Annotated in this window: 30 protein-coding genes, 1 rRNA gene and 1 pseudogene; 11 read left to right on the forward strand and 21 right to left on the reverse strand. The window is 60.6% G+C overall.

Annotated features, from left to right (window positions below):
- The 3 genes from A7D21_RS26225 to A7D21_RS26235 form a co-directional block, all read right to left on the reverse strand.
- Positions 1-4437: Ig-like domain-containing protein (locus A7D21_RS26225; protein WP_141718274.1), on the reverse strand; the 4437-nt coding region annotated here is incomplete at its 3' end.
- A gap of 51 nt (positions 4438-4488) precedes the next feature.
- Positions 4489-5331, reverse strand: coding sequence for a sulfotransferase (locus tag A7D21_RS26230; protein WP_053253796.1), 843 nt, complete (start codon positions 5329-5331; stop codon positions 4489-4491).
- Positions 5332-5440: 109 nt separating this feature from the next.
- Entirely contained in the window at positions 5441-7054 is a 1614-nt protein-coding gene (locus tag A7D21_RS26235) for a glycosyltransferase family 39 protein (protein ID WP_053253732.1), read from the reverse strand.
- A 201-nt stretch (positions 7055-7255) separates the two neighbouring features.
- On the opposite strand from A7D21_RS26235, the gene A7D21_RS26240 reads away from it, so the two are divergent.
- Both A7D21_RS26240 and A7D21_RS26245 read left to right on the forward strand, forming a co-directional pair.
- A complete protein-coding gene (locus tag A7D21_RS26240; RefSeq protein ID WP_053253731.1) occupies positions 7256-7843 on the forward strand; it encodes a phage tail protein in 588 nt (195 codons plus the stop codon).
- A 50-nt stretch (positions 7844-7893) separates the two neighbouring features.
- Entirely contained in the window at positions 7894-8202 is a 309-nt protein-coding gene (locus tag A7D21_RS26245; protein ID WP_053253730.1) for a hypothetical protein, read from the forward strand.
- Here the strand turns inward: A7D21_RS26245 and A7D21_RS26250 are convergent.
- The 4 genes from A7D21_RS26250 to A7D21_RS26265 are packed head-to-tail and all read right to left on the reverse strand — an operon-like array spanning position 8178 to position 12894.
- Entirely contained in the window at positions 8178-8693 is a 516-nt protein-coding gene (locus A7D21_RS26250; RefSeq protein WP_053253729.1) for a GNAT family N-acetyltransferase, read from the reverse strand. The two genes, A7D21_RS26245 and A7D21_RS26250, sit on opposite strands and share 25 nt — an antisense overlap.
- 15 nt (positions 8694-8708) lie before the next feature.
- Entirely contained in the window at positions 8709-10805 is a 2097-nt protein-coding gene (locus tag A7D21_RS26255; protein WP_053253728.1) for an HlyD family efflux transporter periplasmic adaptor subunit, read from the reverse strand.
- Complete coding sequence (locus tag A7D21_RS26260) at positions 10805-12124, reverse strand: efflux RND transporter periplasmic adaptor subunit (RefSeq protein ID WP_053253727.1); 1320 nt, start codon at positions 12122-12124, stop codon at positions 10805-10807. The genes A7D21_RS26255 and A7D21_RS26260 overlap by 1 nt, the downstream gene beginning before the upstream one ends.
- Positions 12121-12894 carry an efflux RND transporter periplasmic adaptor subunit gene (locus tag A7D21_RS26265; protein ID WP_069553055.1) on the reverse strand — a complete coding sequence of 258 codons (774 nt, stop codon included), beginning with the start codon at positions 12892-12894 and terminating at the stop codon, positions 12121-12123. The genes A7D21_RS26260 and A7D21_RS26265 overlap by 4 nt, the downstream gene beginning before the upstream one ends.
- A gap of 163 nt (positions 12895-13057) precedes the next feature.
- On the opposite strand from A7D21_RS26265, the gene A7D21_RS26270 reads away from it, so the two are divergent.
- Both A7D21_RS26270 and A7D21_RS26275 read left to right on the forward strand, forming a co-directional pair.
- Positions 13058-15214 (forward strand): outer membrane assembly lipoprotein YfiO, encoded by a 2157-nt coding sequence (locus A7D21_RS26270; RefSeq protein WP_069553056.1) that lies wholly within the window; start codon positions 13058-13060, stop codon positions 15212-15214.
- Complete coding sequence (locus A7D21_RS26275; RefSeq protein ID WP_069553057.1) at positions 15211-15915, forward strand: DUF3142 domain-containing protein; 705 nt, start codon at positions 15211-15213, stop codon at positions 15913-15915. Before A7D21_RS26270 ends, A7D21_RS26275 begins: the two co-directional genes overlap by 4 nt.
- 115 nt (positions 15916-16030) lie before the next feature.
- Here A7D21_RS26275 and A7D21_RS26280 read toward each other — a convergent pair whose 3' ends face one another.
- The 10 genes and pseudogenes from A7D21_RS26280 to A7D21_RS26325 all read right to left on the reverse strand — a co-directional run bounded on the left by A7D21_RS26280 (position 16031) and on the right by A7D21_RS26325 (position 29039).
- Entirely contained in the window at positions 16031-17482 is a 1452-nt protein-coding gene (locus A7D21_RS26280; protein WP_053253723.1) for an efflux transporter outer membrane subunit, read from the reverse strand.
- Positions 17479-18537, reverse strand: a complete 1059-nt coding sequence (locus A7D21_RS26285) for an HlyD family secretion protein (protein ID WP_069553058.1) — start codon at positions 18535-18537, stop codon at positions 17479-17481. Before A7D21_RS26285 ends, A7D21_RS26280 begins: the two co-directional genes overlap by 4 nt.
- A gap of 15 nt (positions 18538-18552) precedes the next feature.
- Entirely contained in the window at positions 18553-20088 is a 1536-nt protein-coding gene (locus A7D21_RS26290; RefSeq protein WP_069553065.1) for an MFS transporter, read from the reverse strand.
- 211 nt (positions 20089-20299) lie between these two features.
- On the reverse strand, positions 20300-21220 hold the full coding sequence (locus tag A7D21_RS26295) for a LysR family transcriptional regulator (protein WP_053253721.1): 921 nt from the start codon (positions 21218-21220) through the stop codon (positions 20300-20302).
- A 60-nt stretch (positions 21221-21280) separates the two neighbouring features.
- Complete coding sequence (locus tag A7D21_RS26300; RefSeq protein ID WP_053253720.1) at positions 21281-22129, reverse strand: ABC transporter permease; 849 nt, start codon at positions 22127-22129, stop codon at positions 21281-21283.
- Positions 22130-22140: 11 nt separating this feature from the next.
- Complete coding sequence (locus A7D21_RS26305; protein ID WP_053253719.1) at positions 22141-22995, reverse strand: ABC transporter ATP-binding protein; 855 nt, start codon at positions 22993-22995, stop codon at positions 22141-22143.
- Positions 22996-23021: 26 nt separating this feature from the next.
- A complete protein-coding gene (locus A7D21_RS26310) occupies positions 23022-23915 on the reverse strand; it encodes a TauD/TfdA family dioxygenase (RefSeq protein WP_069553059.1) in 894 nt (297 codons plus the stop codon).
- A 214-nt stretch (positions 23916-24129) separates the two neighbouring features.
- Positions 24130-25494, reverse strand: a complete 1365-nt coding sequence (locus A7D21_RS26315) for an HlyD family type I secretion periplasmic adaptor subunit (RefSeq protein WP_053253717.1) — start codon at positions 25492-25494, stop codon at positions 24130-24132.
- Positions 25484-27639: pseudogene (locus A7D21_RS26320) on the reverse strand (type I secretion system permease/ATPase). Before A7D21_RS26320 ends, A7D21_RS26315 begins: the two are co-directional and overlap by 11 nt.
- Positions 27640-27680: 41 nt before the next feature.
- A complete protein-coding gene (locus tag A7D21_RS26325; RefSeq protein WP_069553060.1) occupies positions 27681-29039 on the reverse strand; it encodes a TolC family outer membrane protein in 1359 nt (452 codons plus the stop codon).
- A gap of 338 nt (positions 29040-29377) precedes the next feature.
- Here A7D21_RS26325 and A7D21_RS26330 point away from each other — a divergent pair, with 338 nt between their 5' ends.
- Together A7D21_RS26330 and A7D21_RS26335 are read left to right on the forward strand one after the other, a co-directional pair.
- A complete protein-coding gene (locus tag A7D21_RS26330) occupies positions 29378-41038 on the forward strand; it encodes a retention module-containing protein (RefSeq protein WP_069553061.1) in 11661 nt (3886 codons plus the stop codon).
- A 152-nt stretch (positions 41039-41190) separates the two neighbouring features.
- Positions 41191-41529 (forward strand): hypothetical protein, encoded by a 339-nt coding sequence (locus A7D21_RS26335; RefSeq protein WP_053253715.1) that lies wholly within the window; start codon positions 41191-41193, stop codon positions 41527-41529.
- 142 nt (positions 41530-41671) lie between these two features.
- Here the strand turns inward: A7D21_RS26335 and lapD are convergent, their stop codons facing one another.
- The gene (gene lapD, locus A7D21_RS26340; RefSeq protein WP_053253714.1) at positions 41672-43618 is read right to left on the reverse strand and encodes a cyclic di-GMP receptor LapD; all 1947 of its coding nucleotides are present in this window, start codon (positions 43616-43618) and stop codon (positions 41672-41674) included.
- 14 nt (positions 43619-43632) lie between these two features.
- On the reverse strand, positions 43633-44325 hold the full coding sequence (lapG, locus tag A7D21_RS26345; protein ID WP_053253713.1) for a cysteine protease LapG: 693 nt from the start codon (positions 44323-44325) through the stop codon (positions 43633-43635).
- 249 nt (positions 44326-44574) lie between these two features.
- On the opposite strand from lapG, the gene A7D21_RS26350 reads away from it, so the two are divergent.
- The 5 genes from A7D21_RS26350 (at position 44575) to A7D21_RS26370 (ending at position 51222) form a co-directional block, all read left to right on the forward strand.
- Positions 44575-45285: a GntR family transcriptional regulator gene (locus A7D21_RS26350; RefSeq protein ID WP_069553062.1), complete on the forward strand. Its 711-nt coding sequence runs from the start codon at positions 44575-44577 to the stop codon at positions 45283-45285.
- A 383-nt stretch (positions 45286-45668) separates the two neighbouring features.
- Positions 45669-46427, forward strand: coding sequence for a DUF3050 domain-containing protein (locus A7D21_RS26355; RefSeq protein WP_053253711.1), 759 nt, complete (start codon positions 45669-45671; stop codon positions 46425-46427).
- Positions 46424-47371, forward strand: a complete 948-nt coding sequence (locus A7D21_RS26360; protein ID WP_069553063.1) for a diiron oxygenase — start codon at positions 46424-46426, stop codon at positions 47369-47371. The genes A7D21_RS26355 and A7D21_RS26360 overlap by 4 nt, the downstream gene beginning before the upstream one ends.
- Positions 47368-50745 (forward strand): amino acid adenylation domain-containing protein, encoded by a 3378-nt coding sequence (locus tag A7D21_RS26365; RefSeq protein ID WP_069553064.1) that lies wholly within the window; start codon positions 47368-47370, stop codon positions 50743-50745. Before A7D21_RS26360 ends, A7D21_RS26365 begins: the two co-directional genes overlap by 4 nt.
- A gap of 18 nt (positions 50746-50763) precedes the next feature.
- On the forward strand, positions 50764-51222 hold the full coding sequence (locus tag A7D21_RS26370; RefSeq protein WP_053253708.1) for an SRPBCC family protein: 459 nt from the start codon (positions 50764-50766) through the stop codon (positions 51220-51222).
- Positions 51223-51261: 39 nt separating this feature from the next.
- Here A7D21_RS26370 and A7D21_RS26375 read toward each other — a convergent pair whose 3' ends face one another.
- Both A7D21_RS26375 and rrf read right to left on the reverse strand, forming a co-directional pair.
- Positions 51262-53142 (reverse strand): methyl-accepting chemotaxis protein, encoded by a 1881-nt coding sequence (locus A7D21_RS26375; protein ID WP_053253707.1) that lies wholly within the window; start codon positions 53140-53142, stop codon positions 51262-51264.
- A 491-nt stretch (positions 53143-53633) separates the two neighbouring features.
- A 5S ribosomal RNA gene (gene rrf / locus A7D21_RS26380) occupies positions 53634-53749 on the reverse strand.
- Positions 53750-53849: the final 100 nt, after the last annotated feature.

A 53849-nucleotide genomic window follows, 5' to 3' on the forward strand; every position in this document is an offset into this window, starting at 1 on the left:
ACTGCTGCTGACTGCACTCAACGTGCCGTTGGCGACGCTCAGGTCGCTGTTGTCGAAACCGGTCACCGCTTCGGAGAAGGTCACCGTGACCAGGGTGGTTTCGCCGGCCTTCAGGGTCGGGTCGGCAATCACGACGGTCGCGGTGGGCCGCTGGCTGTCGATTGCATAGTTGTTGGAGTCGGTGGTGCCGCTGCCGGCGTTGCCCGCCTGGTCGGTGACGCCGGTGTTGTCCAGGGTGATCAGGTTGGTGCTGTCGGTGACGTTGCTGGTCGGCGTAAAGGTCGCGGTCCAGGTGAGACCGCCATTGCTGCTGCTGACCGCGCTCAGAGTGCCGTTGGCGATGGTCAGGTCGGCGTTGGTGAAACCGGTGACCGCCTCGGAGAAGGTGATGGTCACCTGTGACGTCTCGCCAATCGCCAATGCGCTGTCGGCGACCACGATGGTGGCCGTGGGTCGCTGGGTATCGATCGCGTAATTATTGGAGTTGGTGGTGCCGGCGCCCGCATTGCCCGAGCCGTTTTGTACGCCGCTGTTGTCCAGCGTGATCAGGTTGGTGGTGTCGGTGATGGCATTGGTCGGTGTCAGCGTCGCGGTCCAGGTGATACCGCCGTCAGCGCTGCTCACCGCCGTCAAGGTGCCATTGGCGACGGTCAGGTCGGCGTTGCTGAAACCGGTGACAGCCTCGGAGAAGGTGATGGTCACCAGCGAGGTCTCGCCGATGGTCAGCGAATTGTCCGCGACCACGATGGTTGCAGTCGGGGCCCTGGTATCGATCACGTAGTTGCCGGAGTTGGATGTGCCAAACCCACCGTTACCCGCCAGGTCACTCACGCCGGTGTTCTGCAGCGTAATGATATTGGTGGTGCTACGGATATTCGCCGTCGGCGTGAAGGTCGCGGTCCACGTGATGCCGCCGTCGGCGCTGCTGACCGCGCTCAAGTTGCCGTTGGCAACGGCCAGGTCGGCGTTGGTGAACCCGGTGACCGCTTCGGAAAAGGTAATGGTCACCAACGAGGTTTCGCCCGCGCTCAGCGTCGGGTCGGCCAAAATAATGGTCGCGGTCGGGCGCTGGGTATCGATGGCGTAATTGTTGGAATCGGTCGTGCCGCTGCCGGCGTTGCCAGCCTGGTCAGCAATGCCGGTGTTGTCCAGGGTGATCAGGTTGGTGCTGTCGGTGACGTTGCTGGTCGGCGTAAAGGTCGCGGTCCAGGTGACGCCACCGTCGGCGCTGCTCACAGCGGTCAAGGTGCCATTGGCGATGGTCAGGTCGGCGTTGGTGAGGCCGGTGACTGCTTCGCTGAAGGTGATGGTCACCAGCGAGGTGACGCCGATTTTCAGCGCGTTTTCGGCCAGCACAATCGTTGCCGTTGGCCGTTGCGTGTCGACCGCATAGTTGTTGGAGTTGGTGCTGCCGGCGCCGGTGTTGCCGGCCCCGTCGCTGACGCCGGTGTTATCCAGGGTGATCAGGTTGGTGGTATCGGTAATGTTGCTGGTCGGTGTGAAGGTCGCGGTCCAGGTGATGCCACCGTTGCTGCTGCTCACGGCGGTCAAGGTACCGTTGACGATGGTCAGGTCGGCGTTGGTGAAACCTGTGACCGCTTCGGAGAAGGTAATGGTCACCAGCGAGGTTTCGCCGAGCTTCAATGCGTTGTCGGCGACCACAATGGTTGCGGTCGGCCGCTGCGTGTCGATGACGTAGTTGTTGGAGTCGGTGGTGCCGGTGCCGGTGTTGCCAGCCGCATCGCTGACGCCGTTGTTGGCCAGGGTAATCACGTTGGTAGTGTCGGTGATGCCCGCGGTGGCCGCGAGTGTGCCGGTCCAGGTTACGCCGCCATCGCTGCTGCTGAGCCCGCTGACGGTGCCGTTGGCAACGGTTAAATCAGCCGAGGTAAAGCCGGTGACGGCCTCGCTGAAGGTGATGGTCACCAGGGAGGTACCGCCGATATTCAGCGCGGTAGTGGCCACCACGATACTGGCGGTCGGCCGCACGGTGTCGATGACATACGCGTTGGACGTGGTCGTGCCGCTGCCAGCGTTGGTCGCCGCGTCGGTATACAGGGTGTTGTCCAGGGTGATGACGTTGCCGCTGGTATTGTTGCCGGCGGTGGGCGTCAGGGTGGCGGTCCAATGGATATTGTCGCTGGTGGTCAGGTTGCTCAGGGTACCGTTGGACGCCGTCATGTCAGACAGGCTGAAACCGGCCACGGCTTCGCTGAAGGTAATAGTCACCGTGCCGTTGGCCGTGGTGCTCAGCGTAGGAGCGCTGACCGAGAGCGTCGCGGTCGGCCGCACGGTATCGATGGCATAGTTGTTGGACGTGGTGGTGCCAACCCCCGCGGTGCTCGTCGAAACGCTGCTCACACCGGTGTTGTCCAGGACAATCTGGTTGGTGGCGCTGGTGGTACCCGCACTCGGGGTAAAGGTCGCCGTCCAGGTGATGCCGCCGTCGAGGGAGTTGACCGCACTCAGGGTGCCGTTGGCAATCGTCAGGTCGGCGTTGGTGAACCCGGTTACGGCCTGGTTGAAGGTAATCGTCACCGGTGACGTACTGCCGATATGTTGGGCAACAGTGCCGACCACAATGGTCGCCGTCGGCGCCGGGCTGTAAGCCGTGTTCGCGGTTGCGCCGATATCGTTGAACAGCCCGTTGACGGCTGTCGGCTTGTTGCCTGGCGAGGCGGCGGTGGCCAAGCCACCGTTGCCACTGGCACCGGTGTTGGACGTCCCCCCCAGGGTCGCGAAGTTAGCCGCCGTGATCAATACCGCGCCTTTGTTCCAAATGGCACCGACCCCCAGGCCACCGTCACCACCATTGAACGTCGTGCCGCTGCCTGCCGCCGAACCGCCACCACCGCCGCCGCCGGCACCGATGTTACCGGTAATCGAGCTGGTGCCGACGATGGTCAAGGTGGCGCCGCTGGCGTTGTAAATACCGCCGGCCGCTGCGCCGCCCTTGCCACCGGCCGCATTCCAGCCGGAACCACCGCCGCCGCCGCCGATCGACAAGCCGCCAGAGGCTGCTGTGCCGCCAGCGGAACCGTTGGTATAGCCGTAGATGCCGGTCGAACCGGCACCGCCGGTGCTCGAACCGCCGATACCGCCCATGGTGCGATAACCACCGCCCGTACCGCCCTGGTTGGCGGTGCCCGCGGTGCCGGCGTAGATACCGCTCCCGTTGCTGGTAATGCCGCCATGCCCACCGGTGCCGCCGCCCACTGCGCCGCCCCCGCCGCCACCACCGCCGACATCGCCACCGGCCACACCACCACCGCCACCGCCACCCGAGGCTGCGTTGGCTGTCACGGTGACGTTATTCAACGTCAGGTTGCCGAAGTTACTGATCCCGGCCCCGAGCAAATTGGCCGCCGTCGTCGCGCTACCGCCAGTGCCGCCGTCGCCGGCCTTCAGGCCCTTGGTAATCACCAGCCCGTCCAGGGTCGCGGTAACCCCGGAATTGACCGTGAGCACCTGGGTCTTGTACTGCCCGCTGATGGTCACATCCGGCGTGCCGTTGTGGTCGAGGTCGCCTTCGATGGTGAGGTTTTTGGTAATCACCAACTGCGAGTTGAGATTGACCGTCATGCCTGGCGTGTTGAAGGTAACGGTATCGCCCGCCACCGCACTGCCCAGGGCCGTGCGCAGCGAACCGATGCCGCTGTCCGCCCCGCTGGTCACCGTGATCGTCGCCAGGCCGTATTGATACGCCGACATCGACTGATACGACAACGCGGTGTGGTTCTCTATAGAGCCCGTGGCAATCTCCAGCGTCCAGTCGCCGCCCGCGCCGGTGCGGTTGCTGGACGCGGCAATATCACGTCCGGTCAGGCTCGCCAGGGAGTCGACAAAGCTGATGCCCTTATCGCCCTCTGCCGTGTTACAGGCATAGATCAGGATATCGCCACCAACATTCATGTCCTGACCGATCTGCGCCAGCACTGCGCTGCGGGCCGCGACGTTATCGGCCGACAGGTAAGTGCTGCCCAACCACAAGTCGCCCGAATTACCGTGAGCGACTATTTGTACCGAACTCACGCCCTGGTGGCTGCCCAGGTAGTCGGCAATCTGTTGCAGACCATCTTTGCTGGCATCCAGCTGCACCACCTGGGTACCGGGAGCGACGCCTTTGAGCAGGTCGGCGGCGTCCTTCACGCGCGCATCGACGAACACCACCGCCTGGCCTGGGACGGCAACCGGTGCCGGTGTGGCCGGCGCGTCGGTTTGCGCGTGGGTGTCCTGGCTGGCCGTCGCGTGATCCGCCGTCGACGCCTTGGCCGCCGCATCCGCAGTGGCATGGCTGTCCGCCTGGGCGGCATCGACCACTGTGGCCGCGACCGCGCCGTCAAACAGCATGCGGGGTTCAAGGAACATGATCATCGGCGATGCCGGGGTGGTGGCGCCTGTTGTTGCCTGCCGTGCCTTACCTTTGCTCCACCACATGCTGCTCACCCGCTTGTCGAAGACTGTTACTCGAAACGAAAAAAGCCGCAATCAGCTGATTGCGGCGTCGGCCTTGGTACGAATGACATTGGCGGCGCTCAACGAGCCATCCCGCCAGAATTCCATGTGCGCATACTGCTCGAAGAGGTCAGGCGGCAGGATGGTGCGCCGAGGCTGCAACGCGACCTTGGATTTGACCCGATGCAGCCCGCTGACGCCCAAGGCGTCATCGAAGTCCGGTGCGTCATAACTGAGGTTGTCGAAATCATGCTCGAACCACGGCTCGCCGATAAATTCGTAGACGAGGCGCATCACCCGCTCAGGCGCCTGGGACAGCAAGTCGTAGTCAACGACCAGCATGGAATCGGCGTTTTCCCCGTAGTACGCCTCTTTGAGCGCCGACCAGGCATAGCCCACCAGGCGATTGCGCTGGCCCAGCGTTTCAACACGGCTGTAGACCGTGTTGCGCTCGACGTCATCGTTGAACAGCTTGGTGTTCTCGAACGGGTTGGCGCGATACAGCCGCTCAAGGCTGTCCATGATCCAGGCCACATTGCGCACGCAGGCGATCACTTTGGCCTGGGGGAACAGGTCATGCAGCGCGGGCATGCGCGCGCACCATTGGCGGTTGGTGTCGAAGACGATCGGGAGAGCGGTTTTGTCGGCGTAGTACGAATCGAACAGGCCGCGCAGCAAACGGCGCCGGGTGTCGGCGTCAATCACCGAACCAAACTCACTGCCGGCGCTGCATTGCCCCAGCACGCCGTTGAACAGGGTGCCTACGGGGCTGCTCATGCCGGCGTGAAACCGCGGGTTCTGCAACAGAATCGCAGACAGCAAAGTCGAACCGGAACGCGGTAATCCGGAGATAAAGTGATACTGCAATCCGTTCACCACTTTGTAGGACGAAAATCCATTTATGGGCGAAGCGTAGCTGAGGATTACAGTGTCGACTAGTGGTTATTTGCCACCATTTCGGCATTCGTCCAATGCCGATTAGAAATTAGTGGCAACCCTCTGGTTGCAAAGGCTCTGGACCGCGGCACAGCACAAACAACCGCGCGCGTGCCCCGCCGCCATCCTGGCGCAGAAGCTCGCGCCAGCCATCAGGAATCGGTGCGAAATCATCCGGCGGCTCGGTGCTGCTGACCAGCCACACACGGCGCGTATCGGCCGGTAATGCCGACAGGCGGTCAAGGTAAATACGCCCACCGTCCTGGTCGACCAGCGTACCGAATCCATAAGCGTTGGGTCGGGTCGACGTGCCATCCGGTTTTGGCGGCGTGTAGAGCTGCAATTGGGCGTCGGTCTGGTCGTAATACACATAGCTGAGGTACCACAACATGTCGCTGAGGACGATGCGGTCGTCTTCCTGGTAATTACGGTTGATGAACTCCACCGGGACATTGAACTGGTCCTGCACGTCCACGGTGGCGTTGTTCTTCAGCCCCAACAATTCCACGCCTGCGAACACCACGAACAGCGCCGCCCCCAGCCACGAAAGGCGCGTCGGCAGGCGGTCGATGGCCACTGCCACGAGGATCGGCAAACCCAGTGCGTACACCGTGAGGTAGCGCTCGATAAAGACCGGTGAGATGAACGACACACCGTATACCAGCAGCAGCGGCAGCAGAAAGAACGCGGCCAGCAGGCAAGCCGGGCGATAACGCTCGCGGTCACGCCAGGCGGTGAGACCCACCACGGCGATCAACAGCAGTGGGAACAGCCAGAACAACGGCGGCCAGAAACCGATGCCTTCGTCCTGAAGCACGAACTGCCAGACCATCGACGGCACCGAAATCAGTGAAACCGGGTCTTCCCAGCCGATGTCACCGCCGACCTTGAGCTGCTCGACATGCTGGATCAGGTCTAGCAGGTTCGGCAGCCAGGGCAGGTACAACGCCACAATCAACGCGTTAGCGCACCACCAGGACGGACGAAGTATCAGGCGTTGGCCCCGCGCTTGAGACGTACACAACACGCCCAGCCACGCCCAATGCACCAGCACGCACAACGCGGTGAAGTAATGGGTGTAGAAAGCGGCCGCCATCAGCAGCGAATAGGCCGCCAGGTAGCGTGTGCGTTGAGGCTGACGGACCCAATACACCAGCGCCAGCGTGGCGCCCAGCAGCCACACGGCCAGCAGCGAATACATGCGCACTTCCTGGCTGTAACGCACTGCCGTCGGAAACAGCGCCAGCAGGACACCCGCCAGCACGGCCGCGCGACGGGTCGATAACTGTCGTGTGAGCGCGATGCCAAGGCCCACCGCCACCACGCCGGGAATGGCACTCATACCGCGAATCGACCAGATGCCATCGCCAAACAACCCGATCCACCCGCGCAGCATGAAAAAGTACAGCGGTGGGTGCACGTCATGGGCCGCGTGAAACCACAGGTCATCCATGGCGTATTCACTGAGCAACAGGCTTGAGCCTTCGTCGGCCCAGATCGCCGAGGCGGTCAGGCCATAGAAACGCACGGCCATCGCCAGCGCCAGGATCGGCACCCACCATAAGCGGGCCAGCCAACCGGCACCCTCCCAGGCGGCCGAGAGGCGATTGACTGCGGGAAATGCCCCCACTTTGTCGTCTTGCTCTACCACAGACCGTCGCACCTCAAATCCCCTCATACCGCCCATTAACCGGGGCGAAACCTGCGCTCGCGCAAACAAGCGCCACTCTAGGACAAACGCCCCGGTTTCGCTCGCTGTTTTACAACCGCCAGGCGCCGCGCAAAACCGCCGACTACGCTCTGCGATGACACCAGATCGATTGGCGTCACACCCACGCAAATCCCACCACAAGGATGAAAGAGCATGGAAGTATTCATCGGTACCATTCAACCCTTTGCGTTTAACTTTGCCCCGCAAGGCTGGGCCTTGTGCGAAGGTCAGATCCTCTCACTCAATCAATACCAGGCGCTGTTCGCCCTGATTGGCACCACTTACGGCGGCAACGGCAGCCAAAACTTCGGGTTGCCGAACCTGCAAGGCCGCTTGCCCATCGGCCAGGGCAACGGCGTAAACCTGTCACCGCGTGTTATCGGTGAGTTTTCAGGCACCGAAAGCGTCACCGCCACCCAGGCCAACCTGCCCGTCCATACCCACGCCACCACAACCCTGGCGGCCAGTACCTCAGTGCAACTGACCAGCGCCGTCAGCAACCCGGTGACAACACCGACCGCCACCAACGCCTACATCGGTGCATCCGGCACCGGCCCCGGCAGTGCTTCGATCTACTCCGACCAACAAGGCGCCAACCCGGTGGCGCTCAAAGGCGTCAACACCACGTTGACCGGCACGATTGCGCCGGCAGGCCAGGGCTTGCCGATGGGCACGATGAATCCGTTTCTGGTGATCAACTTCAGCATTGCCCTGACCGGACTCTTTCCATCACGCGGCTAAATACTCGGCCGGGGCTCACGGGCCTCGGCGCTTTTGAACGGGAGCCTTCTATGTTGAACCTGGTCACCTCTGAGCATTTTCGACCGCTGCTCAATTGCAGCAGCATGCTGTACCTGCCCGACGGCTCGGCGCTGCCGATCCAGATCCAGCACCTGACCGAAGCCCCCAAGGCCACCCTGCCGGGCAGCCCACGCGGGGCATTCAGTGTGTTGTTCGAAAGCCTTGGGCCCACCGACTTCGTCGACGGTTTATGCCGTTTGCCGTTGGTGGACACCTGCCTGGAACAGGTGTTCGTTTCCCGCGAGCCCGCCATGGGCCGTGATGAGCAACGCGGTTACTTCTGCATCGTGTTCAACTGAGACGGGTACCACACCAACCGCTGCGCAGCGGGCGTTTCTTCTTCCACACAAAACCCCAGCGCCAGGTAATGCTGGCGCGCATGGGGGTTGCTCGCCCAAACCACCGTGGCCACCGGGCAAAACACCTGGGTGGCCGCCTGCTGCACACCTTGCAGCACCGCACGGCCAAAGCCCTGGCCACGCGCGGCGGGGATGAATGCCAGGTACAACACGCGGATTTCATGGGCGCCAAAATCCGCACTTAAAGCGCCGATGGGCGTGCCCAACTTCTCGATCACGTAATGCAGGGCGCCGGGGAAATGCGCGTCCAGGCCCTGTTCCTGCACGTGGAATTGCTGGGCAATCACTTCTTCCACCAGCGCCTGCTCGCCGTCGATCCACTGCAAATCCGCACGCGCCGAGCGGTACAGGCGCTGCAAAAACGGCCCGTCGCTGCTGCGTGACGGGCGTACCACCAAGCCTTGCGCCAAGGCGCCATCCTTGTTCAACATTGCGTTCAACTCCTGTCAGAACCCGCTTTCCCTCACACCCAACGCGGCGGCGCGTCGCCAGGCCACGCCCAGCACCGACTCACTGCGGCCTTGCAACACCACCAAACCACGCAACGGCTGATGGGGCGTATCGATCGGTTGCTGGCTTTTCAAGCGCGCGCCGTACTGGGCCTGCAACGGCTGCGGGCGTTGATTTTCATCGCGGCGCACGGCAATCGGCCCGTGGTGGTCGGACGTCAGCGCCTCTTGATCCAGATAGGCCACACCATTCGCGTCGATGTCGGTCAACTCCACCGGGATCGCCGCGCGCATGGGGTCATCGGCGATAAAACGTCCCGTCGCGCCCGGCGCCACCCGCCACAGTTCGGCTTCGGCGAGGTAACCACGCAGCCGCGCGCCCTCTTCCACCACTTGCGCCAGCGGGTCTTTGGGCGACAGCCAGCGGCCCACACTCAATTGCGGCAGTAAATCGCGTACGGTGCCGGCGTGAGGCGCCCGTAACAGCAGGCGCTCGCGCTGCGCCGCCAAACCTCGGTATTCGGCCAACGCCTGGGACAGGCGCTGATCATTGATCCCGGCGTCCGCCGCCGTTTCGCTGCGCCCGGCCTGGCGGCGCATCTGCAACTGCAGGATGTCCACTTCGCGGCGCACGATGCTTTGCCGCGCATCCAGGTCCGGCGATTCCAGCTCAATCAGCACCTGGCCCTGGCTCACCACCTGCCCGTCCACCACCGACAAGGCCTTGACCCGCGCTGCCACCGGCGCATGCAGCGCACTGGAGCGCCCGGCCTCAAGCATGGCCGGCAACTCCACGGCGCTGCGCCACGGCAGCACCAGCGCCAGTACAATCAGCAGTAGCGCCAGGCCGCTGAGCAGCACGCGGGGAGCATAGGCCTGGGTGCGGCGGCTCCACCACTCGCGCCACTCCTTGAAAATCGGCAGGAAGATGAACCACACCAACTCGACCAGCATCAGGAAGATCCCGAGCAGCTTGAAGAACAGGTGATACACCGCCAGGGCAATCCCCAAAAACAGCGCCGCCCGCCACAACCACGCCAGGTAGCCCCAGCCCAGCAGTCGCCGTTGCATCTTCGGTGACCACGGCTCCGGCGCCGGCTCGCCATAGCCGAACAACAGCTCACGCAAGCGCCAGCGGCACAGCGCAAAAGCACGGCCTTGCAGGTTATCGACGCCCCACCAATCACTGATCAAAAAGTAACCATCAAAGCGCATAAAGGGGTTGAGGTTGATGGCCAGCGTGGTCAGCCACGTGGCGCTGGCCAGCATGAACGCCGCCGTGCGCGCAGGGCCATCGGGCAACAGCGACCAGGCCAGTAAGGCAATGCTCGCCAGCAGCAATTCGGCCATCACCCCACCGGCGCCGATCATCAACCGTGCGCGGCGATCATTGACCCGCCAGGCATCGCTGACGTCGGTGTAGAACATCGGCAGCAACACCATGAACGCCACCCCCATGCTCTGCACCCGGCAGCCGGCGCGCTTGGCCATAAAGGCATGGCCGAACTCATGGCACAGCTTGGCAAAGAACAGCGCCACGCCAAACGCCAGGGCGCCGCCGAGGCTGAACAGGTGCGGGAAAGTCGCCAGAAAACGCTGCCAGTCGCGCGCGACCAGAAACACCCCCAACCCCAGGATGATCGGCAGGCCGTAACGCAACAGCCCCGGCCCGAACCGCGCCAGCCAAGGCCACGCCCGGTTGAGAAACGCGTCGGGGCGCCAAAGCGGAATACGGAAAAACAGATACTGGTGCAGCAACACCTGCCACAGGCTTCGCTTTTGCGCGGCGGCTTTATGGAGGTAACTGGCGCGCTGCTGCGGGTCGAAGGCGGCGATCAAGTCATGGGCGCGCAGAAAGCTCAGCAACTCCTCGACTTCGCTGCCGCCCAACGGCAAACCCGGCTCTCGGTTGGCCGCCTGCAGGACGTGTTCCGGGTCGCCCAGGGACCAGTGGCGCAGCAGGCGAATGGCGGTCGCGCCGAGTTTGAAATAGCGCCCGCGTACCGGGTCGGCCAGGGTCCAGCGCGGCGAGCCGTCCAGGGCCGCGCCGGCACTGGACAGCTGCAGGTCTTCACGCAGTTTGGGCAGGCTCATCAGAGGCCAACGCTCTGGCGCAGGCCCGCCAGCGGCCTACGTAACAAATACAGGGCCAGCGGCGCACGCTCACCATAGATTTTTGCCGTGCCGCGCAGGCCGATACGCGGCGGCGCTTGATCAAACTGTGCATCGAGTCGATAAGCAAGCTGGCCGCCGGGCGTGGGCTGCGCTTCATACGCCGCACGTTGCAGGGTCGCCAGATGGCGTTGCAACGGGTCGCTGTCGAGGAACAGCGCCACTTGGGCGTTGGGCGCCAGGGCAATCGCGTCACCCACGGCCAGCTCGATGCGCAACTCGGCTTGAGCCGGGTCGGCGATCTGCAACAGGCGTTCGCCGGTTTGCACGGGTTTGCCGGTCCAGCGTTCGGCGTCGGCAAACACGGCGATGCCGTCGCGCTCGGCGCGTACCTCGCTGCGTTTGAGCAGTTCGCGGGCGTAGTCGCGTTCGGCGCGTTTTTGCTCGACCCTGGCCGCCAGCAGGTCGATGCGCGAGCTTGATTCGGCATCCGCAAACGCTCGCTGGGAATTGGCCTTGAGCTCAGCCTCGGCCACGCCCAGTGCGCGTGCCGCCACATCCGCCTGGGCGGTGAGCGTGGTGCTTTCGAAGCGCAGCAGCAGGTCGCCGGTTTTCACCGCCTGGTTGGGTTTGACCAGAAACTCGGCAATCACCCCGTCCAGCGGCGCCGCCACCACTTGCCCGGCCAACGGCACCACTTCGGCAGGCGCCAGCACCGATTGGCGCACGGGAATCAGCAGCAGCAACAGCAAGGCGACCACCACCAGCACCTGGCGTTTGCGCGTGAGGCGCAACCGCCACGGCTGACGCGGTTGCAACGCGTGCCAGGCGTGGCTGTAGGTATCGCCCAATTGCGCCAGCAACACCTGCTCGGCCGGGGCCCACGGCGTATCCCGCGCCAGCCACAAGCCGCCGAACACCCGGCCGTGGGGATCGATCAACGGCAGCCAGAACACATGCCCGGCGGACAGGCTTTGCCAGTCGGCCTGCACCGCGCCGCTCAACTGTTCGGCGGGAACGACACGTGCAGTCTGGCCCAGCGCCTGCTTATGCAACTGCGCCACCGCTTGCTCGACGAAAGCCACAAACGGCGCGTTCGGGTCGACGCTGCTCACCGCCGTCACAGCCTGTATCTTGCCGGCGATCAACAGCGCCGCATGGCGATAACCAAATAGCGGCTGGCCGTCATTGACCAGGCTGTAGGCCAGTTGCTCGGTCGTGCGTGCGGCGCGAGTCTGGCGTTCCAGCTCCAGAAACTGCGCGAACACCCGCTCGATATGCCCCGGCATCGGTGCGTTCATTGCAGTTGCGCAAAGTGGGCGGTGCCGCTCATGCCGGCCATCAAGCCAGTGGCACTGGGCAACGTGGCGACCAGCAGCAGGGTTTGGCTGCCCTCGTCGATGCGCGCGCCAAGGCGTTTGACGGTGGCGCTGAACGCCTTGCCGGTTTCGTCTGGAGTGAACTCGAAGGTCTGGCCGGGCTTGAGTTTGCCCATCCAGCGCGACGGCACCAGCAGGTGGATTTCAAGGCTGTGGTTGTCGACGATTTCCAGCAGCGGCGCCCCGGCCGACACGCTTTCATAGCGCTGCACCTTGCGTTGCACCACTTGGCCGTCAAACGGCGCCAGCACACTGCAGCGTTTGACCTGCACTTGGTAGACCTGGGACTGGGCCTGGGTTTCGGTGAGCTTGGCTTCGGCACGCGCCACTTCAAACCGGCCAACCGAATTGAGCGCCGCCAATTGCTTGTTGTGGGCCAGCTCTTCATTGGCGCCGCGGCTGGCAGCCTGGGCGGCATTCAGTTGGGCCTGGTAAGCCGAACAATCGAAACGCGCCAGGGTGTCGCCTTTCTTGAACGACTCGCCCTCACTGAACGGCAGTTCGACAATACGCCCCGACAACTCGCTGGCCAGCATCGCCTGGTCGCGAGCCCGTAGCACTCCGCGTGCTTCACTGCCGTTGCCGGCATTCGCCTCGGGCGGGTGATCCAACAGCGGATCGTCCGCCATCGCCAGTTGCGCTACGCCAATCAGACACGAAATCCCAAACATCCAGCTACGCAACTGCTCCATACGTTTACCACTCCCTGATGATGCCGGCAGTCTAGGGCAGCAAGGTCAAATTGCCACTACCCACAGCCGACAAATCTGAATTTATTGTAGGGCGCCGCCGACGTATTTGCAGGTGTGCGTTATTATTGCGGCCTTCCAAGGATCCAGGATCAAGGACACGCTCATGCGCATCGGTTTTCTGTCACCTCTGGCCGTGGCATTGCTCGCCGGCCTTTCGTTCCAAGCCCAGGCCAGCGGGGATGACTCGTGCTACCCCGATTGGCGGGTGTCGCGCGACAGCCTTGAAGGGTGCAGCAACCTGCCCTTCCTGAGCCCGGGCAATGACAGCCGGGTCAACCTGCGCCTGTTGCTAGCGGACAAGCAAGTCGCGCCGCTGACGCCAAGTGCATTGAGCGAAACTGACCTTGAGGAAGGCTTCGGCCCGGTGCCGTTCCCGGTGTATCGCCTCACCCCAATGACCGACGCAGCCGTCGAAAAACCCGAGGCGGCGCCTACGCCCAGCAAACTCGATGAGCTGCTCGCACCGCTGGGCATTCAGCGTGAAAACGACAAAGCGGCGGGTGACGCGTTCCTGACCGGCGAAGGCAGTCGCTGCCGCAGCAACGATGACAGCAGCGCCACGGCGTTTATCAGCCAGGTGGTCAGCGCCGACCTGCCTGAAGCGGAACGCCGACTTTTGGTCACTGGCCGTCTGAGTCTGCTGGGCGCCTGTACCTGGGAGGGCGCAAGCCTGGGTGACCCGGAGCACATCCAGTCCGCCGCAGGCCGCGAGCTGCGCACGTATCTTCAAGCCGCTGGCGACTTCTACAGGGGCCGGTTCGGCGACGCACAGCGCGGCTTTGTCGCCGCCGCCAGCGCCAGCCTGCCCTGGGTCAAGGAAACGGCGCTGTACATGATCGCCCGCACCGAGTTGAACCAGGCCCAGGAAAACGCGTTCGACGAATACGGCATGCCGCAATTGGAGCATGTGGATAAGGCCGTGTTGGCCGATGCGGATACCCGCTTCAACCTGTACCTGAAAACTTATCCACAGGGCGAATACGCAGCTTCCGCTCAAGGCCTGTTGCGCCGGGTGCATTGGCTGGCGGGCGATACCGACAAGCTGGCAAATGACCTGGCCGCGCAACTGAGCAGCGAGCAGCGCAACGTGTCGTTGGACGACCTGGTGCAGGAAACCGACAATAAGCTGCTGAGCGCGACCAACAAGCCTGCGGCCAACCCGCTGATGCTGGCCCTCAACGACTTGATGTGGATGCGTGCCGGCAACCCGCCCAAATTGACCCGCGACGCTTTGGCCGCGCAGAAGCCGGTGTTCGCCGAGGAGCCAGCGCTGTACGACTACGTGCAAGCAGCGTTTGCGCTGTACGTCGAGCATCAACCCGACAGCACGTTGAAACTGCTGCCTCAGGACGTACCCGCCAACCTGGGCTACCTGGCGTTCAGCCAACAGACCCTGCGCGGCCTCGCCCTGGAAGCCAAGAATGATTGGAAAGGCGCCGAAGCGCTGTGGCTGAAACTGTTGCCCCTGGCCAAGCAGCCCTTGCAGCGTGACCAGTTGGAACTGGCCCTGGCGATGAATTACGAGCGCAGCGGGCAACTGGCCAAGGTGTTTGCCACCGACTCGCCGATCAGCGCCAAACAGGTGCGCTACATCTTGCTGCGCAACATCGCAGGCCAGGATTTACTGCGCCAGCAGATTACCCAGGCAAGCGACCCGGCCGAGCGTGAAACTGCGCAGTTTGTGCTGCTGTACAAAGACCTGATGCGCGGCCAGTACGCCACCTTCGCCGAAGACTTCAAGCAACTGCCGGCATCCGTGCCACAAGACAAACTCAGTACCAGCCTGGGTTATGTCTATGGCGATGGTCGCTCGTTGCAGCTGTTCCAGTGGAACGGCGATAAACCTGAAGACGGCTACGCGTGCCCGAGCATTGCGCAAATCGCGAGCGCCCTGCAGGCCGATCCGAAAAACCCCAAGGGCCTGAATTGCCTGGGTGAGTTCATCCTGCGTAACCATCTGGATGGCATGCCGCTGGACCAGGCGCGCGCGGCGGGCAGCCTGGGCAGCACGGCCTCGCTGTTCAAAGGCGAGACCTTCTCACGGCTCGACGGCTACCGGCAGGTCATCGCCAACCCCAAGGCAGCGCATAACGACAAGGCCTATGCGCTGTTCCGTGCGATCAACTGCTATGCGCGGGCCGGTTACAACAATTGCGGCGGTGAAGATGTGGATAAATCCGTGCGCAAAGGCTGGTTCCGCCAGCTGAAAACCGGGTTTGCCGACACTGAGTGGGCCGAGTCCCTGAAGTATTACTGGTGAAACACCTGTGGCTAGGCTTGCTATTGCTGGCAAGCCCGGCCTTTGGCGCTGTTGACGCCCGCGACTATGACGCCTTCTGGCTGTGGAGCGGCGTCACCCCACAGCCGGTACTCAAACAGGCAAAAACCCTCTACATCCTCCAGGGCCAAATCAACTCCACCCGGCGCGCGCCCCAGCTTGGCGTGCAGTTTATCGCCCAAGGCATCAGCGTTCCGCGCATCACCCAGGGCGACGTCTGGGTGGTGTACCGCGCCCACACCCTGCACTGGCCGGAGCAGGTCTACACCCAACTGCTCGGCCAGGTGCAACGCTGGCGCGAGGCGGGCAACCCGGTGGTTGGCATCCAGATTGATTTCGACGCCCGTACCCAATACCTGCACGAGTACACACGCTTCCTGCGTGACCTGCGCCAGCGCCTGCGCGCCGACCTGAAGTTAAGCATCACGGGGCTTATGGACTGGAGCAGCAACGCCGATCCGGCCGCCATCGCCCAGCTCAAGGGCGTGGTAGATGAAGTGGTGGTGCAGACCTATCAGGGGCGCCACAGCATTCCGGATTACGCGGCGTATTTGCCCCGGATGAACCGGCTGGGGCTGCCATTCAAGATTGGGCTGATTCAGGGTGGCGTGTGGGACGAGCCGGGGTATTTGAAGGGCAGCGAGTGGTTTCGCGGGTATGTGGTGTTTTTGCAGAACCGGTGATCACGCAGTACTCCCTGTGGGCGTGGGCACGCCCGCGATAGCGTCAGTCCAGTCAACGTGGTGTTGAATGATCCGCCCTCATCGCGGGCAAGCCCGCTCCCACAGGGAGAGGTCTTCAGCCTGCAGGAAGGGAGGCTGTTTCAGGGTAGACGGATTGCCACCCGCCGCCCAACGCCTTGTACAACCCGACCATGGCCAACGACACGCCGGTGGAGCTTTCCACCCACTGTTCCTGCGTCGCCAGCAGCGCGCTTTGCACCGTGAGCACGTTGACGAAATCCACCACGCCTTCGACGTACTGCTGTTGCGCGGTCGCCAGCGCGATCTGGTTCTGGCGCACCGCTTCGGCGAGGCTGTCGCGGCGCAGTTGACTGGCGTTGTAGCGGGTCAATTGGTCGTCGATTTCATGCCAGGCGCGCAATACGGTTTGCTGGTACGCCAGCGCCGCTTCCTGCTGCTGGGCCTCACGCAGGTTCAACATGCCTTGCAGGCGCCCACCGTTGAACAGCGGCAGGCTGAACTGCGGGCCGAAGGCGAACGCGCGCGAGCCCCACGAACCGAAATCTGACAATTGCAGCGCTTGGGAACCGAGGCTGCCGGACAGGGTGATACGCGGGTAGAAATCGCCTTGGGCCACGCCAATGTTGGCGGTGGCGGCGTGCAAGCGTGCCTCGGCCTGACGGATATCCGGGCGGCGTTCGGCCAACTCCGACGGCAGGCCGATCGCGACCTGGCGCTGGGTTTGCGGCACGGCGGCGTCTTTGGACAGTTGCGCGTGCAGCGCTTGCGGCGGCTCGCCCATCAACAGGCTCAGGGCGTTGATCAGTTGGTCCTGGCGCTGCTGCAAATCCGGCAGGCGCGCGTCGATGGCAGCGACCTGGGCAGCGGCTTCGGCCACGTCAAGGTCTGTCGCCACACCGTCGGCCAAGCGCAGTTGCGAGAGCTTGAGGCTGTGCCGGGCCACGTCGAGGTTTTGCTCGGTGACCGCACGGGTGTTCTGCACACCGCGCAGTTGGATGTAGTCCTGGGCGGTCTCGGCGAGTACCGATAAGAGCACCGCACGGCGGTCGTTCTCGGCGACTTGCAGGGTGGCGTCGGCGGCTTCGGTTTCACGTTTGACGCGGCCCCAGAAGTCCAGCTCCCAGGCCGCAGAGAAGCCCGTGTCCCACTGGTTGTAAGCCGACCGGCCACCCTCACCAGACGGGTCGTTCAGGCCTTTGGCGCTGTTGCGTTGGCGCCGGTAGTCACCCGTGGCGCTGACGTCGGGGTAACGCTCGGCGGTGGTCACCTGGCGTACCGCGCGGCTTTGTTGCAGGCGGCTGCTGGCCAGTTTCAAGTCGAGGTTATCGGTGACGGCACGGCGTGTGAGGGCCGAGAGTTGCGCATCGTGGAACACGTCCCACCAGCGCTCCTGCAACGGCTCGGTGACGGCGCGGCTGGCGGCCTGACGACCTTGAGGCTCGCTCCATTGCGTGACGTGTGGACCTTGAGGCCGTTGGAAATCCGGGCCGACGGTGCACGCGCTCAGGCTGATCAGGCTCAAGCTGAGCCAGACAAATGACTTCATTGCTGGGCCACCTCACGCGGTTGCGCGAGCGACTGGGTGTCGACACTGGCCTCCACCGACATGCCGACGCGCAAGCGCTCGGTCAGCGGTTGGTTCGGCTCGAGGATGATCTTCACTGGAATACGCTGCACCACCTTGGTGAAGTTGCCGGTGGCATTGTCCGGTTTGACCGAGGCAAACGTCACGCCGGTGGCGGGCGCCAGGCTTTCCAGATGGCCGTTGAGCAACTCGCCGTCGAGGCTGTCGACACGCACCTGCACCGCCTGGCCAGCGTGCATATGCGACAGTTGAGTCTCCTGGAAATTAGCCACCACATAGGCCTCGGCCAAGGGCACCACCGCGAGGATCTTGCTGCCTGGCGTCACATAGGCGCCGACCCGTACCGCACGCTCACCGACCATGCCATCCACCGGCGCAACGATGCGCGTGTATGACAGCTGATAACTGGCCATTTCCAGCGCAGCCTGGGCCCGTTTGAGCCCACCGGCGGCCGCATCACGCTGGGCGGTGAGGATTTCCACTTGCTTGCGTTCGGCGGCCAACACCGCCGTGGCACTGGCCAGGCGCGCGGTGGCCTGGTCGATGCGGGTCTTGGCCTGCTGCGCGTTCTGCACGGTGCCGGCCGCCACGCCGGCGAGGTGGTTGTAGCGGTTCAGTTCATGCTCGGCGAAGGCCACTTCGGCGCGGTCAGCCGACACGGTGGCCTGGGCCTGGGCGATCACCGAGCTTTGGCGCTCCAGGGTGGCGGTGGCGTTTTTCAGTTGGGCTTGGGCAACCAACGTATCCGCGTCGGCGGCTTGGGCGGCCGCGCGAAAATCACGGTCGTCGATCAATGCCAATAATTGGCCGGCTTTGACACGCTGGTTATCTTCCACCAGCACTTCCTTGATGAAGCCGGCAACACGCGGCGCCACCAGGGTGAAGTCGGCGGCGACGAAGGCATCGTTGGTGGTCTGGCGCTGGCTGCCCAGCACGCCTGGCGCGACCCGATAAACCAGCACGCCGACGGCAAACACAGCAATAACGGCGACGGCAATTTTGTCTTTGCGTTTCATGAGAAGTCCTTGAGGCTAGGTCGGTGCGCGAGGCGGAAAGATCCGCGTGGGCATCCAGAAAATCAGCAGGATCAACGCCACCGCGACACCGGCCATGACGTAATAGAGGTCCGCAGAGGTCAGTACCACGGCCTGTTGGTGCAGGCGGTGCGCCAGGCCCGCCGCGTCGCCGTCGGCCAGCGGTGAATTGCCCAGTCGGTCCACCAACATCGTCGAGTGGAAGTGCAGCCGCTGGGTGGTCAGTACCTCAATCACGGCCGTGGCGATCACCGCCGCGAGGCCTTTTACAGTGTTGAACCAGGCCGAGGCGAACGGCCCATCAATCGGCTGGATGCTGCCGGTGGACAGCATCAGCAGCGGCAGTACGGCCATCGGCTGACCAAAAATTTGCAGCAGGTAAAGGCCATAGAAGTCATCGCGAATCCACGCCGAGGTCAGGTGTGCGCTGCCGATGCAGCACAGCACCAGCATGCTCAAGCCGATCCCCAGCACCCAACGGCAATCCACCCAACGCAGGTTGCACAGCGCCGCCACCAGCGGCAACGCGATCAACTGTGGCAACGCCATCAGCAACATCACCGGCGCGGTTTGCAGCGGCCGGTAACCCTGGACCTGAGCGAGGAAACTCGATGGGATGATGATCACCGAGGTCAGCACCATCAGCACGCCGGCCAGCACCACCAGGGCAAACGCCAGGTTGCGCAGGCCAAGCATCTGCAACTTGAAGAACGGAATCGGCTGCGACCATTCGTTGATCAAAAACAGCACCAGCAACAGGGTGCCGCCGCTTAGCAGGAATGTGATCAGGCCAGACTCGAACCAAGCCAGGCGATTGCCCTGCAACAGACCAATCACCAACATGCAGATCGCCGGAAACCCCAGGAGCAGGCCGCGCCAGTTGAACTGCTTTAATCGCTCCAGGCGCAACGGGTCTTGCGGCAAGCCGTAGGCCACGGCGGCCATCGCCAGCAGGCATGGCCCGACGATCTGCCAAAACGCCCATTGCCAGCCGACGTATTCGGTCCACAACGCCGCCAACGGCGTGCCCAGGCTGGGCCCGAAAGTGGCCGTGAGCGCATAGCCAGCCAGGCCATACAACTTGACGTTGGCCGGCAGGAAACGCAGCGCCACGGTCATCAGCATCGGCGGCAACGCGCCGCCAGCCAGGCCTTGCACAGTACGCAGCACCAACAGGCTTTCGTAGTTCGGGGCAAACGGACACAGGATCCCCAACACCGTGAACAAACCGATGGCCCACAGCGTGAAGCGGCGCAGGGAAAAGGTCACCGAACACCACGGCGCAAACGCCATGGCCGCAACCGAGGTGGCCGTGTAGGCCGCAACCAGCCAGGTGCCTTCGTCAAAGCCGATGTACAGCGCACCACGGATATCCGCGAGGGCGACCTTGGTGACCATCTCGTTGAGCCCGGAAACCAGCACCGCCAGCAACACACCGACCAATCCGATGATGATGCGCGGGCCGAACACGGGCGGGTTCAGCGCAACAGGTTTGGCTGCAGCCTGGAGGGCGGGGGCAGCGAGGGACGTCATGAACAGGTAACTCGGCATTAGAAATACCCGAGCAGTTTAATCAGGCTAATACATGACAAAAAAGTTACTTATCGGCAGGTTATAAGTGCGTCAGACGCAACTGTTAACAACAACGAAATGCTCTAGGCACCGGGCTTGCCTGCGATGCAGGCAACTCGGTCTGTCCGGCAGACCAAGGTGAGGTGATTGCAGGCAAGCCAGCTCCCACCTTTTAAGTGGGTTGGGCTTCCAGCCACGTGGCGTGGCAACTCGCGCGCATGGTCTCGCGCAGCCATTTGTGGGCCGGGTCTTTGTCGAAGCGCGGGTGCCAGGATTGAGCCAGAACCAGCGTCGGCAGGGAGATCGGCAGCGGGAATGAGCGCAGTGGCAGGTTCAGGCGGTTGGCGCTCAACAGGGCTTCCTTGGGCACCGGCAGCAGCAGGTCGGAATCAGGCAGCATGAACATCGCACCGTGAAAGCCGGGCGCGATCATCGCGACACGGCGCTCCAGGCCCTGGGCATTCAGCGCCGTGTCGATCGGACCACGGGCGATACCGCGCCGCGAAATGCTGATGTGGGAATAACTGGCGAAACGTGCGGCGGTGATTTCTTCGTCGAATAATGGGTGGTCTTGCCGCGCCAGGCCGACGAAGGTGGTTGAGAACAAATTCTGCACCTTCACCTCAGGGCTGGCCGGCGGCGTATTGCTGACCCGCAGGTCCAGGCGCCCTTCACGCAGCGCATCGTCGTCGGTATCGCCTTCGGGTACGAAACACAGCTCGCACAGCGGCGCCATGCGCTCCAGGGTGTCGAACAACCGACCGCCATACACCCCGACAAAAAAGTCATTGGCCCTCACGCTGAACCGGCGGCGCAAAGTGCGGAGGTCGACCTGATCCGCCGAGCGAAACAGCAACGCGGCCTGCTCCACCACGTTACGAACCTGGCCCTGCAACTGCAACGCCTTGGGCGTCGGCACCAGGCCGCGACCGGCGCGCACCAGGATCGGATCACCCACCGCTTCGCGAATTCGCGTGAGGGTGCGGCTCATGGCCGCCGGGCTCAGGTTCATGCGCCGCGCGGCACCCACCACGCTGCCCTCGTCAAGCAAGGCGTCGAGGGCGACCAGCAGGTTCATGTCCGGTAGTTGCATGCCAAGCACTCGTGACCAATGGGGAGTGAACTGGGCGCAATCGTAGCAGGGATGAGGGGCTCAGCGCTGCATACCCCACCGCTTCACCGTCAGCCGCTCGAAGGTGTCGAACACCAGGTTTTCTACAAGCAGGCCGATCAGAATCACCACAGCCAAGCCGGCGAAGACTTTGTCGGTGTACAGCTCATTACGGTTCTGGAAGATGTACCAACCCAAGCCGCCCTTGCCGCTGGTGGCGCCGAACACCAGCTCGGCGGCGATCAACGTACGCCAGGCAAACGCCCAGCCGATTTTCAGGCCCGCCAGGATCGACGGCAGCGCCGCCGGGATCAGGATGAACAGCACAAAACGCATGCCCTTGAGGCCATAGTTGCGACCGGCCATGCGCAGGGTTTCCGACACGCCGAGGAACCCGGAGTAGGTATTCAGCGCCAAGGCCCACAGCACCGAATGCACCAGCACGAAAATCAGGCTGTTCTGCCCCAGGCCAAACCACAGCAGCGCCAGCGGCAGCAAGGCAATCGCCGGCAGCGGGTTGAACATCGAGGTCAGTGTGCTAAGCAGGTCGCGCCCCAATTGGGTCGACACCGCCAGCGTGGTCAAGGCGAATGCCAGCACAATGCCGATCAGGTAACCCTTGATCAGCACCGCCAGCGAGATACTCACTTTGCTGAGCAACTCACCACTGAGCAGGCCGTCGAACAGGGCGTGAGAGGTCTGCAGGAAACTTGGCAGCAGCAGGTCATTGTTCTGATAGCGGGCGACCGCCTCCCAGACAATCGCCAACACGATCAGGATCAGGCCTTTACGCAGCCAACCTTGTTGCCACAGGCGTTGACGCAGGGGAAGCTCGCGTTCCACAGGGACGCTGAGCAGCGGTTCGAGGGTGACTTCAAATTCCTGGCGCATGGGGTGCCCCTTCAGTAGGCGATGCGGATATCGGCGAAACCCAACTCACGTTCGGCCTCGGGCGCTTCATCGAACAGCAGGCGATGAATCCGCCGCGCCGACGCCTGGAACTCCACACCCCCCAGGCTGTGCAGGTCATATTGATGGCTGTGAATTTCCGCCCGCACCCGCCCGGGATGCGGCGACAGCAACAGGATGCGATTGCCCACCACCAACGCTTCTTCGATGGAGTGGGTGACGAACAACAGGGTAAAGCGCACCTCTTCCCACAGCAGCAGCAACTCTTCCTGCATCTTGCGTCGGGTCAAGGCGTCGAGGGCGGCGAAGGGTTCATCCATGAGCAGGATTTTCGGTTGCATGGCCAGCGCACGGGCAATGGCCACGCGGGCTTTCATGCCGCCGGAAAGGGTATGCGGGTAAGCCTCGGCGAACGCACTGAGGCCGACTTTTTCGAGGTAATGCAGGGCCCGCTCTTCGGCTTCGCGCCGCTTCAGGGTTTTCGACGCCAGGAGCGGGAACATCACGTTCTGCTTGACGGTTTTCCACGGCGGCAGTTGGTCGAATTCCTGAAACACCACAATGCGATCCGGGCCGGGCTCATCGACCTTTTGCCCCAACAGGCGAATCTCGCCTTCGCAGGGCTTGATAAACCCGGCGACGGATTTGAGCAAGGTGGACTTGCCGCAGCCTGAGGGGCCGAGCAGTACGTAACGGTCGGCCGGGTCGATCTCGAAGCTGACCTGGTGCGTGGCCCGCACCACGCGCTCGGGGGTACGGTATTCAAGGCTGACGTTATCCACCGCCAACAGGGGTTCGACGGTGGTGTTCCGGTTGCTGGCCGCGTGGCCTTGCAGGGGCGCGTTCATTTCATCTCTCTTGCCGGGAATAAGGTTCAGAAAGGCGCGTCGCCCTGAATGGTGGTGCGAAACAGCTTGCGGCGCAGATGGCTTGGGCAACCTGTGGCCAGGTGAATCAGCGAGCGGTTATCCCAGAACACCAGGTCGTGGGGCTGCCACGGGTGGCGGTAGATGTTTTGCGGCAGCACGCTGTGGGCGTAGAGCTGCGCCAACAGGTCGCGGCTTTCGTCTTCCGGCAGGTCGACGATGCGGGTGGTGAACCCTTCGCTGACGAACAGCGCTTTGCGGCCGTTTTCCGGGTGAGTGCGCACAATCGGGTGTACCACCTCCGCGACTTGGGCGAGTTGCTCGGGCGTCAGGGTCGGGCGCCAGTTGCCTTCGAATTTGCTCTCGCTGTAGCGCGCCGTGTAGGAGTGCGCAGCGCTGCGACACTCCACGGCTTTGCGCAGGTGCTCGGGCAATTGCTCCCAGGCTTTGTGCATGTCGGCGAATAACGTGTCGCCGCCCTCGGCAGGCAGCTCTTGGGCGTGCAACATCGAGCCCAGGCTCGGCAGCTCTTTGTACGACAGGTCCGAATGCCAGAATTTGCCCGCGTCACCCAGGCCGATGGATTGGCCGTTTTCGATGATATTGGAGACGATCAGGATTTCCGGGTGGTTGGCCAGCAGGAACTGTTTGAGCACGTGGATCTGCAGCACACCGAAGCGGCGGCTGAAGGCGATCTGTTGTTCGGGGGTGATGCGTTGGTCGCGGAACACCACGACGTGGTGATCCAGGTGCGCGCGGTGAATGCGCGCGAAGTCCGTGTCGTTGACCGGGCGGGACAAGTCCAGGCCAATAATCTCGGCGCCGACGCTACCGGGGAACGGGCGAATCTCGAACGTTTGGGCGGTAGAGGTCGCTGTTGGAACAGTAGAGGTGGCGGACATGAGGGCACTCCCGGTCGGACAGGGGAGTGACTTTATAGATATAAGAACGGACGCTTAAATACCGTTAGCGAATATCGATATGCATTAGGGTTGGGATCTGCAGTGAAGCTGATGGCGCCATCGCAGGCCAGCCAGCTCCCACACTTGAATGTGTTCACAAATCAACATGTGGGAGCTGGCTTGCCTGCGATGAGGCCCTGGCAGGCGATAGAGATTACCGCTCGTGCAACGCCTCGGCCCGCGCCTTGATGATCGGCTTGAGCAGGTAGCTCAGGATGCTTTTCTTGCCAGTGATGATATCCACTGACGCCACCATGCCGGGGATGATCAGCAACGGCTTCTCATCGGTGCCCAAGTGGCTGCGGTCGGTGCGCAGGGTGATCATGTAGTAAGTGGTTTTTTTGTCTTCATCGGTAATGGTGTCGGCACCAATGCGTTCCAGCTTGGCCTTCAGGCCGCCGTAGATGGTGTAGTCATAGGCGGTGAATTTAACGATCGCTTCTTGCCCCGGGTGCAGGAAAGCAATGTCTTGCGGGCGGATCTTGGCTTCCACCAGCAGGGTGTCGTTGAGCGGCACGATTTCGACCATGTCGCTGCCCGGCTGGATCACGCCGCCCACGGTGTTGACCAGCAACTGCTTGACGATACCGCGCACTGGCGAGGTGACCAGCGTGCGGCTGACGCGGTCTTCGAGGGCGCGGCCAGTGGATTCGGCCTTGTTCAGTTCGGTGCGGGCTTCGTTGAGCTGGGTCAGCGCTTCACTGCGGAATTTGCCACGGGTTTCGTCGATCTTGCGCTGCACTTCCTTGATCGCCGATTCGGCGCGGGGAATCGCCAGGGTGGTGGCGTCGAGCTGACCACGGGTTTCCATTTCGGCGCGCTTGAGGCGCAAGACTTCCACCGGCGACACCGCACCCTGCGCCACCAACGGCTCGGACATGTTGATTTCCTGGCGTTGCAGAGACAACTGGCTGCGGTACTGGCCCTGCTTAGAGGTAAATTCGCGCAGTTCCTGCTGGCGCTGCACCAATTGCTCCTGCAAGCCGCCCACTTCGTCCTTCAACTGCTGGCGACGGCTTTCATACAAGGAGCGTTCGTTGGCGGCCTGGCTTGGGGCGGCCTTGAGCACCTCGTCAGGGATGTTCAGCGGGCGATCATCCACCTGCGCGCTGAGACGCTCGACACGCAGTTGCATGGCCAGGCGCAAGGCTTCGGTTTCACCGGCATTGGAGACAAACCGCGTGTCATCGAGGCGAATCAACGGCGCGCCAGCCTCTACAATCTGGCCTTCTTTCACATACAACTCGGAAACGATGCCGCCTTCCAGGTTCTGGATTTTCTGCAGCTTGGACGACGGAATCGCCTTGCCGTCGCCACGAGTGACTTCGTCAATGCTGGAGAAACCCGCCCATACCACCAGAAATACGAAGAACGCGATGATCGCCCAGATGGTCAGGCGGATAACCCGCGGTGCATCTTCGATCAGGGCTTTGTTAACCTCGGGCAGGGGCTGGTTGCGCAGGGAGTCGGAGCCTTTGAAATAGCGGCCAACCGCGCTTTTGATGGACTTAAGCAACACTGATCTGCCCCTTTTTCAACGCTTCCATAACCACCGCTTTCGGGCCGTCCGCGAGGATCTGCCCACGGTCGACGACCAACAGACGGTCCACCAGAGAAAGCAGCGAGGCACGGTGGGTGACCAGCACCACGGTCTTGCTTTGCACCACGGCTTGCAGGCGTTGTTTCAAGCGTTCTTCACCGGTGTTGTCCATGGCGCTGGTGGGTTCGTCCAGCAGCAGGATGGGCGGGTTGAGCAACAATGCACGCGCCAGGGCGACGTTCTGACGTTGGCCGCCGGACAGGTTTTGCCCACGCTCGCCGACTTGCAGCTCATAGCCCTGGGGGTGCAGGCGCGCAAATTCGTGCACGCCGGCCAGCTCGGCGGCTTGCAGGACCATTTCGTCTTCTACGTAACGCGCACCGGACACCAGGTTGTCGCGCAGGGTGCCGGCCAGCAATTGGATGTCTTGGGCGACGTAGCCGATGTTGTGGCGAAGTTCGCTCACATCGATCTGGCGCACATCGACGCCGTCCACCAGCAAGGCGCCGGAGTCTGGCTGATAAAGGCCGACAATCAGTTTGGCGAGGGAGCTTTTACCCGAGCCGCTGCGGCCGATGATGCCGATTTTCTCGCCCGGTTTGATCACCAGGTTGATGTTTTTCAGCGCGGCGTTCTGTTGGTTCGGGTAGGTGAAATTCAGGCCCCGGCACTCGATGGCGCCTTGCAGGGTGCGACGGCTCATCGGGCGCTCTTCGAAATTGCGCTCCTGGGGCAGCTCCATCATCTGGTCCACCGAGGTCATGGTGACCTTGGCTTGCTGGTAACGGGTCAGCAGGCCCGACAGTGAGGCCAGCGGGCTCAAGGCGCGGCCGCTGAGCATGTAGCAGGCAATCAGGCCGCCCATGCTGAGGTTGCCGTCGATGATCTGGTACACGCCGAATACGATCATGACCACGCCGGCCAATTGCTGGATCAGCAGGGTCATGTTCATCGACAGGCCCGACAGCAACTTCACGCGCAACTCAAGCCGGCTCAGGGTGCCGATAGTCTGCTCCCAACCGTACTGGCGCTCGCTTTCGGCGTTGTTGACCTTGACCGCGTCCAGCCCGGCGAGGGTTTCGATCAGGCTCGACTGGCGCTCGGCGGCCAGGGCCATGGTTCGCTCCATGGTCGCCACCAGCGGTTTTGCAGGGCGTAGCCAATGCCGAGGGCAAGCGGGAACGCCAGCACCGGAATCCACACCAAGTGCCCGCCGAGAATCGCGATTACCAGGAAAATCAGCAGCGTAAACGGCAGGTCGATCAGGCTGGTAAGGGTCAGCGACGCGAGGAAATCACGCAGGCTCTGAAACTCATGAATGTTCTGCGCAAAGCTGCCGACCCGCGCCGGGCGGTACTTCATGGACATGCCGACGATGCGCTCGAACAGCGTGGCCGAGATGATCAGGTCGGTCTTTTTACCGGCCAGGTCCAGGCACAGACTGCGCAGGCTTTTGAGGATCAGGTCGAACAGGTACGCGCCGCCGATACCTACGGCCAGCACCCACAGGGTGGCAGTGGCCTGGTTCGGCACGACACGGTCGTACACGTTCATCACGAACAGCGGCGCGGCCATGGCGATGATGTTGATCAGGAAGCTCGCGGCGATGGCATCGGTGTAGAGCCAGCGCGAGCGCATGAGGGTGTCACGGAACCACGAGCGCGCCCGGGGAATCAGGGTGCCGTGGTTGACGTCGAATTTGTGCTGAGGCTGGGCGAAGAAGACCTTGCCGATGTAGTCCTCGGCCAATTGCTCACGCTTGATCAGCACTTCACCGCCGTCGCTTTCGCTGAGCAGGATTCGCGCCTCGTCTTCGCCTTGCCAGCCCACCAGCACGGTACTGCGCCCGTCTTTGAGCAACAGCAGCGCGGGCAGTGCAATTGTCGGAATCTGTTCGAGCTTGCGTTGCAGCAACCGCCCCTGCAGCCCGGCACGCGCGGCGGCGCGAGGCAGCAGCTCGGCGCTCAACCGCTGCGAAGGCAGCGGCAGGCCGGTGGTGAGCATGGCTGCGCTGGCGGGTTTTTGATGCAGGGCACAAAGCGCCAACAACCCGTCCAGTAACGGGTCGTCGTGCAGCGTGCGTGGATCATGACTGAGATGAACTCGACTGACTTCGGATTCCACGCGCTGCACTCTCGACTAACAGATGGGGCTATTGGGGTGGCTCAATTCATCCCAGGCAGTTGGACTTTAGGCTTCACGTCGTTCTGCACGACGGAGGCCATCGGTGCGACCACGCCCTGGCTTTTGAGCAATTCGCCCATGGTCGCCTTGATTCGATATTGAGTAAATAACTGAATGTTCTTGATCTCTTCCAAACGACGGGAAGCGGTGAACAATTCGTTCTCGCTGTCGAGCAAATCCAGCAGGGTACGCTGGCCCAGACTAAACTGCTGCTGGTAGGACGTGCGCACACGGGTGCTGTGATCCACGTATTGCTGAGCCACCGGCAACTGCGCATTCGCGTTGTTCAAGGCGTTCCAGGCAAGGCCCAGTTCTTCATTGAGTTGGCGCAAGGCGTTGTTGCGGATATCCAGTGCCTGGCTGGCCTGATACGACTTGGATTGCAGGTCAGCCTTGTTGCTGCCACCGGCGAACAGGTTGAAGCGCATGCGCACCATGGCTTCCCAGCCGTTACTGTGGCTGGCATCGCCGGATACGTTGTTGTCGGCGTTGGTGCCGAGCTCGGCATCAAAACGCGGGTAGAAGGTCGACTTGGCGGCTTCGTACTGGCTTTCGGCGGCGGAAATGTCCGACTCGGCCGAACGCAGGATCGGGCTGTTGTCGAGCATCTGGCGGCGCGCTTCATTCAGGTCTGCCGGCAGCATGGCCATGAACGGCGCCGGGCGCTCGAGCTGGTCGGGCATCTGGCCAACGGCACTGAGGTAGTTGACCTGCGAGTCGGCCAGGTTGGTCTGCTCGGTGATCAGGTTGTTGCGGGCCTGGGCCAGACGCGCTTCGGCCTGGTCCTGGTCGGCGCCGTTGCCAACGCCGCGCTGGGTGCGCAATTTGATCTGGTCGTAGATGCGTTCGTGGTTGCGCAGGTTTTCTTCAGCCAGGCGCACGAATTCGCGACGGGTCAGCACGTCCAGGTACACCTGGGCGACGGTCAGCCCGGTGCGCTCGGAGGTACCCAGCAACGAGTAAGCACGAGAATTAACGTTGGCTTGTTGACGCCCGACTTCGCTGGAGGTGGCGAAACCGTCAAAAATCATTTGTTGCAGGCGCAAGCTGGACTCGCCGCGATTGAGCGTGTCCCAGTGGTTGCCGTTTGGGCCATTGGCGGCGCGGGTGGTTGAGTTGTCGGTGCCTTCACGGCCGTAACCGGCGTTCAGGTCAACGCGCGGCAGGTAACCACCTTGGGCGGCGCGCAATTGGTAATCGGCGGCGATACGGCTGTTCACACCGGCTTGAATTTCCGGGTGCACATCCAGCGCCTGTTGCATGGCCTGGGGCAATGTTTGGGCTTGTACAAAACTGGCGGCGAGGACGAACGGTATTGCCTTAAACAGGTGCAGACGCATTAAAAAATTCCCCAGGACTTCTTGTCTCAAATCACAGCGATTGGCCTCGCTGCGTCGGATAATGGCTACCGTTATGACCGTACGTCGGAAAGTTCAAAAAGCGGAACTGCTTCACACATGTAGGACGGTTCGCCGCATAAATATCAATGTGACATTACGGAGGCGATTGTTTAGGATGACGACCAGAAGGTCAATAGTTTGGCATAAACTAGATCGCGAAAAAATATAGCCAAATATTTGACGTCATTAACACCATAGACTACGCCCCCTACTATCTGGCGTCCTAACTTGGGCTGCCACATGGATTTCATCAGAACGGAACGCCGGAGAAAATTTTAATGAGCAGTGTTGTTGCCATCGTCAAAAGCATTGTTGGTCAAGTTTTCGTTATTTCTCCGGAAGGAACGCGCCGAGTTCTTGTTGAGGGCGACCGTCTGTTCGCGGGCGACCAAGTAGACACTGGCCTGTCTGGCGCTGTCAGCCTGGAGCTGGCCGACGGCCGTACGCTGGACCTGGGCCGCGATACCCAGTGGAGCGCCGATTTGCCGGACTCCAGCACCGACCTGGCCGCTGCCGCTGAGAACGCCGCGCCGTCGGTTGCCGAGCTGCAACAAGCCATCGTCGCAGGTGCCGACCCGACCACCGACCTGGAAGCCACTGCTGCCGGCCCGACCGCAGCCGGTAACGGCGCTGCAGGCGGGGGCCACAGCTTCGTCGTACTGGATGCGACCGCTGGCCGTGTCGATCCCACAATCGGCTTCCCAACCGGCCCGCTGGGCCAGGGCGCTTCGACGCTGACCCAACTCACGGGCGCCCAAGCCGCCAACACGGGCAACCTCGCCCTGCAGGCCTCGACGCTGAGCCTGAGCGCGACCCCCACCATTACCGAAGCCGGCGGCGTACTGACCTACACCGCCACCGTCACGCAGGCGCCCTCCAGCGACTTGAGCATCACCCTGTCCAATGGCGCGGTGATCACGATCAATGCCGGCCAACTGACCGGCACCGTCAACGTACCGCTGGCACCCAATGACAGCCCATACATCGACGCAAGCCAGATCACCGTCAACGTCACCGGCACCACCGGCGGCAACAACCTGGTACTGACCCTCGACCCTAATCCGGCCGTTACTCAGATTACCGATACCATCGACACCACTACCGTTACGCTGACCGCAGGTCAAAACGTGACCGAAGGTGGGCAGATCACTTACACCGCTACGCTGACCAATCCTGCGCAGACGCCGGTAACTGTCACCTTGAGCAATGGCTCGGTGATTACCATCAAGGCTGGCGAGTCGACTGGCACGGTTGTGGTCGATACTCCGGCTAACGACGTCTACAACAACGGTTCAACTGTCAGCACTACGATTACAGGCGCGACCGGCGGCAACTTTGAGAACCTGGTACCGAGCACAACGCCTGCGGTCACCACGATTACTGATTCGATCGATACCACCACCGTCACGCTGACGGCGGGCAATACCGTGACCGAAGGCGGTCAGATCACTTACACCGCCACCTTGACCAATCCTGCGCAGACGCCGGTGACTGTCACCTTGAGCAATGGCTCGGTGATTACCATCAAGGCTGGCGAGTCGACTGGCACGGTTGTGGTCGATACTCCGGCTAACGACGTCTACAACAACGGTTCGACTGTCAGCACTACGATTACAGGCGCGACCGGCGGCAACTTTGAGAATCTGGTACCGAGCACAACGCCTGCGGTCACCACGATTACTGATTCGATCGATACCACCACCGTCACGCTGACCGCAGGTCAAAACGTGACCGAAGGTGGGCAGATCACCTACACCGCTACCTTGAACAATCCTGCGCAAACGCCGGTAACTGTCACTTTGAGCAATGGCTCGGTGATTACCATCAAGGCCGGCGAGTCGGTTGGCACGGTTGTGGTCGATACTCCGGCTAACGACGTCTACAACAACGGTTCGACTGTCAGCACCACGATTACCGGTGCGACAGGCGGCAACTTTGAGAACCTGGTACCGAGCACAACGCCTGCGGTAACCACGATTACTGATTCGATCGATACCACCACCGTTACGCTGACGGCGGGCAATACCGTGACCGAAGGCGGTCAGATCACTTACACCGCCACCTTGACCAATCCTGCGCAGACGCCGGTGACTGTCACCTTGAGCAATGGCTCGGTGATTACCATCAAGGCTGGCGAGTCGGTGGGCACAGTTGTGGTCGATACTCCGGCTAACGACGTCTACAACAACGGTTCGACTGTCAGCACTACGATTACAGGCGCGACCGGCGGCAACTTTGAGAATCTGGTACCGAGCACAACGCCTGCGGTCACCACGATTACTGATTCGATCGATACCACCACCGTCACGCTGACGGCGGGCAATACCGTGACCGAAGGCGGTCAGATCACTTACACCGCTACGCTGACCAATCCTGCGCAGACGCCGGTGACTGTCACTTTGAGCAATGGCTCGGTGATTACCATCAAGGCTGGCGAGTCGACTGGCACGGTTGTGGTCGATACCCCGGCTAACGACGTCTACAACAACGGTTCGACTGTCAGCACTACTATTACAGGCGCGACCGGCGGCAACTTTGAGAATCTGGTACCGAGCAAAACGCCTGCGGTCACCACGATTACTGATTCGATCGACACCACCACCGTCACGCTGACGGCGGGCAATACCGTGACCGAAGGCGGTCAGATCACTTACACCGCTACGCTGACCAATCCTGCGCAGACGCCGGTAACTGTCACCTTGAGCAATGGCTCGGTGATTACCATCAAGGCCGGCGAGTCGGTTGGCACGGTTGTGGTCGATACTCCGGCTAACGACGTCTACAACAACGGTTCGACTGTCAGCACCACGATTACAGGCGCGACCGGCGGCAATTTTGAGAACCTGGTACCGAGCACAACGCCTGCGGTCACCACAATTACTGATTCGATCGATACCACCACCGTCACGCTGACGGCGGGCAATACCGTGACCGAAGGTGGTCAGATCACTTACACCGCTACGCTGACCAATCCTGCGCAGACGCCGGTAACTGTCACTTTGAGCAATGGCTCGGTGATTACCATCAAGGCTGGCGAGTCGGTGGGCAGCGTGATCGTCGACACCCCGCCGAACGACGTCTACGTAAACGGCAGCACTGTCAGCACCACTATCACGGGCGCGACGGGCGGCAATTTCGAGAACCTGGTGCCGAGTACGACACCAGCGGTCACCACGATTACTGACTCGATTGACACCACTACCGTGACCCTGACGGCTCCGTCGCAGGTGAGTGAGGGTGGTCAGATTACTTACACCGCTACGCTCTCCAATAAAGCGGGTACTGACGTCACTCTGAAGTTGGATAACGGCTCGACTATCACCATCAAAGCCGGCGATACAGTCGGCACTGTGACTGTCCCAGCGCCGAGCGATGACGTGTTCATCGACAAGAGCACCCAGACGGTCAAGATCACTGACACCGCTGGCGGTAACTTCGAGAAGCTGGAAGTTGCTGGCGACGGCGCAACGACGACGATCAACGACACCATCGACAAGGTCGACGTCGTACTGACTGCCACCACCACCGTTGGTGAGGGCGGCAATATCCTTTACACCGCGTCGCTGGTCGATAAGTCGGGTAACGCGGTGACCAACATCACCAACCCACTGACCGTGACCTTGGATAACGGCCAGACCATCACCATCGGTGTGAACCAGTCGAGCGGCACCGTTACCACCGTGGCGCCGAACGATGTCTACAAGGGCGACCAAACCGTAACGGCTGCTATCAAAGGCGTGACCGGCGGCGAGCACTTCGAAAACCTGGCGCCGGGTACCGATAAAGTCACCACCACTGTGACTGACACACCGGGCACCGCCGATACCACCACCGTGACCCTGACAGCTCCGTCCGAGGTGAGTGAAGGTGGCCAGATTACCTACACCGCTACGCTTTCTAATAAAGCGGGTACCGACGTAACCCTGAAACTCGACAACGGCTCAACTATCACCATCAAGGCCGGCGATACCGTCGGTACTGTGACGGTCCCAGCGCCGAGCGATGACGTGTTCATCGACAAGAGCACTCAAACGGTCAAGATCACTGACACCGCTGGCGGTAATTTCGAGAAGCTGGAAGTTGCTGGTAACGGTGCGACCACCACGATCAACGACACCATCGATAAAGTTGATGTGGTTCTGACTGCCAATACCACTGTTGGCGAAGGCGGCAATATCGTCTACACAGCGTCGCTGGTCGATAAGTCGGGTAACGCGGTGACCAACATCACCAACCCACTGACCGTGACCTTGGATAACGACCAGACCATCACTATCGGTGTGAACCAGTCCAGCGGCACCGTTACCACCGTGGCGCCGAACGATGTCTACAAGGGCGACCAAACCGTAACGGCTGCTATCAAAGGCGTGACTGGCGGCGAGCATTTCGAAAACCTGGTGCCAGGTACCGATAAAGTCACCACCACTGTGACTGACACTCCGGGCACTGCAGACACCACCACTGTCACGCTGACCGCACCAAGCGCAGTCAACGAGGGTGGTCAGATTACGTACACCGCCACTTTGAGCAACAAGGCCGGTACCGACGTCACTCTGAAACTCGACAACGGCTCGACTATCACCATCAAGGCGGGCGACACCGTCGGTACCGTGACTGTCCCAGCACCTAGCGATGACGTGTTCATCGACAAGAGCACCCAGACCGTCAAAATCACTGACGCTACTGGCGGTAACTTCGAGAAGCTTGAAGTTGCTGGTAACGGCGCAACCACCACGATCAACGACACCATCGACAAGGTTGATGTAGTCCTGACCGCTACCACCACCGTCGGCGAAGGCGGCAACATCGTCTATACCGCCAGCCTTGTGGATAAAAACGGCACGGCAGTGACTAACATCACCAACCCATTGACCGTGACCTTGGATAACGGCCAGACCATCACCATCGGTGTGAATCAGTCGAGCGGTACCGTTTCGGTTGTAGCTCCAGATGATGCCTACAAGGGCGACCAGACCGTCACCACCGCTATCAAAGGCGTGACCGGCGGCGAGCACTTCGAGAATTTGGTTCCGGGTACTACACCGGTGAACACCACCGTGACCGATACACCTGGCACTGCGGACACCACCACCGTAACGCTGACCGCGCCAAGCGTAGTTAACGAAGGTGGTCAGATTACGTACACCGCGACCTTGAGCAACAAGGCCGGCACCGACGTCACTCTGAAACTCGACAACGGCTCGACTATCACCATCAAGGCGGGCGACACCGTCGGCACTGTGACTGTCCCAGCACCAAGCGATGACGTGTTCATCGATAAGAGCACTCAGACCGTCAAAATCACTGACGCTACTGGCGGTAACTTCGAGAAGCTTGAGGTTGCTGGTAACGGTGCGACCACCACGATCAACGACACCATCGACAAGGTTGATGTAGTCCTGACCGCTACCACCACCGTCGGCGAAGGCGGCAACATCGTCTACACCGCGTCGCTGGTCGACAAGTCGGGTAACGCGGTGACTAACATCACCAACCCACTGACCGTGACCCTGGACAATGGCAAAACCATCACCATCGGTGTGAATCAGTCCAGCGGCACCGTTTCGGTTGTAGCGCCAAACGATGTGTACAAAGGCGACCAGACCGTCACCACCGTCATCAAAGGCGTGACCGGCGGCGAGCACTTCGAAAACCTGGTGCCGGGCACTACGCCGGTTAACACCACCGTCACCGACACACCGGGCACTGCGGACACCACAACCGTGACGCTGACCGCACCAAGCGCAGTCAACGAAGGTGGTCAGATCACATACACCGCGACCTTGAGCAACAAGGCCGGCACCGACGTCACTCTGAAATTGGACAACGGCTCGACTATCACCATCAAGGCGGGCGACACCGTCGGTACTGTGACTGTCCCAGCACCAAGCGATGACGTGTTCATCGATAAGAGCACTCAGACCGTCAAAATCACTGACGCTACTGGCGGTAACTTCGAGAAGCTTGAAGTTGCTGGTAACGGTGCGACCACCACGATCAACGACACTATCGACAAAGTTGATGTGGTTCTGACCGCTACTACCACCGTAGGTGAAGGCGGCAACATCGTTTACACCGCGTCGCTGGTCGACAAGGCGGGTAACGCGGTGACTAACATCACCAACCCACTGACCGTGACCCTGGACAATGGCAAAACCATCACCATCGGCGTGAATCAGTCGAGCGGCACCGTTTCGGTTGTAGCGCCAAACGATGTGTACAAAGGCGACCAGACCGTCACCACCGTCATCAAAGGCGTGACCGGCGGCGAGCACTTCGAAAACCTGGTGCCGGGCACTACGCCGGTTAACACCACCGTGACCGACACACCGGGCACTGCAGACACCACCACCGTCACGCTGACTGCGCCAAGCGTAGTTAACGAAGGTGGTCAGATCACGTACACCGCTACGCTTTCCAATAAAGCGGGTACTGACGTCACGCTGAAACTGGATAACGGCTCGACTATCACCATCAAAGCCGGTGATACCGTCGGTACTGTGACTGTCCCGGCGCCAAGCGACGATGTGTTCATCGACAAGAGCACTCAGACCGTCAAGATCACTGACGCTACTGGCGGTAACTTTGAGAAGTTGGAAGTTGCAGGCAACGGCGCAACAACGACTATCAACGACACCATCGACAAGGTCGACGTCGTACTGACTGCCACCACCACGGTTGGCGAAGGCGGCAACATCGTCTACACCGCGTCGCTGGTCGACAAGTCGGGTAACGCGGTGACCAACATCACCAACCCACTGACCGTGACCCTGGACAATGGCAAAACCATCACCATCGGCGTGAATCAGTCCAGCGGCACCGTTTCGGTTGTAGCGCCAAACGATGTGTACAAAGGCGACCAGACCGTCACCACCGTCATCAAAGGCGTGACCGGCGGCGAGCATTTCGAAAACCTGGTACCGGGCACTACGCCGGTTAACACCACCGTCACCGACACACCGGGCACTGCGGACACCACCACCGTAACGCTGACCGCACCAAGCGCAGTCAACGAAGGTGGTCAGATTACGTACACCGCGACCTTGAGCAACAAGGCCGGCACCGACGTCACTCTGAAACTCGACAACGGCTCGACTATCACCATCAAAGCCGGCGACACCGTCGGTACTGTGACCGTCCCAGCACCTAGCGATGACGTGTTCATCGATAAGAGCACTCAGACCGTCAAAATCACTGACGCTACTGGCGGTAACTTCGAGAACCTTGAAGTTGCTGGTAACGGCGCAACCACCACGATCAACGACACCATCGACAAGGTTGATGTAGTCCTGACCGCTACCACCACCGTCGGCGAAGGCGGCAACATCGTCTACACCGCCAGCCTTGTGGATAAAAACGGCGCCTTGGTGACCAACATCACCAACCCACTGACCGTGACCCTGGACAATGGCAAAACCATCACCATCGGTGTGAATCAGTCCAGCGGCACCGTTTCGGTTGTAGCGCCAAACGATGTGTACAAAGGCGACCAGACCGTCACCACCGTCATCAAAGGCGTGACCGGCGGCGAGCATTTCGAAAACCTGGTACCGGGCACTACGCCGGTAAATACCACCGTCACCGACACACCGAGCAGCACCGATCTCACCAGCGTTACGCTGACCGCACCAAGCGCAGTCAACGAAGGCGGCCAGATCACCTACACCGCCACCTTGAGCAACAAGACCGGCACCGACATGGTGGTCCAGCTCGATAACGGCGCCAGCATCACCATCAAGCAAGGTGCGACCGTGGGCACCGTGACCGTCCCTGCTCCGAGCGATGACGTGTTCATCGACAAGAGCACTCAGACCGTCAAGATCACTGGTACCACTGGCGGTAACTTCGAGGGTGTGACCATCACCCCGGGTGGTGCGACCACCACGATCAACGACACCATCGATGACGTGACGGTTTCGCTCAAGGCCACCGGCTCGGTCAGTGAGGGCGGCCAGATCGTCTACACCGCCTCCTTGGTCGACAAGAATGGTGCAGCAGTGAACAACGTCGGTTCCGACTTGGTGATCAAGCTGGCGAACGGCTCGACCATCACCATCGGCAGCGGCACGTCCAGCAGTACCGTTACGGCTGTTGCGCCTAACGACGCGTATGTCGGTGCCAATGATGTCAGCACCAAGATCACTGGCGTGGTCAGCGGCGGCGACAAGTACGAACACCTGATCGTCGACGGCAGCACTGTGGTCACCAAGGTGACGGATGTAGTCAACAGCACCACCATCAGCATTACCGGCGACGCTTCGGTCACTGAAGGCGGCACTGCGCACTACACGCTGAACCTGAGCAACCCGGCACAAACCGATATGACCGTGACGCTCAAGTACAGCGGCACCGCCACCGACGGTTCGGACTTCAACGGCGTGTACACCGTGAAGATCCCGGCCGGCTCCAGCAGCGTGCCGTTTAACATCGCCACGATCGACGACAAGATCACCGAGCCGACGGAACAGATTGTCATCACCATCGACAAGACCACCGGTGGCAACTTCGAGAGCCTGGTGGTGGGTAATGGCAGCGTCAGCACCAACATCATCGACAACGATGCGCCGCCGGTTATCGACCTGGATGCCAACAATTCCAGCGGCGCCACGGGTACCGACTATAAGACGTCGTTCACCGAAGGCGGCACTGGCGTGTCGATTGCTGACACCGATATCAAGATTACCGATCCGGACAGCACCCAACTGACCGGCGCCACCGTGGTGCTGACCAACACTCAGCAAGGCGACTCGCTGAACGTCACAAACGTCACCGGCATCACCGTGACCCCGACCACGGACCCTGCTACAGGCAAGATCACGCTGACATTGACCGGCACGGCGTCGCTGGCTGACTACATGCAGCAGATCAAGAACATCACGTTCACCAACAGCAGCCACGACCCGAGCACCACGCCGCGCGTGATTACCGTGACCGTGACCGATGGCGGCAACTACTCCAACGTCGCCACCACCACGATTAACGTCGTGGCCGTCAACGATCCGCCGGTAGCCACTGGCAGTGCCGTGACCGGCACCGAAGACACGGCGCTGGCACTGACCTGGGCCAACTTCGGCGTCACCGATGTGGACTCGCCACAAGCCAGCCTCGGCGTGAAGATTACCGACCTGCCAGTGGCCGGCAAACTGCAATACCTGGCGGCGGATGGCGCCACCTGGAGCAACGTGACCGCGGGCCAAACCTTCACCAAAGCCCAGATCGACGGCGGCCAGTTGCGCTTCATGCCTAACGCCAACGAGTCCGGCACCAACGGTTATGGCGGCACCGGCATCGGCAACCAGCAAGCCGATTACGCGCAGTTCAAGTTCCAGCCGACTGATGGCAAGGACTTGGGCAATAGCGCCACGGTGAAAGTCGATATCACACCGGTGGCCGACGCACCGACCCTGACTGTGGCCGACAACAGCGTCAATTCGGTCGGCTTGCTCAAGCAAAGCTGGAACAGCATTTCCGGGCTTGGCACCAACGGGAACGGCGCAGCACCCGCCGACCTGAAAAACGCCATTGATAAAGCTGGCACACCCAATAGCAGTGGGGTGGTGACCAACGTCGAGTCCACCGCAAACGTCTCTGCGGGTGCCGGCTCGAAGACTTCCGGCCTGATCTACATGGAAGCCGGTAAGACCTATACCTTCAGCGGCACCGGCGATGACAGCCTGGTGATCAACGTCGGCGGCAAAGACGTGGCCAGCGCGCAGTGGGGCACTAACAGCGGTGCGTTCAGTGGCTCAATCACCCCGACAGTGAGCGGTTACTACAGCCTCGAGATCTACCACGCCAACCAGTCCGGCCTTGGCAGCTACGACGTCAACCTGTCGGTCAACGGTGGCGCGACCAAGGACCTGAGCACCAGCGGCGTACCGTTGTATACCGGTATCACTGACCTGACCAACGCCGGCGTGACCGTGTCCGACCTGCATGGCAGCAATGGTGACGGTTACTACGTGGGCTACAAGCTCAACGAAGGCCAGGAAAACGGCACCGTGAAGCTGTCCAAGGTCACCACCGCGCTGACCGACACCGACGGCTCCGAAACCTTGAGCGTGAAGATCGGCGGCGTCCCGGCCGGCTCGGTACTGACCGATGCTTCCGGGCACACCTTCACGGCCACCAAGACCGTGGGCGAAGTCAACGTCACCGGCTGGGACCTGAGCACTCTGACCATCAAGCCGCCGACCTACTACAGCGGCCAGTTCAACCTGACCGTCACCTCGACCTCCACCGAAAGCCTCGGCGGTTCGGCCGTCACCACCGCGCAATTGCCGGTCACGGTGTACCCGGCCACCTACAGCGCGGTGACGGGCACTTCGGGCAGTGACAGCATCAACGGCACCGATGGCAACGACATCGTCGTGGCCGATATCGGCGGCCTGAACGTGGTGCAGGGCAAGAACTACAACATTGCGTTCATGGTGGACAGCTCCGGCAGTATGAGCACCTCCTCGATCAACGCGGCGAAGGCTTCGTTGACCTCGGTGTTCAATTCGCTCAAAGACAGCCTGGGCGCCAACACCTCAGGCACCGTGAACATCTTCCTGGCGGACTTCGATACCCAGGTGAACAAGTCGGTCGCGATTAACCTCAACGATCCAAACGCATTGGTCCTGCTCAAGGCCGTGCTGGACTCGATGGTGTCGGGCGGCGGTACCAACTATGAAGACGTGTTCAAGACCACGGCCAACTTCTTCCAAAGCGGCCTGGCCACCAACAACACCGGTGCCACCAACCTGACCTACTTCATCACCGACGGCCAGCCGACGTACTACCAGAGCGGCGAGCAGACCAACCCGACGCTGTATGGCAACGTCAAGTTCGATGACGTGGTGACCACCTCAAACTACACACCAGGCACAACGGTCGCCAAGTACCTGGACAACACTCACTACTTCACCATCGACTCCTCCGGTAACGCTGTACTCCAGACCTTGGTTGGCAACTGGTGGTACAGCAACAACCTGGGCACTGTTCATGCACAAGGCGACGGCACCTTTGAGCTGTCCAACCGCGCAGGCCTGGGCAACGACACCGATTCGTCGACACTGAGCAATTCGAAGAGCGCCTTTGCATTGCTGGGTGGGTTGTCGCAAGTGGAAGCGATTGGTATCAATGGCGACGTCAGCCTCACCGATCTAAAACCGTACGACAGCGATGGCAAGCCGCAGAGCAATATCGATCCGAAGGACCTGGCCAACGCCATCCTCGGCCACACCGAAGCGACCCTGCCTGGCGCCGACACCGTGAACGGTGGCGACGGCAACGACATCATCTTCGGCGACCTGGTGAGCTTCAGCGGGATTACCGGTGAGGGTTACAACGCGCTGCAGGCCTTCGTCGCGCAGAAAACCGGTGTGGCCGTGTCGGCGGTGACCACCTCGAACGTGCACCAGTACGTCACCGAGCACTACGCGGACTTCGATGTATCCGGCGCCAAGGACGGTAACGACACGCTGCTGGGCGGCTCGGGCGATGACATCCTGTTCGGCCAGGGCGGCAACGACATGCTGGACGGTGGCAAAGGCAATGACATCCTGCTGGGCGGCACCGGTAACGACACCTTGATCGGTGGGCCGGGCAACGACATCCTGATCGGCGGCTCGGGGGCCGATACCTTCGTGTGGAAGGCCGGTGACATTGGCAACGATGTGATCAAGGACTTCAAGGCGTCGGAAGGTGACCGGATTGATCTCAAGGATCTGTTGAAAGGTGAGACGGACAGCACTATCGACAACTACCTCAAGATCACCACAGTCGATGGCGTGTCGACCTTGCAAGTCAGCACCGAAGGCAAGCTCAACACCGCCGGCGGCCTGGCCAATGCCGATGTAACGATCAAGCTGGAAGGCAACGATTGGTCCCACACCAGCATCAACTCGCTGATCAGTGGTGCCGACCCGACTATCAAGATCGACCACACCGCCTAAGCCTCGGTTTATCGGCCGCCCTCACGGGCGGCCGATTTATTTGGACGACAGGTGGCTGGCCCTGGCGCAAGGTTGCATCGCATACTCGCGCCCATAAACACACCGTTGGCCTATGCTGGTGAACGCGTGTGGCTCATTTTCGAGGGTTTGTTATGTTTTACGTGCAACGTGATGCACAGGGTGCATTGAGTCGCGTGGAGGCCGCCGCCTTTACCGAGTCGACCGAAACCCTGCCGGCCGATCACCATGAGATCCAGGCCTGGTACGCCAACGAAGTGGTGGAAACCAGCCTGGCGCAGCTCAAGCAGAGCGACCTGGAGATGATCCGGGTACTGGACGACTTGATTCAGGTGCTGACCCGCAAGGGTGTCATCAGCGTGACGGACTTGCCGCCGGCGGCACAGGCCAAGTTGATGGACCGTACCCACGCACGGGAAGCGTTGGGTGGGTTGAGCCACCTGATCAATGATGAAGAGACTGGGTTGATCTGAACTCACGAATTTTAACGGTAAGCGTGTGTGGGAGCCGGGCTTGCCCGCGATTGCATCACCTCGGTATGTCAGTCACACCCGAGGTGATGCAATCGCAGGCAAGCCAGCTCCCACATAAGCCTGCTTGCACATTAGGTTTGGCTTACTTCCAGGGCGCAGGCTCACCAAACAGCTGACCCTGCACGCCGAAAATCCCCATCTCGCGAATCACTTTCAGCTCTCCCTCGGTTTCCACGCGCTCGGCGATCAACGGCAGGTCGATGCTGTGGGCCGCGCGCTGGATCGCCTCGATAAACAGGCGTTTGTCGCTTTCCTGGTCGATGGCGCGGATGTAGCTGCCGTCGATCTTCAGGTACGCCAGGCCCAGCCGTGCCAGGTTGCCGATCATGCTGAACCGCCCACCAAAACGCTGCAGGCTCAGGGAGAATCCCAGCTCGCGCAGGCGCTGGGTCAACTGTTCCAGCAAGGCCTGTTCGGGCAATTGTTCTTCGCCGATTTCCAGCGTCAGGCGCGGGCCCAGGTTGCTGTGCTGGCGTAGCAGCTCAAAAATCCGGCTGAGCGCCTGGGTATCCTGCAAGGTTGCGGCTGAGAGGTTCAGCGCCAGGCTGTGAGTGTGACCGGCCATCTGCTTGAGCACTTGCTCGAGCATCAGACGGTCCAGGCGGGCGGTCCAGCCGAAACGCTCAAGCCACGGCAGGAAACGCCCGGCGGGTATCGTATGGCCGTCTTCGTCCTGCAAGCGCGACAGTACTTTGTAGTGCAAGACCAGTTGCGGGTCCTGGCTGGCGACAACCGGTTGGAAGTACAGCTGAAACCGCTGCTGGGTCAGGGCCTGGTCCAACAGTGTGTGCCAGGCATGGTGATCGTCACCCACGCTGGCGGCGGCACTGTGGTCGAGGCATACCCAACTGGAGTCGCCCTGCCCTTCGGCCTGGGCCAGGGCCTGATCAGCCAGGGTCAACAGGGCCTGCGGTGAATCGCCATGGTTAAACGGCGCCAGGCCGATGTAGGCGACCGGTGTGACATCACTGGCGGCGGTCGCCTGAAGGCTGAGCAAGGTGTTTTCAAGATTCTGCGCCAATTGCAGTGCTTCTTCACGTGTCAGCCCCGGCGCCAGCACTGCGAACTCACCGCCACGGATACGCGTGACGAGGTTGTGGGTTTCCGGATAAGGCTCACACTGGCGCAGCAGTTGTTCGCCGACCGCTTGCAGCAATTGGTCGGTGCGCTGGCCACCCAGGCGCTGGTTGAGACCGGCCAGGTCCTTGACCCGCAATAGCAGCAGATAGCCGGAGTTGGTCTCTTCCGGGTTGCTGACGCGCGCATTGAGCTGCATCTCGAAATAACGACGGTTGGCGAGGCCGGTGAGGTTGTCCTGGTAGGACTCGATGCGCAGTTTTTCGCTGCGCTCCGCTTGCTCCTGGAACAGCGCCTTGAGCTTTTCGACCATCTGGTTCATGGCCTGCACCACACGTCGCAGTTCCGGTGTGCGTGGCAGGTCTGGCAAGCTTAGGAATTCGCGACGAGCGATGGCGTGGGACTGCTTGACCATGTAGTCCAACGGCTTCAACTGCCGCCGCAGCAACAACGCGCCAAGCACCGCACTCACCGCCCCGCACAACAGCAACCAACCCAGGCTGCCCAAGGCGCTTTGCCAGAGTTTGGCCAGGGCGAACATCGGGTGGCTGACCACCTCCACGCGCGCCGCCTGTTCCCAACCGCGACTGACCAGCGCGTCACCACCGGCCGGCTCCAGCCCGATGAGTTTGACGAACCAGTTGGGCACACCGTTGTTGTCAGGAATACCGCTGCGTTCGACGATGGTTTTATCGGTGGCCAAGTCCACGACGCGGATGCTGGCGTAATAGCCGCTGTCGAAGATCGAGCTGACCAGCAACTCCACCATGGCCGGGTCGTCGATATTCGGCGTCAGCGACAGCGCCAGTGCGGTCGCCGCGTCCTGTGCATGGGAACGCAGTTGGTTGACGTATTGGGTACGCGAGCTTTCGAGACTGACCATGAAGCTGCCGCTGAAGGCGACTACCAGGAACAGACAGATTGCGATCAATAGTTGTTTGAACAGAGACATCCGATCAGTTACTCCTAGTTGGCAGGCTCGGCCGGGAAGCCTTCCGCACGCATTTTTCTCAACACATCCTGCCAGCGCGACAAGCGTTTGGTGTCACCGACTTTCTTGTTGCCCTTGGCGCCGGGCAGGTACAAGCCCTCGGCGTTGAATGAGTACACCGGGACCAGGTCGGTACGGCGGGTCGCCGGCAGAATCTCGTCCATCAGGCTGTCGAGCACCAGCGGGATGGCTTCGGGGGTCGGATAATACGTCAGCACCATATGCGCGCGATTCTGACGCAAGGCCTTGACGTACGTAATGCGCAATTTGTCGCTGGAGACGCCCAGGTGACGCAGGCTGAAATACTTGGCGATTGCGTAGTCCTCACAATCTCCGGCACCTTTCCACAGCGCTTCGATAGGGGTCTCCCAATAGTCGACCACGTGCCACAAGTCGATGTCTTCCACATAAGTCATTTGCTTGTTGAAGAACAGGTTCACGACCTTGAGTTGCTCCTGTTCGTCGACCTTCTTTTCGGTCGCCAGCAGCCGCTGCCAGGCATCGATACGCTGCTGTCCCTCCCCCAGCGGCCCATACAAAGCGGTGGCTTTGCGGCTGATCTGAGAGAAATCCCAATCGGCATGCAGCCCGCCGGGCATCAAGCCAGCCAACAAAGTCGCTGAAAGTAGCCAGCACACTATTCGAGAGGGAATAAAACTTACCGCCAAGGCGTTCAGTCCGTGAAGAGAGACGGAATTTCAGGGATGGTGAAGCTTCAACCACCAAAAAACAATGGCACAGTGCAATCATTCATAAGCGGCCCGAATTTATAAACGCCCCTTGTGGGATGCATAAAGTACATCCCGTAAGCCCTTACAAACTGAAACCCTGGCTGTTTGACAAGTGTGTGACCCATCTTTAGTGTGCATTGGATCCAATTAAACACACTTTATTCAAGCAAGGAGGATAGCGTAACCGTGACGCAGAAGCCGAACCCTTTAAGCAGCATCAAAATCAGCGGGCCTATCCCAGCCCATCTTGCTCGCGCCGTTATTGAAGAAACGTTGCGCAATGCCATTCTCGATGGTCGCTTGCCCTGTGGTACCGCGATGCGCCAGCAAGAACTGGCCAGCCTGTTCGGCGTCAGCCGCATGCCTGTGCGAGAAGCCCTGCGCCAATTGGAAGCTCAATCCTTACTGCATGTGGTGACCCACAAAGGCGCCGTGGTTGCGCCGTTGATCGAAGATAATTCGGCCGAGACCTATGCACTGCGCATGTTGCTGGAATCCGAAGCGCTGCGCTTATCGATTCCGCGGCTCACCGATGCGGATATTGCGCAAGCCGACGCCTGCATCCATGCCCTGGAACGCGAGAAAGACTATTCCGAGATTGGCCGACTCAATCGCCTGTTCCACATGGCGCTGTATGGCAAAGCGCCGAACCAGCGGCTGCTCAAATTGGTTGAGCATGGTTTGAACGAGGAAGAGCGTTTTCTGCGCTTCAACCTCGAGGCAATGGGGCTGGGCGAGACGTCTCAGGAAGACCACCGTGAACTGTTGAGCCTGGTCGCGCAGAAAAAAGTCGAGGAAAGTATTCTGACGCTGCGCAATCACCTGACGCGCGGGATGGAGGTGATCTCCACTTATCTCAATAGTCTTGAAGCCAACGAAAAGAATAGCGCGCGGTAAACTTCTAAAGCGCTGTGCCTACACCTTACCCATACAGTGCGGTACTCCTGTTCCATCAGGGAGCCTCCGCACAGGCATACGCCAGCCCCAACAACTCAACTTAAATAAACCCGCTCGTCGCAAGGAAACATCCGACAACCCATCAAGTAACGCATTCACAGCAATTATCTCTCGAAAAAACTTCTAATACATTTACACGCTCATCAAAACGTTTAGTCAGATTATTATCCGCCCCGAATAAAACACACACTTCGTACCGCGGCGCGGACCTGCGTCCGTCCACCGCTGCACGTGCGCTGGGGCTAAAACGCCAACTTTTCATATTGAATTAAACACCTCATCACTGTTTCCAGAACAGTCGCAACAACTTATAGGCGTCAACCATGCACCAACACTTACTTGAACAAAAAAAACTGCAGTTATGCAGCCATCCGTTATTTACTGAAATAACTACACTTAACAAGTTACAACTTTTCATGGAACACCATGTGTTTGCCGTCTGGGACTTCATGGCACTGACCAAACGCCTGCAGCAGGATCTGACCTGCACGCAATTACCCTGGCTCCCACCGACAGACCCACTCGCCGCACGCCTCATTAATGAAATCGTGCTCGGCGAAGAGTCGGATGAACACCCGACACGAGGCGCTTGCAGCCACTTTGAACTGTATCTGGAAGCCATGGCTGAAGTCGGCGCCAGCACCATCCCTGTTCGGCGCTTCATTGAGCTGCAGCGTCAGGGCGTGCCGGCGAGCGTTGCCTTGCAGTTGGTCAACGTCCTGCCAGGCGTAGCTCGCTTCGTAGATACCACGTTGCAGATCGCACTGAACGCACCCACACACTGCGTGGCTGCGGCCTTCTTGCATGGCCGCGAGAGTGTCATACCGTCGATGTTCGAACGCATTCTGCACGGCAACCCATTGATTGAGCGCCAGGCACCGACCTTATGCCACTACCTCAGCCGTCACATCGCGCTGGACTCCCAGGAACATGGGCCAGGGGCAGAGGCTGTGCTTGACCGCCTGATCGACGCAGACCCGGCGCGTCAAAACCAGGCAGATGACTACGCGCTCGACGCCGTAGAAAGTCGACTCAGCTTGTGGGACGACGTACGGGCCTCGTTGCAAGAGGTGCAATCATGATTGCCGCGCACTACCGCTCCTTTGCCGAAGACTGGGAACGCCGGGCAACTGTCCGAACCCGCCCTCGGCGCTTGCTCGAAAACGATGACAGATTGATCTACCCGCTGTGTCGGCAGCCGCTGGTACTCAATGCGACCTTTCTCGAACACTGCCCGCAGTGGCGCGACTTTGTGCTGGTGCAAAGCTTCTACAAATTCATCAATGATGTGGTGATCTTCGAAACCGAAATCGTCGACAAGACCGCCCGTAGTATCGCCAAGAATCGCTTCTCGTTGCCCTTCCCTCTCGCCTGTCGCGTGGATGCGATGACCATCGTGGTGGATGAGGACTACCACGCGCTGGTTGCACTGGATTTCCTGCAACAGACCGTGGAAATGACCGGCATCCAACCGCTCGATCTGCCCGCGCAAATCGAACTGAGCCGCGCCCTGCCCGCCGCGTGTGCAATGGCAGCGCCACACCTGCGCGATGCCGTGGAGTTGATTGGCGTAGCCATCGCCGAAAACACCGTAACCCATGCCGTAGCGGCGTTTTCCAAGGACGACAGTGTCAAGCCATCCATCCGTGGCCTGATGGCCGATCACTTGTTTGACGAAGGGCGCCATGCACAGTTCTGGACGCAATTGGTGCGTCTCTACTGGCAGGCGGCAACCCCGGGCGATCGCGATAGCATCGCGGAAATCCTGCCGTTTTTTTTGATGCATTACCTGACCAATGACCTGCAAAAAGGCTTCGATCTACAGCTGATCGAACACCTGGATGTCAGCGGCGATACCCGACAGGCGCTGCGGGATGAAGTCGCGGCGCTGGACTTTCCCATCACCCGCCAGCATCCGCTGCTCGGCAACATCATGGGGTTCCTGCACCAGAGCGGCGTGCTGAGCACACCCAGCGTGGCCCGTGCCCTGAGCGACTATCTCCCCGACACGCGGAGGCCGGCATGAGACGCTTGAGGATTGGATGGAGCGGCACCAGCGAGGCCCTGGAGGCGGTCAGGCAAACGTTGGAACAATACGGGCATGTCAGCGCAACAGAAGCCGTTGATGTGCTCATTGAGGACGGCAGCCAACCACCGCCCACACGTTCCGACAACGCTCTAGGGTTAAGCCTGCGCCTGGGTATCGGCCCGGTGACCGACTACGGGCTTCCCTCTGTGCAGTTGCGTTGCTATGCCCATGACCAGCGTGTGCTGGCGGTGCAGGACGTTGCCGAGGAGCCCAGCGGCAACGGCCAACGTCTGCGCCGGCAAGCGACGAACACATTGGTCGAATGGATCGCCTTGCTGATCAGCGGCTTCGCAAGGGACACCGCGCTCTTCACGGCCGTAACCACCGCCAATACGTGGCCCGAGCACAGCTTGAAAGGGCTGGACGCACTGGCATTTCTGCATCGATTCAATCGCACTGCGCAGCCGGCGCTGCTGCAGGCCGCCCAAGTACCGATCATCGAACGGCTACAGACCAGTCTTTATGCCTTCGCAGAACGAACGGCGCTGAACATCGCGGGCGACAGGCTCAGCTACCGCCAATTACACCAGCGAGCCCTGTCGATCCAGCAACGCCTGCGCCCGTTATTGGAGGGCATTGAGTCGCCCCCGGTGGTCGGCGTGTGTCTGCAAAAATCTGTCGAGCTGTACGCCAGTATTCTCGCGGTATTGGGGTGCGGTGCGGTTTACCTGCCACTGGCGCCGGAACATCCGTCACCGCGCCATCAAGCCATGCTGCAAAGCACTAAGGCCAGGCTGTTGCTCGATGATGGCCAGCACCCTCTGCGCGACCATTTCATTGCCCTGAATGTCTGTACTGTCGACCCCGTCCTGGCCGACCCCACGCAACCCTTGATGCACCATCACCCCAGCATCGAAGCACCCTGCATCGCGCTTTTCACCTCGGGCACCACTGGCCAACCGAAGGGCGTACTGCTGAGTCAACGCAACCTTGCGCATTTCACCGCCTGGTTCGCTACTCGCCTGGCGCTGGACGAACAGAGCCGTGTGCTGCAATTTTCGCCGCTGAGTTTCGACTCCTCGTTGATTGATATTTTCCCTGCTCTGATAGCCGGTGCCGAGTTGATCGTCCCGAGTGAAGCCCAGCAACGCGATCCTCATCAGTTGGTCGAGCTGATTCGCCGTCAGCCCATCAGCCATGCCTTTCTGCCGCCCGCGCTCCTCAGCATTCTGCCGTTGGAGGAGCCGTTGGGCCTCAGCCATCTGTTGACCGGTGGTGATGCCTGCGAGCCGTCTGTGATCGAACGATTGGCGAGCCAGTGCCAAGTGCACAACCTCTACGGCCCTACCGAGAGCACGGTGCTGGTCACCCACCGGACGTTTCAACCCGGTGACAGCAACCGCAACATCGGCCACCCCATCGCAAACAGCCAAGTGTTGATCCTCGACGACACGCTGCAACCCGTGGATGAACAGGTAATGGGCGATCTGTACATCATCGGCCCCGGCATAAGCCTGGGGTATGTGAACGCGCCGCAGCAGGTCGAAAACCCGTTCGTGGTGGTGACACTGCCTGATGGCCAGACACTGCAGGCTTACCGCAGCGGTGACCTGGCGAAATGGATGCCGGACGGTATCGAGCTGGGTGGCCGGCGGGATGACCAGGTGAAGATCCGTGGCTTTCGAGTCGAGCCCCAGGAGATCGAACAGTGCCTGAGCGCCAGTCGATTATTCCGTCAGGTGGCCGTGGTGATCGATGGTGATCGCAGGATTCTCTGCGTTGTCGCCCAGCCCGAATCGGGCGCCACGGTGGCGGGCCTCAAGCGACATGCACAGCAGTGGCTGCCGGATTACATGCAGCCCGCGGTGTGGACTGAGTTACCCACGATGCCGCGCACCACCCATGGCAAGATCGACCGCGTGGCCTTACTGGCGCTGCCGAAGCACGCCAGGCCCCACTCACACCGCCGACCTGCGCAAACACCTCTGCAAACGCGTCTGGTGACGTTATGGAGCGAGTTGCTGGATATACCCGGCGATGACTTTTCAATTGATGACAGCTTTTTCAATTTGGGCGGTCATTCCATCCTGCTGTCGACCCTGCTGCTGCGACTGCGCGAAGCGTTTGGCCGCAGCCTCTCATTGAACCGTTTCTTTGAAGCTCCGACGATTCGTACGCTCACTGCACTGATGGAGGACGGCGCGACACCTGAAGTACCGTCAGGCCAGGTGGAGCAAGATGCTTCGCAGGCGCTGAATATACAAATGCTGCACGAACATCGCATTGGCGATCTGCGCAAGGTGATCGTCACAGGCGCCAACAGTTTTGTCGGCGTGCATCTCGTCGAAGCGTTGTTGGCAGGGGGAGCACTGGAGGTGACATGCCTGGTGCGTGAACAGCCGGGCCAGTGCGCCATGGCGCGGTTTACCCAGGCATTACACGAGTATCGCCTGGAGCATTTGGACATGAGCCGGGTGCAGGTATACGCCGCCGATATCAGCCAGCCTCGTCTGGGCCTGGCCTGCGATGTGTATGAGCGAATCGCTCGCAGCCATGGCGTGTTGGTGCACAACGCAGCGCGGGTCAATCATGTGATGGATTATGCGTCACTGGCCAGGGACAACGTCGAACCGGTACTGGAGTGCCTGCGACTGTGTGAAACCCACTGCAAAAAAGTCTTCAATTTCATCTCGACGCTGTCGGCTTGCAGCAGCATCAACGCCCAAGGGTACATCCTCGAAACACCGGCGGTGGCCACGTTGCCGCTCTACCTCAAGAATGGCTATAACCTGTCCAAATGGGTCGCCGAGCGGCTGTTGGGGCGTGCGGTCGAACAAGGTGCCTGGGTGAACATCTATCGCCCGGGCAACATCGCCTTCAACAGCCGCAGCGGAGTCTGCCAGCCGCAAAACAATCGCCTGATGCTGATGCTCAAAGGCTCATTGCAATTAGGTATGGCGCCACGCCTGAACGTGAACTTCGACCTGATGCCGGTGGATTTTTTTGCCCGTTTTGTCGCGTTCCACTGCGGCCAATCTGCGGTCGGGCAAAACGTATTCAACCTGCATAACCCGCAACCCTTGAGCTGGGATCACTATCTGGATGCTTTCAGCCAGGCGGGCCATCACTTCGAACGGGTGAGCGTTGCACACTGGCAACGAGAGCTACACACGGTGGGTCGCGATAACGCCCTGTTTGGTGTGCTGGGTTTCTATCTGGATGACCTTGCCGAAGACATCAGCGACATCTCGATGATTTGTCACGAGAACGCCCGCCAAGGTGTGGAAGCCATGGGCGAGCGATACCCGCAAAAGGACGCGACGCTGTTGCGCAGGGGCTGCGATCACCTCAGCGCCATCGGCTTTCTCTGACCGTTTCAGGACACCCTTATGAAATTGCTGCAACCCGATACATTGATCCGCAACCCGAATGGCTCCCCCTTGAAGGCGTCTGTCGACGTCGCGTGCGAAGCCGCCCGCCTATGGAGCGTGGTAGGCAACTTTGCGGAATTTGATGCCTTCATTCCCGCCCTTTCGCACATCGAAATGACCGGCACAGGTGTAGGCGCACTGCGTACGAAATTTTTCCATGACGGGCATTGTGTCGTTGAGCAGCTCAACAGCCGAAACGACGACGCGATGTGCATGACCTGGACCACCCTCTACAACACGTTGGGTGTCGCCCAACTGTGGGCCGCAATGAGTGTGCAAGCGCTTGGCGCGGGATACTCCAGGGCGATCTGGACACTGATTGGCGAACCGGTCGATACACCGCAGGCGGAGTTTGAACAGTTTGTTCAAGCCTTCGCCGACAGCGCCCTGGAGAATGTGCGAAAGATGCTTGGCTGATCAGCAGGAGCGAAAGGCTTCGCCCCTGCATAACGTGGATCAGATTTTGAAGCTGTCGACCAATTGCTTCAGGCGGCTGGCCTGCTGGGACAGCGCATCGCAGTCCTTAAGCGTTTCGTTGAGATTGGCCACGCCTTGCTGGTTCAGCAGATTGATCTGGTTGATATCCACGTTGAGGGTTTCAACCACCGCCGTCTGCTCCTCGGTGGCGGCAGCAACCGATTGGTTCATGCCATCGATCTCGACGATTCGCTGCGTCACGCTGACCAGGCGCTCACCGGCCTGGTTGGCCACTTCAACGCTTTCTTCGCTGGAGGTCTGGCTGGCGTTCATGGTGGTCACCGCTTCACGCGAACCCACTTGCAACGAAGTGATCATTTTGTGGATCTCTTCCGCAGACTCCTGGGTACGGTGAGCCAGGTTACGCACCTCATCGGCAACCACGGCAAACCCACGCCCGGCTTCCCCGGCACGGGCAGCTTCGATCGCGGCATTGAGCGCTAACAAGTTGGTTTGCTGGGAGATACCTTTGATCACATCGAGAATGTGACCAATGTTGTCGGTGCTGGCGTTGAGGGTTTCGATCTGCGTGCAGGACAGGCTGATCTTTTGCGACAGTTCCGACATTGCCAGGATGGTTTTTTCCACGACCTTGCGCCCGTCGTCTGCTTGTTCACTGGCACCACTGGCGTGCTGCGAAGCATCGGCCGCGTTGCGCGCGATTTCCTGGGTGGCGGCACCCAGCTCGTTGATCGCTGCAGCTACGCTGTTGGTACGTGCGCTTTGTTCGTCCGAGCCGATAATCGACGCATTGGAAGACGCCATGACACGCTGCGACAGGTCGTGTACCTGACGTGTTGCCGAAGAGACTTCGGAAATGGAGGCGTGGATACGCTCGACGAACTGGTTGAAAGCACTGCCGACCTCGCCAAACTCATCCTTACTGGTCACGTCCAAGCGGCGAGTCAAATCGCCTTCACCCTGGGCAATGTCCTGCATGGCAACACCCATGGTGGTCAGCGGGCGCAACAGTACTTGAATCAGCAAGCTCAACAGCACCGCAATCGCCACCACAGCAATCAACATGGCAATCAACGCTGAAGTACGGAATTTACCCAGTGGTGCGTAGGCTTTGTCCTTGTCGATCGAGAGACCGATGTACCAGTCTGCACCCGGCAAACCGCTGATCGGCGTGAACGACAGAATGCGGTCCTGACCGTTTAAGACGACATCCTGACTGACCTTCTCAATACGAAGACTGGTGCCTGGGTAGATGTCCTTGAGGTTTTTCATCACCTGGTCCTGGTCAGGACTGACGATCACCTGACCATCCGCACTGACCAGAAACGCATGGCCGATGCCGCCAAAGTCCACCGAGTTGATGATCTTCACCAGGGTTTGCAAACTCAGGTCACCACCGACCACACCCAGCAGCTCACCGTTCTTTTTGACTGGCAGAGCGATGGTTACGATCTGACCACCCACTGCGGCCATGTAAGGCGGGGTGAGCATGGTTTTATCGGCAGCCACCGCTTGCTTGTACCAAGGTCGCTGACGTGGGTCGTAACCGTCAGGCATCTTCGCGTCAGGGCGCTGGGTGAACACACCATTGGTTTGACCGACATAGGTGAATTGGAAGTTTGAGGTGAATGCAGGCTGGTCGACCAGCCCTGGAAGGTCGGCACCACTCCCCTGATGGGCAACGTTTTGCGCCAGACTTTCGAGCACCAAGATGCGCCCACTGAGCCAGTTCTGCACACTGCTGGCCGTGAGCTCGCCCGATTGCTGGATAGACGACTCGAGGTTTTGCTTGATCGTGCTGCGCTGCAGGTAGTCGTTGTAGAGCGTGAATAACGCGAAGGCCAAAACCACGACGCCTGACGCGGCCAGTAGAATTTTATGACTGAACTTGAGATTCATTTCATCGACTTCTTTTGCCAAAGGGGGGTGAGCGTGCCGAGTGGAACATTCCATGTAACGGGATAGGCAGACTCTCAGGTCGCTCTATTTCGGTGCACGCATGGCTCATCAGGCTTTCGGCCAGGACGGAATAAATCTTAGAAATTTGTGAGATCCATCGTCGTTTTGAGTAGGAAAACGACCAGTGGTAGAGCTTCAGCACAGATACCTGTCCCGCTGCTTTCGATGGTTTCAGCGAAAGAGTGCCTATCTGCCAGACGTGGTTGAGATGGATAAATGGGGGTTCGTCGCGTTGTAGCTGCCTGGGACAGCTTGCGACTTGGCAGTGCGATGTCGGGTATAGAGATGGATAGATGCAGAGAACGCTTAGCATCGTTGATGCTTGCCTCTTAATACCGATCAATAGTCAGCAGCAAGAGCAGGTCAATTATCAAACCCTCTAAACGACAAAACCCCTGTCTGCGTTAGCAGACAGGGGTTTCGGAATTTAATCTTGACGATGACCTACTCTCACATGGGGAAACCCCACACTACCATCGGCGATGCATCGTTTCACTGCTGAGTTCGGGATGGGATCAGGTGGTTCCAATGCTCTATGGTCGTCAAGAAATTCTGTGTACCAGTACGTTGCATCAGCAACACACCAGTGAAATTCATGGACTTCTACATAAACAAAACCCCTGTCTGCGTTAGCAAACAGGGGTTTT

The organism is Pseudomonas sp. AP19, from assembly GCF_001728855.1.
In the GTDB taxonomy this organism is placed as follows: Bacteria; Pseudomonadota; Gammaproteobacteria; order Pseudomonadales; family Pseudomonadaceae; genus Aquipseudomonas; species Aquipseudomonas fluorescens.

Bases quoted from the DNA above. Each gene is read 5' to 3' on its own strand.
- A7D21_RS26330 (WP_069553061.1), top strand. From the start codon at position 29,378: ATGAGCAGTGTTGTTGCCATCGTCAAAAGCATTGTTGGTCAAGTTTTC.
- A7D21_RS26375 (WP_053253707.1), bottom strand. From the start codon at position 53,142: ATGAATCTCAAGTTCAGTCATAAAATTCTACTGGCCGCGTCAGGCGTC.
- A7D21_RS26255 (WP_053253728.1), bottom strand. From the start codon at position 10,805: ATGAGCCTGCCCAAACTGCGTGAAGACCTGCAGCTGTCCAGTGCCGGC.
- lapD (WP_053253714.1), bottom strand. From the start codon at position 43,618: ATGTCTCTGTTCAAACAACTATTGATCGCAATCTGTCTGTTCCTGGTA.
- A7D21_RS26285 (WP_069553058.1), bottom strand. From the start codon at position 18,537: ATGAAACGCAAAGACAAAATTGCCGTCGCCGTTATTGCTGTGTTTGCC.
- A7D21_RS26300 (WP_053253720.1), bottom strand. From the start codon at position 22,129: ATGCGCCAGGAATTTGAAGTCACCCTCGAACCGCTGCTCAGCGTCCCT.
- A7D21_RS26360 (WP_069553063.1), top strand. From the start codon at position 46,424: ATGATTGCCGCGCACTACCGCTCCTTTGCCGAAGACTGGGAACGCCGG.
- A7D21_RS26365 (WP_069553064.1), top strand. From the start codon at position 47,368: ATGAGACGCTTGAGGATTGGATGGAGCGGCACCAGCGAGGCCCTGGAG.
- A7D21_RS26305 (WP_053253719.1), bottom strand. From the start codon at position 22,995: ATGAACGCGCCCCTGCAAGGCCACGCGGCCAGCAACCGGAACACCACC.
- A7D21_RS26370 (WP_053253708.1), top strand. From the start codon at position 50,764: ATGAAATTGCTGCAACCCGATACATTGATCCGCAACCCGAATGGCTCC.
- A7D21_RS26240 (WP_053253731.1), top strand. From the start codon at position 7,256: ATGGAAGTATTCATCGGTACCATTCAACCCTTTGCGTTTAACTTTGCC.
- A7D21_RS26295 (WP_053253721.1), bottom strand. From the start codon at position 21,220: ATGCAACTACCGGACATGAACCTGCTGGTCGCCCTCGACGCCTTGCTT.
- A7D21_RS26245 (WP_053253730.1), top strand. From the start codon at position 7,894: ATGTTGAACCTGGTCACCTCTGAGCATTTTCGACCGCTGCTCAATTGC.
- A7D21_RS26290 (WP_069553065.1), bottom strand. From the start codon at position 20,088: ATGACGTCCCTCGCTGCCCCCGCCCTCCAGGCTGCAGCCAAACCTGTT.
- A7D21_RS26310 (WP_069553059.1), bottom strand. From the start codon at position 23,915: ATGTCCGCCACCTCTACTGTTCCAACAGCGACCTCTACCGCCCAAACG.
- A7D21_RS26265 (WP_069553055.1), bottom strand. From the start codon at position 12,894: ATGGAGCAGTTGCGTAGCTGGATGTTTGGGATTTCGTGTCTGATTGGC.
- A7D21_RS26280 (WP_053253723.1), bottom strand. From the start codon at position 17,482: ATGAAGTCATTTGTCTGGCTCAGCTTGAGCCTGATCAGCCTGAGCGCG.
- A7D21_RS26270 (WP_069553056.1), top strand. From the start codon at position 13,058: ATGCGCATCGGTTTTCTGTCACCTCTGGCCGTGGCATTGCTCGCCGGC.
- A7D21_RS26335 (WP_053253715.1), top strand. From the start codon at position 41,191: ATGTTTTACGTGCAACGTGATGCACAGGGTGCATTGAGTCGCGTGGAG.
- A7D21_RS26250 (WP_053253729.1), bottom strand. From the start codon at position 8,693: ATGTTGAACAAGGATGGCGCCTTGGCGCAAGGCTTGGTGGTACGCCCG.
- A7D21_RS26325 (WP_069553060.1), bottom strand. From the start codon at position 29,039: ATGCGTCTGCACCTGTTTAAGGCAATACCGTTCGTCCTCGCCGCCAGT.
- A7D21_RS26355 (WP_053253711.1), top strand. From the start codon at position 45,669: ATGCACCAACACTTACTTGAACAAAAAAAACTGCAGTTATGCAGCCAT.
- A7D21_RS26260 (WP_053253727.1), bottom strand. From the start codon at position 12,124: ATGAACGCACCGATGCCGGGGCATATCGAGCGGGTGTTCGCGCAGTTT.